This is a genomic window from Streptomyces sp. NPDC006368 (assembly GCF_040612535.1).
Classification (GTDB): domain Bacteria; phylum Actinomycetota; class Actinomycetes; order Streptomycetales; family Streptomycetaceae; genus Streptomyces.
On sequence record NZ_JBEXQK010000016.1, the window covers coordinates 1 to 54,696 of the forward strand.

Here is a 54,696-nt window from a genome sequence, read left to right on the forward strand (position 1 = left end):
GAAAACGCCGGGGGGGCGGTCCCGCGCGGGGGCGGCGGGGCCTCCGTCGTCGCCCCGCCCCCGCCGGCCGTCGAGGCGTGGTCCCGGGCGACGGGACGGTGAGGGCGGGGCCTACGTGGCCGGTCGGCCCACCAGTTCGCGCAGGACGTCCTCCATGGTGACGAGGCCGGTCGGCTTGCCGTCCTCGTCCACGACCGCCGCCAGGTGCGTACGGCTGCGCCGCATCGCCGTCAGGACGTCGTCGAGGGGCGTCGCCGCCCGTACCCGCGCGATCGGCCGCATCGCGGACACCGGGAAGGGCACGTCACGCGGCACCGCGTCGAGCGCGTCCTTCACATGCAGGTAGCCGAGGATGCCCCGGGTGGCGTCGAGCACCGGGAAGCGCGAGAACCCGGACTCGGCCGACATCCGCTCCAGCTCCGCCGGTGTGGTGCCGACCCGCGCGTACACCACCCGCTCCACCGGCATCACGACATCGCGTACCGGCCGGCGTCCCAGCTCCAGGGCGTCGTGCAGCCGTTCGGTCGCCCGCTCGTCCAGCAACCCGGCGTGGCTCGCGTCCGTCACCATCCGCGCCAGCTCGTCGTCCGAGAAGGTCGCGGACACCTCGTTGCGCACCTCCACCCGCAACAGCTTCAGCAGCGCGTTGGCGAAGGCGTTGATCGAGAAGATCACCGGACGCAGCGCCCGGGTCAGCGTCACCAGCGGCGGGCCGAGCAGCAGCGCGAGCCGCGTCGGCTCGGCCAGCGCGATGTTCTTCGGCACCATCTCGCCCAGCAGCATGTGCAGATACGTGGCCAGCGAGAGCGCGATCACGAACGAGATGGGATGCACCAGCCCGTGCGGCACGCCGACCGCGTCGAAGACCGGCTCCAGCAGGTGGGCGATGGCGGGCTCGGCCACCACGCCCAGCACCAGCGTGGACAGGGTGATGCCGAGCTGGGCGGCGGCCAGTAGCGCGGAGATGTGCTCCAGGCCCCAGATGACGCTGCGGGCCCGGCGGTTGCCCGCCTCCGCCGCCGGTTCGATCTGGCTGCGGCGCACGGAGATCAGGGCGAACTCCGCGCCGACGAAGAAGGCGTTGACGAGCAGCGTGAGAAAGCCGATCAACAGCTGAATCGCGATCATCGGCCCGCCTCCCCGTTGCCTCGGCGGCCGGTGCCCCGGCCCCCTGTCCCCCTGCCGCCTGTCCCCGTGCCCCCTGACTCGTCGCGCCCCGCCTCGTAGCGCCCGCCCTCGCGGCCGTGGCGATGGCCGTGGGTGTCGACGTCCTGGCCGTCGGCCTCCCGCGCTCCGCCCACGGGCGCGTGCAGCAGGACGCGCGCGGCCCGCCGCCCGGAGGCGTCCACCACGTCGAGCTGCCAGCCCGCCAGCTCGACGCGGTCGCCGACGACCGGTATCCGGCCGAGGACGGTCGCGATCAGCCCGGCGAGGGTTTCGTACGGGCCCTCCGGCACGCGCAGCCCGATCGTCTCCAGGTGGTCGGTACGGGCGGCGCCGTCCGCCGACCACAGGAGCCGCCCGTCGGCGTCCTCGCCCGCCCGCACCAGGTCCGGCGTCTCGTGCGGGTCGTGCTCGTCGCGCACCTCGCCGACGACCTCCTCCACGATGTCCTCCAGCGTCACGACACCGGCCGTCCCCCCGTACTCGTCGATCACGACGGCCATCGTGTGCTTGCCGGACAGCCGGTCGAGCAGACGGTCCACGGTCAGCGACTCCGGCACGAGCAGCGGCTCACGCAGCATCTCGGAGAGCCCCTTGCGCAGTCGCTGCTCGGCGGGAACGGCGAGGACGTCCTTGATGTGGGCGATGCCGATGACCGAGTCGAGGCTGCCGCGGTAGACCGGGAAGCGGGACAGGCCGGTCGCGCGCGTGGCGTTGGCCACGTCCTCGGCGGTCGCCTGCGCGTCGAGGGCGACGACCTGGACGCGCGGGGTCATCACGTTCTCCGCGGTCAGCTCCGCGAGGTTGAGGGTGCGGACGAACAGCTCGGCCGTGTCGGCCTCCAGCGCGCCCGCCCTGGCGGAGTGCCGGGCCAGGGCGACCAGCTCCTGCGGACTGCGCGCGGAGGCCAGCTCCTCGGCGGGCTCCAGGCCGATCCGGCGCACGAGCCGGTTGGCGGTGTTGTTGAGGTGCCCGATCAGCGGCCTGAACGCGGCGCTGAAGATCCGCTGCGGGGTCGCGACGACCTTGGCGACGGCGAGCGGGGAGGAGATCGCCCAGTTCTTGGGCACCAGTTCGCCGACGACCATCAGGAGGACGGTCGACAGCGCCGTACCGATGACGAGCGCGACCGAGGAGGCGACCGACGCGGACAGCCCGATGTCCTGGATCGGCCCCCGGATGAGCTTGGAGATCGACGGCTCCGAGAGCATGCCGACGATCAGGTTGGTGACGGTGATGCCCAGCTGCGCGCCGGAGAGCTGGAAGGTGAGGGACCGCACGGCCTTGAGAGCGCCGGCCGCGCCGCGCTCACCCCGCTCGGCGGCCTGTTCGAGTTCGCTGCGCTCGACGGTCGTGAGGGAGAACTCGGCCGCGACGAACGCCCCGCAGGCCAGGGAGAGGAGCAGCGCCACGACGAGCAGAAGCACTTCGGTCATCGGTTCACCTCCGTTCCATGATCGGGCAGGAAGCGGAGGAATGCGCGATGTCGCGTACTGGGAGGCTCGCCCATGGGCGGACGCTCACACCTTTCGGTCGGATTCGGGCGGTGGTGAAAGTCCACCCATGGTAAAGGATCGGCAAAGTGCCACTACTCCAGAGGCTTGACCCAGCGGCTCCACTCCGGCTGCGGCGCGTACCCCGCGGCCCGCCAGGTGTGGTGGGCGAGCGTGTTCCCGTCGAGGACCATCGCGTCACCGCGTCGCCCTCCCAGTCGTACGAATCGCTCCTCGGCGGCTGCGAGCAGCGCCCCGCCGATGCCCTGGCGCCGGTGGTCCGGATGGACCGCGAGCCGGTAGAGGTGGCACCGCCAGCCGTCGAAGCCGGCGATCACCGTGCCCGCGAGCTCGCCGTGCCGCTCCGCGACGATCAGCGCCTCCGGGTCCCGGGCGAGCAGCCGCGCGACGCCGTCACGGTCGTCACTGATGCTGGTGCCCTCCGCGGCGACCTTCCAAAAGGGGAGGACGGTGTCGAGATCGGCCGGTTCGGCGGCCCGTATTCGAAGATCGTTCATGGCCCCATCATCGGTCACCCGCCCTGCGGCGGCTCCGGCGCGCACGAGCGCCTGGACGGCTCCGGGGCGAGCGGCGCTCTTGCCGGTGCTAGCGGCACCGCGCTAGCGTGAGGTGTGGCCAAGACCCAGTTGAACGTTCGCGTGGACGAGACCACCGCCGAGGCCGCCCGCCGTCGGGCGCAGCAGCGGGGCGTCAGCGTGAACCGGTACATCGAGGAGCTCGTCCAGCAGGACGCGGGCGAGGTGGGGCGCACCTTCGTGGAGGCGGCGGCCGACTTCATGAAGCAGTACGCGTCGGTCTTCGCCGAGGAGTTCGGCGCGGACCGGGCCGAGGACACCCGCGAGGCGAAGGGCAAGCGGTGACGGCGCGTCCGGCCGTGACCGGGAGGCGGGCCGTCGCGGAGGGCGCTCGTCCCGTATGAGCCTCTCGATCGACCTGTCCTGGCTCCTCATGATCGCCGAGCACAAGACGCCCGGGGACCCCCAGGTCACCGACTGGGGCGCCCTCGTCGCGGCCGTCGCACGGCACGACGCCGAGATCTTCGGCACGTCCGTGTACGCCGACCCGCACGCGCGGGCCGCCGCGCTGCTCCAACTGCTGCTGCGCGTACCGGCGCTGGAGCACTCCAACGCGATGTTCGCCTCGGCCGTCGCGTACGGCTTCCTCGTCGCTTGCGGTCTGAAGGTGGTCACCTCGCCCGAGCAGGTGCGGGACCTCGCGCGTCTGGTCAAGGAGGGCGAGGCGGACGTCCGGGAGATCGCGGCGGAGCTGCGGCAGTGGAGTCTGTGACTCCTGTCGCACGTGCGTACGCGTGATGGGCGGAAAGCCCCCGTCCGGCCCAACAGCAGGATAGCTTGCGGTACATGACATCCATACGCAACGTACGCACCAGACGCATCGCCACGGCCGTCGCGGGTTCGGCGGCCATCGTCGCCCTCAGTGTCGGGGGTGCCCTCGCGGCCGGTGCCGACGAGGAGCCGGCGACCACGCCCGTCTCGGAGTCCACGGGGGCGGACGGAGGCACGGTCGGGGTCACCGAGGGAGGTGACGGCGGGGGAGGGGACGTCGAGGGCGCGAGCAGCGAGGGCTCGACCGGCACCCTGACGGGCGGAACCGACGGCGGTACGACCGACGGCGGTACCACCGGAGGCGGGGATACCCCGAGTCCGACTCCGGTGCCCACGAACCCCTCGCCCACCTACACGCCGCCGCCGGACCCGGTGCCCGACGACCCGAACCCGAGCACCCCGCCGGACCTCGACGACCTGAGCCGGCGCATCGACGAGTTGAACAAGAAGGTCGACGAACTGCCCACCAAGCGGGAACTCGCCGACGCGCTGCGGGCATTCGCCGACGAGCTGGACAAGCCCGACAAGCCCGCCAAGCCCGACAAGCGGTGACCGGGCGCGTGGGGCGGCCGTGGGTGGGAGTGCGCGTACTCGCGTACCCGGGAGGGGGCCGGGGCGCGGTACGCCGTCATGAGGCGGCCGAGGACGGCCGTCGGTCCTGACCACGGAGCGGAGCCCATGCCGCGCCGGAAGCTCTCCACGCGACGCCCAGGCGTCCTCGTCGTCCTCTCCGCCCCTGGTGTGACACCGCTGCCGACGGGGTGCGGGACCGAGGGCACGGGCAAGACCGCCCCCGGCCAAGCGGGCGCGTCCCGGACGAGGACGAGCGCACCCGCGCGATCGCCGGGCCCGGACGCCACGCCCGATGGAAGTCCGAGGTGCCTCGCCCTGCCCCGCCCCGCCGGCGACGGCCTCCCGGGGGAGCCCGCCACGGACGCGAGCGCCCAGGTCGAGGAGGCGCTGCGCGCGGCGCGCGCCGTCGCGCTCCGAAGCAACCCGCGCCACATCGATCCCGCCGAGCGGGTCGGCGCCGCTCGGCCCCAGGTCCGGCAGCGGTGCACAGGGGGTGACAGCGGCGCGGGTGAGGTGGGCCCCGGTGCGACGCGGGACCTCGGGGCCGGCCGGACGCATCGTGGACGACCGGTCAACCCGGCGGAGCCGGTACCCCCGTGCGTCGCGGTGGCGGAGCCGGTCGCGCACGTGAGCTGTGACCGAGTGTCCCAGTTGGCCATTGGGTACTTCACTTGGCCGCGGCCACCACGTCACCCGGCGTCGTCGCGACTGGTGGAGGCGGGCCGTCGAGTCAGACCGTCTCTGTGCCGACCATGAGGAGCTGGGTCAACCGTCGTCGGTGGACCCTCGGATAGGGTCCCTTCCCCATGAGCGCCATACGGCTTTGGAGACGACGAACACGCCAGGCAGACAAGCCGGTCGCGGTCATCGTCGGTATTGGGAACCTGCTGCTGAGCGGCGCACTCTTCCTGATGACGGTCGGCGTGATCTTCGAGGCCACCACCCGTGAGGAGGAAATCGCCGCTCAGCGCCTCGCGGCCCAGATCTTCGGTTACTGGCTCGCGGGCGGGCTGATGCTGTCCTCCGTGCTGTGCATGACTCGGACCTTGTTCAGCCACCTGGTCACGATGATCTTTCCGCCAACCGCGCTGATCCTGACCTGGGTAGTTGTGTGACCACACACCGCAGGAAGCCCCCAGTTCGAGGGTCGTTGCGCGCAGGGCAGACTGATGCCGAGCCCACCGAGTGGTCCTGGACCCCCTAGTAATCGAGCTCGACGTAGTCGATGTCGGTGAACTCGACCCGGAGGCCCGCCGCCCGGCGACCGTGGTCCTTGAAGTACTGCTCCTGAAGGCCCTCGGCCGCGATCTCCCGCAGGTCCCGCTCGCTCGCACCCGCACTCCGCGCGTCGAAGAGACGGGCCGCGTAGGCGGGCGGCAGATGCTGGGTGATCAGCCGCAGACGGCTGTCGTCGGTCGAGCCGGGCGCCGCGGTGAACCCGAACCGGGCCCGCGTCTCGATCACGATCCCTCCGGTCGTCGCCGCCGCCTCCCGCGCCCGCCGCCGTACGCGCGGCTGCCAGCTCTTGCGCACCTCGGCCACGAGCCGGGCGGCGAGCTCCGGACGGGGCGTCCGGATCCGGCCCGTGACGTAACGCTCCACCGTCCGCTGCGATACGCCCAGACGCCGCGCCACCGCGCGCGTGGAGCCCTTCTCGCTCTTGACCAGGAATCTGACCTGCGCGCCCGCCGACTTCGGGATCGGCCGGGTGAAGGTGTGCTCCGCCGCCCTGTCGAGGCTCTCGCCCAGAATGCCCATCGCGCGCCCCTACTCCCCGCCCGCCGCGGCATCGGTGCCCTTGATGTGTCGTGCCGGATTGTGCCCCTCGTCCAGCATCCGCACCGCCCACATCAGGGACTGGGTGCCCTCGTGCTTGACCATGCCCGGGGACACCCCGAGCCGGAACCCGCCCGGCAGCGGCTTGCCATCGGCCGTGCGCGGCAGGAAGTCCAGTGGACCGGGACCGTCCGACAGGTACACGGCGCAGTCGGACAGCACGGCGATCGGGAACAGGCCCGCCCCTTCGGCGAGGCGCAGCATCTTGCGGTGCATGTTGATCCGGGCGGCCGAGATGACGGCGGCGCGGATGTCCGGGCGCCAGGTGGGGCGTTCGAGCGCGGGCCACCGTTCGCCGGGGCGGTAACCGGCGCCCTGGGGACGCTCGCGGAGCTTGCCGATGCCGCCCTTGACGGTCGCCTTGACGGCCGACAGGACGGCGGCCTGACCCGGGTCCTCCACCTTGTGCCGTTCGATCGCCTCCATCGCGGCCAGGAACTCCGGCTCGGGCATCCCGGCGCGCACGCCGAGCCGCTCCATGGTCGCCATGTAGGCGTCGCGCAGCCGCGCGTACCAGGCGTCCAGGTACGCCCCGCTCTCCGGCCGCAGGTACGCCTCGACCGGTGCCACGTCGTGGCCGAGCTCCACCGCGTACGCGACCGTCGGCGTGGCGTACCAGGCCGGTCCGTCGGGCCGGGCGCCGTGCGGGGTGAACGGGTTCGGCAGGCGCGGGTCGACCTCGACGCCCGACAGGTCCACCAGCCACGAACCCGGCGTCCTCCTGTCGAAGACGGGCGACGTGACGTGCACGGCGGCGCCCAGTCCCACCGTGAGGCGGTTCGCGGCCGCCGCGAACGCCATGTTGACGTCGATGCCGACGGCGTACGGCTTCGCGCACTCGTCGTCGGTGAGCGACTCCGGGTCGCGGATCCAGTCGTACGCCTCCTCGTCGAGCACCTCGTCGGGCGTGCGCCGGTGCCCGCGCGGGTGGAGCGCGGCGACGACCGGATGCTCGTCCGGTGCCTCAGGCGGCGCCGGATCGACCGGGGTGGTCAGCGAGCCGGGCACCGGCGCCGACACCCAGGCGCCGGTCTCCTCGTCCCGAACCGCGCGGGTCGGCGGGCGCAGCGCCGTCATCAACTCCAGCCCGCAGACGGCGGTGGAGCCGCGCGGGGTGATGACGCGGGCGGCGTACGTGCCGAGCGCCTCGGCGAGCTCCGCCGGGGGGAGCGCGGCGGCGTCGCCCCACGCGCGCGTGTCGAGGGCGCCCCACGGCAGGACCGCGAGCTGCACGCACCGGCGCCGGCCGGCTTCGGCCGGGCGGTAGATCCTCGCCCACGGCCCGAACCCGCGGCGCGTCAGCCGCCACCGGGCCTTCGCGAGGCGGCGCACCACGGGGTGGTCGTCGGGCAGCCGAAGCCCGCGCCGGTCCGCCAGCTCGGCGGGCAGCCCGAGCCGCACGGTGGCCGCCTCGGTCAGCACGACGAGCGGGTCGGCGTCCTGCCCGTTGCGGTGCAGTCGTACCGCACCGAGCCGCGCCTCCGTCAGGGCCCACTCGACGAGCGACGCGACGTCCTTGGCCGGACAGTCGAGGACGAGGCCCCCCGCGCAGTACGCGTTCCCGTCCCCGTCGAGCACGGCGAGCGCTCCGTGCGCGTAGCGCGCGTCGCCCGCGCGGTCCGCGTCCTGCGCGGCCCCTCGCCGCGCCGTACCTGCCCCACCTCGCCCCCGCGGCCCGGCGGCCGTCACCGACGGGGGCGTGGCTTCGGACGGTTGCGGCGCCGGGGCGCCGGGGTGCGCCGGTACGGCAGTTGCCGGTGGTACGGGTGACGGCACGGGGGCATCGGCGCGTGGCGGGATGCCCGTCGCCGGTACGGCCGACGGCGACGGCGAGGGCACGGCGGCGGGTGTCCGGGCGCCGGGGCGTGCCGGGGGCTCCGGGGGCGCCGGTACGGCCGGCGGTGGCGGCGCCGACGCCTGCGTACCCGCGTCCGTGGCCGGGTGGCGGGCGGCGAGGGCCGACAGGAGGCGGGCGTACGCCGCGCGCTTCGGAGGGCGGGGGTCCGTGCGGCCCGTCTCCCAGGCCGTGATCGTCTCCCGGCGTACCGCCAGCGCCTTCGCGACCTGCTCCTGGCTCAGCCCCGCGGCCTCGCGCAGACGTCGGCGCTCGGGCGGGGCGGGCAGCGCCGCGGCCTGCTCCAGCAACGCGTCGACCGCGGCGAACAGCTGCTCCTGCTCATGAGACACACGGTCACCCTAACGCGAACCTCGCAGTCAACCTCACAGTGCACCTCACGGGTGAACCTCACGGCAATCGGGCCACCCCCAGGACGCACGGCGAGGACGGCAGCCGGGGACCTCGCTCCGGGACGCGGAACCTCCGGTGGGTGACCAGCTCGAAACCCGCCGCCTCGATCGCGCCCAGCGGATCCCGTGCCGTATGGCACCCTCCGAACAGCATCGGCCACACCGTGCGGTCCAGCCCCCGCTGCACCGTCGCCATCGCCCGGTCCCGCGCCACCCCGTGCTCGAAGAACCGCAGTTCACCGCCCGGCCGCAGCACCCGCCGCAGCTCCGCGAGCGCCCGCGGGAGGTCCCGTACGGTGCACAGCACCAGGGACGCCACCGCCGCGTCGAACGCCTCGCTCTTGACCGGCAGGGCCTCGGCCACCCCCGGCACCACGTCCACCGGGACGTCGGCGCGCAGGGCCGCGCTCACCGCCGACCGCCGCAGCCGCCGCTCGGGTTCGATCGCGACGACCTCCGACACCGCACCCGGGTAGTGGGCGAAGTTCAGCCCGTTGCCGGCGCCGATCTCGATGACCCGGCCGGACAGCCCGGCCAGCAGCTCGTCCCGGTACGCGGCGAACCCGCCCTTCGTCTCGGCGGCCACGCTGACCCGGGCGTAGAAGCGGGCGAAAAGGGGATGATGGACGGCGTCCCGCATCGCGGACCTCCTCCGAGAGGGGGTGCAGTTCACCGGGATTGTCCCCCGTCAGCCGCCCACGAAGCAGAACTCGTTGCCCTCCGGGTCCCGCAGCACCTGGAAGCGGCCGTGGTCGTCCGTCACGATGTCGTCGACCCGCACCGCCCCGAGCCGAACCGCCCCGGCCGCGGCGGTGTCGACGTCACCGGCCTCCAGGTCCAGGTGGAGCCGGTTCTTGACCGCCTTGCCCTCCGGCACCCGCTGGAAGGCGACCCGTACGAAGCCCGGAGGGTCGACGTACGACCAGTCCGGGCTTCGGTCCACCGGTTCGCCGCCCAGCAGCGCGGCCCAGAACCGGGCCAGCGCCGCCGGGTCGGCGCAGTCGAACACGATCTCGCTCACAACGGCACGCATGGTCACGAGCGTACGGCCGCGGCGAACACCTCCGCATCCCACGTACCGCCCAGCTCGGGCGCCAGCCACCGTCCGGCGCGCGCACGGAAATCGGCCGCCGGCAGTTCGCCCGCGCCCACCGGTACCGCTCCCAGGAGCGGCGCCCCGGCCACCTCCGGCAGGTCGGTCACGTTGCAGCGCTCCGCGAGCCCCGGCGCGTCCGGCCAGCTGCCGACGACCACGCCCAACTGGGCCAGCCCGCGCGCCCGCAGCGCCTCGGCGGTGAGCGTCACCATGTTGAGCGTGCCCAGCCCGGCGGGGGCCACGACGAGCACCGGAGCCTCCAGCAGCCGGGCCGCGTCCGCGAGCGTGCCGCCCTCCTCGTCGTACCGCACGAGCAGCCCGCCCGCGCCCTCGACCAGGACCAGGTCGTGGTCGTCGGCCAGTTTCCGCGCGGCCCGGGCGACCTCGTCGGGCCCCACGGGCGCCATCCCCGCCCGCCGCGCGGCCGTCGCCGGCGCCAGGGGCTCGGGGAAGCGCGCCAGTTCGACGGGCGTGACGCCCTCGCCGGCGAGCCGTACGACCTCGTCCGCGTCGCCCACCTCGCCGGGAGCGACCCCGGTCTGCGCGGGCTTCAGCACGGCCACCGACCGTCCCGCCGCCCGGGCCACCGCGGCCACGGCGGCCGTGACGACGGTCTTGCCGATCTCCGTCCCCGTACCGCTCACCACCAGTACCGTCATCTCAGCCCTCCACAGCGGCCGCGCGCACCCCGCGGCAGATCCGTGCCACGTCGTCGTCGCTCGTGACGTACGGCGGCATCACGTACAGCAGGTCCCGGAACGGCCGCAGCCACACCCCTTCGCGCACCGCCGCCGCCGTCGCGGCCGCGATGTCGACCGGATGGTCCAGCTGCACGACGCCGATGGCGCCGAGCACACGTACGTCCCGCACGCCCTCCAGCTCAGCGGCCGGGGCCAGTCCCTCGACGAGTCCCGACTCGACCCGCTTGACCTCCCGCGCCCAGTCCTGGCCCAGCAGCAGGTCGATCGAGGCGCAGGCCACCGCCGACGCCAGCGGGTTGCCCATGAACGTCGGCCCGTGCGCCAGCACCGGCACCTCGCCCCGCGAGATACCGTCCGCCACGCGCGCGGTGCACAGCGTCGCCGCCAGCGACAGATAGCCGCCCGTCAGCGCCTTGCCCAGGCACATCACGTCCGGTGAGAAATCCGGTTCCACGCGCGCGTGCTCCGTGGCGAAGAGCGTGCCCGTGCGTCCGAAACCGGTCGCGATCTCGTCGAAGACGAGCAGGACGTCGTGCTCGTCGCACGCCTCCCGCAGCACCCGCAGGTAGGCCGGGTGGTGGAAGCGCATCCCGCCGGCGCCCTGCACCACCGGTTCCACGATCACCGCGGCCAGCTCGTCCGCGTGCCGCCCGATCAGCTCCCTGAGCCCGTCGGCGTACGCGTCCTCGTAGGCGGTCGGCGGCGCGTCGGCGAAGACCTGACGCGGCAGCGTGCCGGACCACAGTTCGTGCATCCCGCCCCGCGGGTCGCACACCGACATCGGTTGCCAGGTGTCGCCGTGGTAGCCACCGCGCCACGTCAGCAGCCGCTGCTTGGCGGGGCGGCCGACCGAGCGCCAGTACTGCAGGCACATCTTCACGGCGACCTCGACGGAGACCGAGCCGGAGTCGGAGAGGAAGACGTGCCGCAGCGGTTCCGGCGTGATCTCGACCAGCTTGGCGGCCAGCCGCACGGCGGGCTCATGGGTGAGCCCGCCGAACATCACATGGCTCATCCGGTCGAGCTGGCCGCGCACCGCCTCGTTGAGCACCGGGTGGTTGTAGCCGTGGACCGCCGACCACCAGGACGACATGCCGTCGACCAACTCACGCCGACCGTGCACCTCTTCGGCGAGCCGGAGCCGTACCCCGGAGGCGGACTCCACGACGAGCGGGTCCGTACGGCCCGGCATGGGGCCGTAGGGATGCCAGACGTGGGCCCGGTCCAGGGCGAGGAGCTCGCCGGTGGAGAGCGGCTCAGGCATTGGGCGCGAGGTCCGTGCCGGCGCCCCGGCGGCGTACCGCCACCAGGTCCGTACGCGCGGCGCCCGGAACGGCTGCCGCGACCTCGGCCGGAACCGCTGCCGCCACCTCCGCCGGAGCGCCGGCCACGGCCTCGGTCGCCGGCCGGTCCGAGGAGCACACGGAGCCGGAACCGCAGCCGCCGCCCGTTCCGCAGGACGCGTCCGCCCGGTGCTCGGGCAGGGTCGTCGTGTCCGCGCCCTCCACCTCGAAACCGGCGTCCGCGATCATCTCCAGGTCCGCCTTGCCGGCCTGGCCCTCACTGGTCAGGTAGTCGCCCAGGAAGATCGAGTTGGCGAGGTGCAGGGCCAGCGGCTGCAGCGTCCGCAGGTGCACCTCGCGCCCGCCCGCCAGCCGGACCTCCACGTCCGGGCAGACGAACCGCACCATGGCCAGGATGCGCAGCGCGCGCTGCGGCGTCAGGTTCCACTCCTTGGCGAGCGGCGTCCCCTCGAACGGGATGAGGAAGTTCACCGGCACCGAGTCGGGGTCGAGCTCGCGCAGCGCGAAGACCACGTCGACCAGGTCCTCGTCGCTCTCACCCATGCCCGCGATCAGACCGGAGCAGGCCGACAGGCCCGCGGCGTGGGCCTTCTGCACGGTGTCCACCCGGTCCGCGTACGTGTGCGTGGTCGTGATGTCCCCGTACGTCCCCTCGGACGTATTGAGGTTGTGGTTGTACGCGTCGGCCCCGGCGGTCCGCAGGCGCTCCGCCTGCCCGTCCGACAGCAGGCCGAGACAGGCGCACACCTCGACGCCCTCGTTCTCCTCCTTGATCGCCGCGATGGTCTTCGAGACCCGGTCGACGTCCCGGTCCGTGGGACCGCGACCGCTGGCGACCAGGCAGACCCGCTTGGCACCGCCCGCGACACCCGCGGCGGCGGCCTTCGACGCCTCCTCCGGCTTCAGCCAGGTGTACTTGAGGATCTCGGCCTTCGAGCCGAGCCGCTGGGAGCAGTACGAGCAGTCCTCCGGGCACAGCCCCGACTTCAGGTTGACCAGGTAGTTGAGTTTCACCCGGCGCCCGAACCAGTGACGGCGCACCTTGCCCGCCGCCGCCACCACATCCAGCAACTCGTCGTCGGAGGTCGCCAGCACGGCGAGCGCTTCTTCGCGGGTCGGCAGCTCACGCCGAAGCCCCTTGTCCACCAGCGTGTTCAACAGGTCCATGGCGCGATCCTGTCCTACCGCGCACCCGCTGGCCAAGGAGGAACCGCACAAGACAGTCACTGAGCGGTGTGTGGATGACCACACTCTGACCAGAGCCGACCCCGGTTAGGGTCTGTGCGTTGCCTACAAAAGGGACCCGACCCATGCCCAAGGCCCCGTACCACGCGACCTTCGACTGGACCGACGCCGAGGCGCGCCGCCGCGCGGACGCCGGTCTGGTCCGCACGCTCCGCCCGCGCTCCGCCGAGGCGGAGCCGCTGGACCTCGCGAGCAACGACTACCTCGGCCTCACCCGCCATCCGGCCATCACCGCGGCGGCTGCCGAGGCCGCCCGCCGCTGGGGCGCGGGCGCGACCGGCTCGCGGCTGGTCACGGGCACCACCGAGCTGCACACCGAGCTGGAGCGGGAGCTCGCCGACTTCTGCGGCTTCGAAGCCGCGCTGGTCTTCTCCTCCGGCTACGCCGCCAACCTCGCCGCCCTGACCGCGCTGAGCGCCCCCGGATCGCTCATCGTCTCGGACGCGGGCAACCACGCCTCCATCGTCGACGGCTGCCGGCTCTCCCGCGCCGAGACCGCGGTCGTCCCGCACGCCGACCCCGACGCCGTCGCCAAGACCCTCGACGCCCACCCGGGCCGGCGGGCCCTGGCCGTCACCGACTCGGTGTTCTCGGTGGACGGCGACGCGGCCCCGCTGCCCGCGCTCGCCGCCGCCTGCCGTGCGCACGGCGCGGCGCTGGTCGTCGACGACGCGCACGGCCTCGGCGTGCTGGGCGAGGGCGGGCGCGGCGCGCTGCACGCGGCGGGGCTCGCGGGCGGCGCGGACGTCGTCGCCACGCTCACCCTCTCCAAGTCCCTGGGCAGCCAGGGCGGAGCGGTCCTCGGCCCGGCGCGGGTCATCGACCACCTGGTCAACGCCGCCCGCACCTTCATCTTCGACACCGGCCTCGCCCCGGCCGCGGCGGGCGCGGCGCTGGCGAGCCTGCGGCTGCTGCGGGACGAGCCGGGCCTGGCCGGCCGGGCGCGTACGGTCGCGGCCACCCTGCACGGACGGCTCACGACCGCGGGCCTGACCGCCGTGCGGCCGGACGCCGCCGTCGTCTCCGTACGCGCCCCCTCACCCGAGCAGGCGGTGCGGTGGGCCGCCGACTGCCGTGCCGAGGGGCTCGCGGTCGGCTGCTTCCGGCCGCCGTCGGTGCCGGACGGCATCTCGCGCCTGCGGCTGACCGCCCGCGCCGATCTGACGGCAGGTCAGATCGATACGGCGGTCGCCACGATCCTGCGCACCGCCCCGCGGGTCAGCTGAGCGTCTCCTCCTCCCGCAGCGCCGATACGAAGGAGGACCAGGCCGTCGCGGAGAACCGCAGCGGCGGCCTGGCCGTGTTCTTCGAGTCCCGTACGGCGAGCCGGCCCGCGTCGAGGCGGGCGGCCTCCACGCAGTTGTTCATGCCGACGCTGCGGCTGCTGCGCACCCAGCGCAGGCTGTTGTGGTGTGCGAGGTAAGCAGACATGTGGGGTGCCTCTCCCTACGCGCCGTCACCGATCCCGGCGATGAGTTCCGACGACTCCTCGGGCGTCAGGGCGTGCGCCTGCATGGTGCGGAACGCGGCGCAGTACGCCTCGAGGTCTTCCATGCGTTCGAGATAGAGGCTACTCGTCAAGTGGTCGAGAACAACCACATCCAGATCAGAGATGTTCGGAAAGGAGAAAATAACGAAAGGGCCGGAGAGTCCGACGTACTCGCCCACCGTGAACGGCAGCACCTGAAGACGCACCTGGGGCAGCGCCGCCAGCTCCACCAGCCGCCGCAACTGCTCCCGCATCACCCCCGGGCCGCCCACCTGCCGCCGCAGCACCGCCTCGTCCAGCACCGCCTCCAGCCGCAGCGGCGGATCACCGCGCAGCACCTCCTGACGGGCGATCCGCACCTCCACCAGCGAGTCGACCGTGACCGCCGGCAGCCCTTCCAGCGCCGCCCGCGTCACCGCCCGCGCGTAGTCGGGTGTCTGCAACAACCCCGGCACCACCGATGTCTCCAGCGTGCGCGCCGTGCACGCCTGCGACTCCAGACTGATGAAGTCGCGGTACTGCGGCGGCAGTACGCCCCGGTACGCGTGCCACCACCCCGTGCCGCCGCCGTCCGCCGCCGCACCGGACAGGGCCTCCAGCAGCGCGCGCGACCGCGGGTCGCGCACGCCGTAGGCGTCGAGGAGCCGCGACACGTCCGCGCCCGTCACCCCGCTCGCCCCCGTCTCGATCCGGCTGACCTTCGACTGGTGCCAGCCGACGAGCCGCGCGGCCTCCCGGCTGGTGAGTCCCGCACTCAGGCGCAGCCCGCGCAGCTCCTCGCCCAGTTTGCGACGGCGCACGGCCGGGCCGTGCCGCGTACCCCGCATGACCGTTTCCCTCCCGCCCACCCGTTCCTCCGCACCTGGGACCAACCCGCCAGTTTGCCGCGCGAATCCGTGCTCGCGTAGCAGAGTTCACCGCTTCGAGCGACAGATATATGCAGATCTTGGGGGATCGGCACCACCAGGGCCGACATAAGTGGCAGTCTGGCGCGAAGCGCAATCCGGGGCCGTCCTCGCAACATCCGCTCCTCGTCCGGAGTCCGGCCCCGGTGGGAAAGGGACAGCCTCGCCATGGCAGACCATCAGGAAGCATCCGTCACTCTGCCGAGCGATCCCGTCTCGGTCTCCGCCGCCCGCAGATATGTGGCGGACGTCCTCAGCGAATGGGGCCTGCCCGGTGACACGGACACGGCGGACACCGTACGGCTGATCGTCTCCGAGCTCGCCACCAACGCCGTTCAGCACACCTTCGGGCAGTCGCCCACCTTCACGGTGGACCTCCGGCTGGAGCGCGACGAGCAGCTCCGCATCGGCGTCACCGACAGCCACCCGCGCTGGCCGCAGCGGCTGCCCGCCGCCGTACAGCAGGACAACGGCCGCGGCATGGTCATCATCCGCTGGCTCACCGCCGAGCGCGGCGGCCGGCTCACCGTCACCCCGACCCGGGAGGGCGGCAAAACCGTCTGGATCGCCCTGCCCTGGACCACGGTCACCGTCCAGAACTAGCTCACCCTCGCGGGGCCCCTTCCCGGGCCCCTCCCGGCCGGAAGCCTCCGGTGGCGGGCGCCCACCCTCCGTCGCCGCCCGTCGCCGCCCGTCGGCCCCGACCGCCGCGGCGTCGCCTGCGCACCGCGACGTGCATTAAGCGTTTCTTTAGGCGGTCCTTCAAGATTCCAAGTACAGGCTAATGGCTTGGGCGCGGCAGGCTGGGGGGATGGACGCACAGCTCATCGCTTTCCTCGGGGTGGCCGCCGGCATGATCGCCATGCCGGGCGCCGACTTCACGGTGGTCGTACGCAGCGCTCTGGCCTCCCGCCGTGCCGGTGTCGCCTGCGCCGTCGGGGTGGCCGGCGGTCTCGTCGTCCATACCGCGCTCGCCGTCGCCGGGCTGGCCGCGGTGCTCGTCGCGGTGCCGGTCCTCTACCGGACGCTCCAGATCGCGGGTGGCGCGTACGTCCTCTACCTGGGCGTACAGGCGCTGCGGGGCGCGCTCAAGCCCTCCGGCCCCGGCGTGGACGGGGCGCACGAGGAGCAGTCGGCCCTCCGCGCCGGAGAGAGCCTGCGGCAGGGCTTTCTCACCAATGTCCTGAACCCCAAGGCTCCGGTGCTCTTCCTGAGCCTGCTGCCGCAGTTCGTGCCGGACGGCGTGGCCGTCCTGCCGCGGACCCTGCTCCTCGCCTCGATCGTGGTCGTGCTCGCGCTGATCTGGTTCCCGGCGGTCGCCCTGCTGGTGGACCGGCTCGGCCGGTGGCTGCGCCGGCCCCGTACCGCCAGGACCGTCCAGGGCGTCACCGGCGGGGGGCTCGCGGTACTGGGGGTGACGCTGCTCGTCGCGCCGGTGGCGGGGGGCTGAGCGCCCCCGCACCCCCGGCAGCGGGCGACGCGCGCGGTACAGGGGCGCGCCGCCGAACGTCTCCGGACGCCGGCCCCCGTACCGCGGATCGTGCGCGAGGCGTCAGCGCACGCGTCCGTAGTAGACGGACTTCGTCCAGATCCGGTCCAGCTTGACCACCGAGCCGGTCTTCGGCGAGTGCCAGATCTTGTTGCCGCCGGCGTAGATCCCCACGTGGTACACGCTTCCGCCGGAGTGGAAGAACACCAGGTCACCCTTGGTCCGGCTCGACGCGGAGATGTGGCGGGTCTTGTTGTACTGCTGCTGCGCGGTGCGCGGCAGCGTCTTGCCGGCCTGCTTGTACGAGTAGAGCGTGAGGCCGGAGCAGTCGAACCGGGACGGGCCCGTCGCTCCGTACTTGTAGGGCGCACCCTTCTTGGAGGCGGCCACGTTCAGCGCCTTGGCGGCGTAGGCGGGCGCTGCCTCGGCATCCGATACGGCGCCGGGCGCCAGCATCGTGCCGCCGACGGCGGCGAGGGTGAGTGCCGATACGGCACCGGCCCGGGACAGCAGAGACGGGACATGAATCTGCGCGGTCATGGCGCAACCCTTCGTCAGCCGCCTATGAAGGATGACCTGTCGGGTTCGGGCTGGCGAAGTTGCCCGGCCGCTGACGCGGCTTCACCCCAAGGAGCGACCGTGGGCGGTCACTCCGTACTGCTCGGGTCCTCCACTCCTGCCGATCCACTCATGTCGACCAGTTATCCGGACGGCGGCAGGACTCGGCGTCCGCCCGGACCGCCCCGCCGCGGTGGCGGGGGCTTGTCGTCGACAGGGATCTTGACCCATGACACGGTGAAATTCCGAGCCGAAACGGCCTTATGTGAGGCTCCTCACGACTGATCCATTCGAGTGGACAGGGGCGTTTTGGCGCGACACGGCGCCCGAATGATGATCCCCGTACCAGCGGCGGAAGGTGATGTTCCGCCAGATGAGTACAGCTCACGCGCAACTCGTCCCGTACGGAATTCCCTCTTTTGCGTACGCCGAACGAGGGGGCGCGACTCGTACCCCTGCACCCATCCGTGAAGGGCCCAACTCCCTCACCCGACGCGCTCCTGAGGGAGCGTCACCCGCCCGGGCCCCGCGCTGCCCGTCAAGGACGGGCAGCGCACGCGCCGGCGTCGGGGCGTGCGCCTCGCTCCACCCCGTTCGTGCCTGGCCGTCAGGGCGTCCCGCGGCGCCGTCGGGCGCCCGACCAGCGCCCGCGCGGCGCGCAGGGCGCTGCACGTGCGTTCGAGGCGCGCCGGGTTGATCCGGCCCGGCAGGTCCACCGCTTCGAGGTGGCCGGGGATGAATCGGCCCTCGGCGCGGGTCGGCACCGGCCGCGGCGGCGGTTCGGGCGGCAGCACCGCTCACTTCGTGGTGACCCGGCACGGCAAGCCCCTCGTGGCCCCGGTGCCGGCGGATGACCTGCGACGACGCGAAGCCGAGCCGGAGCGGACGGAGGGTGGCGCGGCCGGCTCGGTCTCCACGACGCACCCGCTCCGCTCAGCTCCCGGCGAACGCCCCCGCTTCGGGCTCACCGCGGAACACCGCCCTCCGCACAGCCCTCCGGGAGCGGGCCGACCCGGCGCGTGACACCCCGCCCGCGGCCCCGCTGCCGCGGCGGGGAGCCCGGCCCGCCTTGCCGGGGTCACCACGCCCGGCCCGCCCGGGGAGTGCCCGGTCGGCCGCTCCCGTAACACCCTCCGGCCCGAGCCGCCGGAATCCGTCCCATGGATCACTCGAAAGGTGATTCGCACCGCGACGCCATGCGGAGGTCGGCATCCTTCAGGAAGTCGACGAAAGGGATGGCGTGACACCTCCGACGGACCGCGCTCGCGCGATCGAGAACGACGCGGTGCTCCTGGCGGCCGGTGTCGCCGATCTGGCGGTCACCGGCCTCACCACCGCCCTGGGCGGACTGCGCGGACTGCTGCGCCGCGCCGATGTCGCCGAGCTGGCGGGGGAGGGCCGGCAGGAGCTCAAGGCCCGCGGCCGGCTGGCCCTGGACCGCTGTGCCCCCGTCCCCCCGGCGCATATGGAGCTGCTGGCCCGGCGCGTCGCCGCCCGCAGGGGCGGCGCCACCGGTGGCTGAGGACCACGGGCAGGCCGCGTTCAGGATCCGGGTCGACCGGGTCCTCCAGCCCTTCGTCCGGCACGAGGCGGACCAGCTCGTGGCCATCGACGCCGAGCTGGCGCCGGTGGCCGAGCAACTGGAGGTCGCCGTCGCGCACGGGAAGCGGCTGCGGGCGGCGTTCTGCTACTGGGGGTGGCGGGCAGCGGGCCAACCCGACAGCGACGCGCTGGTCAGAGCCGCCGCAGCGATGGAACTCGTCCATGCCGCGGCCGTCGTCCACGACGACCTCATCGACCAGTCACCCCTCCGGCACGGCTTGCCCAGCAGCCACGTGGCCCTGCGCGACGCCGTACCCGGCCGCCCGCTGCCGAAGGCGGCGGCCTGCGGCCTGGCGATGCTGGTGGGCGATCTGCTGATGTCGCTGGCCGGCCGGCTGTTCACGGACAGCGGCCTGCCGGCGGCCTACCTGTCGCGGGCCCGCCCGCTGTGGGCGGTGCTGGCCCGCGAGCTCGTGGCCGGGGAGTGCCTGGAGATCCTGCGCACCGGCGGCCTCCCCGACACGGCCGGCTCGCTGAAGGTCATCCGCTACAAGACGGCCAAGTACACCGTCGAGCACCCCCTGCACCTGGGGGCCACCCTGGCCGGAGCCCCGGCCGACCTGCGCGAGGCGCTCACGGAGTACGGCCTGCCGCTCGGCGAGGCCTTCCAGCTGCGGGACGACCTGCTGGGCGTGTTCGGCGACCCGGCGCGCACGGGCAAGGCCAACGGCGACGACATCGCCACGCACCGCCCCACCGCCCTGCTGGCCGAGACATGGCACGCGGCCACGGAAACCGAACGCGCCGACCTGACCCGGGTGCTGGGCCGCCCTCACCTCCCGCCGGCCGACCTCGAACGCGTGCGGGACATCATGCACCGCACCGGAGCGCCCGCCCGCATCGAGCGGATGATCGACGAGCGCGTGGAGAGAGCCACCCGCGCCCTGGAGCAGACCGGCATGCCGGACGCCGCCGTCCGCGCGCTGACCGCCCTGGCCGGCACCGCGACCACCCGCCGGCACTGAACCCCCTCAGGAGTTGTGACCGTGTACACCGAAGCGTCCATGGACGCCCTGCGGCAGGCCGGCGACGAGCTCGCCGACGCCACCGTCGACACGCTCTTCGAACGCGGGGAGGTCGGCACGTTCAACACCCTCATGCGCTACGTCTCCACCGCCGGAGCCCCGCTGCCCGACGGACTGCCGGAGGTGGCCCGGGAGTATCTGCACGCCACCAGTCATCCGCCCAGCTGGGTCGACTGGGAGGAGATGGAACGAGCCCGGCTGTTCTTCATCGACAACAACGTCCACATCTCCACCGCCCTGTCCTTCGCGTCCATGCCCGCCTGCTACGTCGTGCCGCACGTCGCGAAGCTCCTCAGCGCGACCCACTCCCTGAACTACCCCTCCAAACGGATGGCGGAGACCGGCCAGTTCACCGTCTACCTCATGCAGCCGGACGCCTTCGAGGCCGGCAGCCGCTTCATCCCCGCCGCCCAGAAGGTACGGCTCCTCCACGCCTCCATCCGCCGCCACCTCCGTCGCGCGGGCCGCTGGGACACCGAGAACCTCGGCACCCCGATCTGCCAGGAGGACATGATCGGCGGGCAGATGATGTTCTCGCTGCAGGTCCTGGACGCCCTGCACCGCCTGGGCATCCACATGAGCACCGAAGGAGCGCAGGCGTACTACTACGCCTGGCGGGTCGTCGGCGCCATGCTCGGCGTCGACCAGGCCCACGTCCCCCAGGACCTCGACAGTGCCCGGGACTTCTCCGACCTGTACATGACCCGGCACATGGGCCCGTCCGAAGAGGGCGCGCACCTGACCCGCCAGCTGATCGATCTGTACGAGGAAGTCGTCCCCGGGACCTTCTTCGACCCGGTCGTCGGCGCCCTGATCCGCTATCTCATCGGCGACACCTGCGCCGACTGGCTCCGTGTTCCCCGCGGCCCCTGGGACACGGCCGTCAAAGCCGCGCCCACCCTGCTCGCGGTCCTGGAGACCATTGAGGACCGCTCACCCCTGGGCGCCTGGGCCCTGGACCGGCTGGGTCACCTGACCACCCGGCTCGAACTGAGCTCCCTCACCCGGGGACGCGTCATGCACTACGCCATCCCCGAGGAGCTCAAGGAGGATTACGGGGTCGCGTCCACCGCCGCCCGCACCAAGCGGTGGACCCCGCCCCCTCCCGCCGCCGCCCCCTGAGCACTCCGGCCCCGCCCGCACCCGCCCGGCCACCGTCCGCCCGCACGTATCCCCGGCCACCGTCCGCCCGCACCCGCCCGGCCACCGTCCGCCACGGTCGCCGGGAGCGCGTCGTGTACGACCCGTGCGCGCGGGTGCCCGGCGGCCGGCCGTCGGGACCATGGCCGGGCAAAGAGCCGGTTAACCTCCCGGAAAAACTTCTGCCCGAGATTGAAATATCTCTCCGTCACACTCGTTCCCGCAGGTCAACAGAGTGTTGAAGCCGGATAGGGTCCCGCTGCGCCCGGGGATCGCGCCGGGCAGGAGACAGTGAGGTGAAGCGTGCAACTGAGCCCGCACGAGCAGGAGCGACTGCTCATCCATGTGGCCGCGGACGTGGCGGAGAAGCGCAGGGCACGCGGGGTGCGGCTCAACCACCCCGAGGCCGTCGCCCTCATCACCTCGCACATCCTGGAGGGCGCCCGGGACGGCCGCACCGTCGCCGAGCTCATGGCGTCCGGCCGTAAGGTCCTCAGCCGCGACGACGTCATGGACGGCATCCCCGAGATGATCCACGACGTCCAGGTGGAGGCCACCTTCCCGGACGGCACCAAACTCGTCACCGTCCACGACCCGATCGTCTGACGGGGGGCGCGCGGATGATCCCCGGAGAGATCCTGTACGCCGACGAGCCCGTCCCCCTCAACGAGGGCCGCCCCGTCACCCGCCTCACCGTGCTCAACGCCGCCGACCGGCCCGTCCAGGTCGGCTCCCACTACCACTTCGCCGAGGCCAACCCGGGCCTGGAGTTCGACCGTTCGGCCGCCCACGGCCTGCGGCTCCACATCGCCGCTGGCACCGCCGTGCGCTTCGAGCCCGGCATCCCCGTCGACGTCGAACTCGTACCGCTCGCCGGGCTGCGTGTCGTGCCCGGCCTGCGCGGACGGACCGGAGGTGCCCTCGATGCCTGAGCTCGACAGGGCTGTGTACGCCGACCTGTTCGGCCCCACCACCGGCGACCGCATCCGGCTCGCCGACACCGACCTGCTCGTCGAGATCGAGGAGGACCGCTGCGGCGGCCCCGGACGCGCGGGCGACGAAGCGGTCTTCGGCGGCGGCAAGGTGATCCGCGAGTCGATGGGACAGTCCCGCACGACCCGTGCCGAGGGAGCGCCGGACACCGTCATCACCGGTGCCGTCATCATCGACCACTGGGGCATCGTCAAGGCGGACGTCGGCATCCGCGACGGCCGGATCACCGGCATCGGCAAGGCCGGCAACCCGGACACCATGGACGGCGTCCACCCCGACCTCGTCATCGGCCCCGAAACGGAGGTCATCGCCGGCAACGGCAAGATCGTCACGGCCGGCGCCATCGACGCGCACATCCACTTCATCTCGCCGACCGTCGTCGAGCAGGCGCTCACCTCCGGCATCACCACCCTCGTCGGCGGAGGCACCGGGCCCGCCGAGGGCACCAAGGCCACCACCATCACGCCCGGCCCCTGGCACCTCGCCCGGATGTTCGAGGCGCTGGAGACGTACCCCGTCAACATCGGACTGCTCGGCAAGGGCAACACGATGTCGGACGAGGCCATGCGCTCCCAACTGCGCGGCGGCGCCCTCGGGTTCAAGATCCATGAGGACTGGGGCGCGACCCCTGCCGTCATCGACGCCTGTCTGCGCGTCTGCGACGAGACCGGCGCCCAGCTCGCCATCCACACGGACACGCTCAACGAGGCCGGGTTCGTCGGCGACACACTCGCCGCCATCGCGGGCCGCACCATCCACGCGTACCACACCGAAGGCGCGGGCGGCGGGCACGCGCCCGACATCATCACCGTGGTCTCGGAGCCGTACGTCCTGCCCAGCTCCACCAACCCCACCCGGCCGCACACCGTCAACACCCTCGACGAGCACCTCGACATGCTGATGGTCTGCCACCATCTCAACCCGGCCGTCCCCGAGGACCTCGCCTTCGCCGAGTCGCGCATCCGGCCCTCGACCATCGCGGCCGAGGACATCCTGCACGACCTGGGCGCCATCTCGATCATCTCCTCCGACTCCCAGGCCATGGGCCGCGTCGGCGAGGTCGTGCTGCGGACCTGGCAGACCGCGCACGTGATGAAGAGGCGCCGGGGAGCGCTGCCGGGCGACGGCCGCGCCGACAACCACCGCGCCCGCCGCTATGTCGCCAAGTACACGATCAACCCGGCCGTCGCGCAGGGCCTCGACCGCGAGATCGGCTCCGTCGAGCCGGGCAAGCTCGCCGACCTGGTGCTGTGGGAGCCGGCCTTCTTCGGCGTCAAACCGCAGACCGTGATCAAGGGCGGCCAGATCGCGTACGCGCAGATGGGCGACGCCAACGCGTCCATCCCCACACCGCAGCCGGTCATGCCCCGCCCGATGTTCGGCGCGCTCGGCACGGCACCGGCCGCCAACTCGCTCAACTTCGTCACCCGGACCGCCCTCGACGACGGCCTGCCGGAGCGCCTCGGCCTCGGCAAACGGTTCGTGCCGATCACCAGCACCCGGGGCGTCACCAAGGCGGACATGCGGGAGAACGACGCCCTGCCGCGGGTCGAGGTCGACTCCGACACCTTCACGGTGACGATCGACGGCGAGCCGGTCGACCCGGCCCCCGCCGCCGAACTTCCCATGGCCCAGCGTTACTTCCTCTTCTGATGGGCCCGACGTCATGAGCCGTGCCGCACTGCTCGTCCTCGCCGACGGCCGGTTCCCCGCCGGGGGGCACGCCCACTCCGGCGGCGCCGAGCCGGCCGTCAAGGCGGGACGGATACGAGACGCCCAGGACCTGGAGGCCTTCTGCCGGGGCCGCCTGCACACCACCGGGCTCACCTCGGCGGCCCTGGCCGCCGCGGCGGCGCTCGGCACCGACCCCGCCGTGCTCGACGAGGCCGCCGACGCCCGAACCCCGTCACCCGCGCTGCGCGCCACCGCCCGCAAGCTGGGCCGCCAGATGCTGCGGGCCGCCCGCGCCACCTGGCCGAGCACCGAACTCGACGCCCTCGCCCGGGCCCACCCGCGCGGCGCGCACCAACCGGTCGTCCTCGGGCTCGCCGCCCGCGCGGCCGGGCTCGGTCCCGAGGACGCCGCGCACTGCGTCGCGTACGAGACGGTCAGCGGGCCCGCCACGGCGGCGGTACGGCTGCTGAGCCTCGACCCCTTCCAGGCCACCGCCGTCCTGGCCCGGCTCGCACCCGACATGGACCGGGTCGCCCAACGCGCCACGGAGGCGGCCCGCGCGGGCGTCGACGCCCTGCCCGCCGCGTCCGCGCCGCTGCTCGACATCACGGCGGAGCAGCACGCCACCTGGGCCGTACGCCTCTTCGCCTCGTAACAGAACCCGTACAGCAAGATCCGCAGAAGAACGGAGCTCCGACCATGCACCTCGACCACGGCCATGACGGCCCCGCCGCCGTCGGCGCCGACGCCCACCGCCCCGACGGCGCCCGCCGCGCCCTGCGCATCGGCCTCGGTGGCCCCGTCGGCTCCGGGAAGACCGCCACCGTCGCCGCTCTCTGCCGCGAGCTGCGCGACCGGCTGTCCATCGCGGTGGTCACCAACGACATCTACACCCGCGAGGACGCCGAGTTCCTGTTGCGCAACGCCGTCCTGCCACCGGAGCGCATCCAGGCCGTGGAGACCGGCGCCTGCCCGCACACCGCGATCCGCGACGACATCTCCGCCAACCTCGAAGCGGTCGAGGACCTGGAGGACACCGTCGGGCCGCTCGACCTCATCCTCGTCGAGTCCGGCGGCGACAACCTCACCGCCACCTTCTCCAAGGGCCTCGTCGACGCCCAGATCTTCGTCATCGACGTCGCGGGCGGCGACGACATTCCACGCAAGGGCGGCCCCGGCGTCACCACCGCAGACCTGCTCGTCATCAACAAGACCGACCTCGCCCCGTACGTCGGCTCCGACCTGGAGCGGATGGCCCACGACGCGAAGGAGCAGCGGGGCGACCTGCCTGTTGCGTTCACCTCGCTCATCGGGGAGCAGGGCGTGCGGCCCGTCGCCGACTGGGTGCGGGCGCGGCTCGCCGCCTGGGCCGCATGAGCGGCGCCCGTACGAGCCCCGCCCGTACGAGCGTCCACGCCACCGCGCGGATCGTCGCCGAGCGGGACGGCGCCCTGCCGGTCCTGGAGAGCGACGGACCGCTCGCCCTGCGCCGCACCCGGGCCACCGGCCCGTACACCCGCGTCACCGTCGTCGGGGCGATGACCGCTCCGCTGGGCGGCGACCGGCTGGCGATCGAGGCGGAGGCGCGGGACGGGGCACGGCTCACCGTCGGCTCGGCGGCGGCGACCGTCGCCCTGCCCGGCCGGGGCGCCACCGGGCCGGCGACGTACGACGTCCGGCTGACCGTGGGTGACGGCGCCGAACTGCGCTGGCTGCCGGAGCAGTTGATCTCGGCGTACGGGTCGGAGCTCCGGATGCGTACGACCGTCGAACTGGACGGCACCGCACGACTGGTCCTGCGTGAGGAGCAGATCCTGGGCCGGCACGGAGAAGAGCCCGGCACCCTCGCCGCCCGCCTCACCGTCCGCCGCGCCGGGCGCCCCCTGCTGGACCAGGAACTGCTCTGCGGTCCGGGGGCGCCCGGCGGCTGGGACGGGGGAGCGGTGCTGGCAGGGCGCCGGGCGGTGGGCCAACTCCTCGTGGTCGACCCGGACTTCGCCGAGAAGCCCGTCGATCCGCGCCTGCTGGGCGAGACCGCGGTCCTCGCGCCGCTCGCCGGGCCGGCCGCCCTGGTGACGGCGGTGGCGCCGGACGCGCTGCGCCTGCGGCACGTCCTGGACGAGGCGCTGGACCGGCTCGTCCGGGGCTGACGGCTCGTCCCGCGTCGAGGGTCAGCCGCCGACGTACCAGGCGAAGCCGCCGTTCGACGCCGCGACGAACATCATGATGGCGAAGATCACCAGGTCCACCACACCCAGGATGATCGCGGCCTTCGCCATCCCGGCCCCACCCTTCGCCGGTGCCTGCTTGCGGCCGAGCACACCGAAGATGATCGCGAGCGGGCCGAGGATCACGCTGAAGACCAGCACACCGACGACGCCGCACACGAGCCCGGCGATGGCCAGGCCGTTCGTACGGGACTGCGTGTGCCCATGCGTACCGCTGGTGCCGTAACCGGCCATGAGAACTCTCCCTGTTCCGGGGGAACTTGTGAAAGTCCGTGTTGCCCGATGTGCCGACACCATGCGTGGCGGGTGAGAACCGGCCCCGATCCCGGCACGTCCCCTCGGCCTGCCCCCTCGGCCCGTCCCTCAGCCCGGCGATGGGTGGTCCGCGCCACTCGGTTCCCGCCCGGCGCGCCCACCACCTCCGTGGCACCCGTGTCCCGTGCTCGCTCACCGCACTCCCGTCAGGCCCTGCAGCCACGCGTCCTCCGCCGCGTAGTCGAACCAGTCGATCCGCTGTTTCGCCAGGGCGGGGAAGGCGTCGCGCCACTCCCGGCCGGCCAGCCGCCCGGCCAGCCACTCGACCGTGGCGGGCAACGACTCCGCGTACGCGGTGACCGGGCGATAGCCCAACTCGCGCTCGGCGGCGGCCATGTCGTACACGACCGGATACGCCGCGGTCCACGGCGTGACCCCGACGATCCCCACCGGCGCCGCTCCGTCGATCAGCACCGTCTCGCTCGACACCCCCAGGGCCGCGTCCACGGCCGCTCCGATCTCCGCGACCGTCGGTGCCTGCGGATCCGCGGCGTTCAGCACCCGCGAGCCCGGCTTCACCGCCGCGAGGCGGATCAGCTCGGCGAGGTTGTCCACGTGCACGGGATGGAACCGGCTGCGCCCGTTGTACGCCAGGATCCGCACCGGCCGCCCGTCCAGCGCCCGCTTCACGAAGAACAGCTCGCGCGGGGCACGGCAGTACGGGCCGTGAACCGCGCCCGCTCGCAGCAGCGTCACCGGCAGCCGGTCACCCGCCGCCAGCAGCTCCCGCTCCAGCGCCACCTTCCGTGTCCCGTAGGTCGCCTCGCCCGGCTCCACCGTGGCCTGCGACTCCGGGATCGGCACCGGATAACGCGGGAAGCCGTCCGGCTCCGCCTGCGTGTCGAAGCCGCGCCCCCGTTCGTCCCGGTAGATCGCGCCGCTGGAGACGACGACCGCCGAGCCGATCCGGTCCGCCGACCCGAGCAACTGCCGGGCGTGCCCCGCCCCGTACGCCACCATGTCCACGAGCACGTCGCACCCGTCGCCGAGGGCCGCCGCCAGCGCGCCCCCGTCGTCCCGGTCCAGTGCCACGGGCCGCACCTCGTCCGGCCATCGGGCGTCCCGCCCGCCGCGGCGCGAGGCGGCCCGCACCTCCCAGCCGTCCTCGGCCAGCGCCCGCACCGCGGCCCGCCCGATCTGTCCCGTCGCGCCCAGCACGATCACGCTTCCCCTGGTCATGGAGCGACGCTACGCCCGTCCCGCCGGGCCGCCCAGGTGCTTTCGCCGTGCGCGGATACGCGCTCAGCGCCGCAACCGGGGGAACTTCCCGGACTGCCCGGTCGCCGGCGCCGCCTTCACCGTGGCCGCGTACTCGTCGACGTACTCCTGCCCGGACAGGGAGAGGATGCTGTACATGATCTCGTCGGTGACCGCGCGGATCACCGCCTTCTGGTTCTCCATCCCCGCGAACCGGGAGAAGTCCAGCGGCTCGCCGAAGCGGATCGTGACCCGCTTGATCCTCGGTACGACCTGGCCCGGCGGCTGGATCTCGAACGTCCCGACCATCGCACAGGGAATCACCGGCACGCCCGCCTTCAGGGCCATCACCGCGACACCCACCTTGCCCTTGTAGAGCCGCCCGTCGTGCGACCGGGTGCCCTCGGGGTAGATGCCGAGGAGCTCGCCCTTGTCCAGCACTCCGAGCCCTTCGCGGATGGCGGCCCGGCCCGCCTCCTTGCCGGAGCGGTCCACGGGGATCTGGCCGGCGCTGCGGAAGAACGCGGCGGTCAGCCGGCCCTTGATGCCGGGGCCGGTGAAGTACTCCTGCTTGGCCAGGAAGGTGATGCGCCGCTTGAGCACGACGGGCATGAGGAAGTGGTCCGAGAACGACAGATGGTTCCCCGCGATGATCGCCGCCCCGCTGTCCGGGATGTGCTCCAGCCCCTCCGTCCTCGGCCGGAACAGCAGCCGCAGCACCGGTCCGAGCAGCACGTACTTGAGCACGTAATAGAACACGGTCTCTCCCATCCACGGATCGGCTCCGGGCCGGTCCGCCAGGCCATCCGACTTTACTGATCCTTCGTCAGTTCGGAGCCTCACGGGACGCGGCCCCCGCCGGAACGGACGCGGAGAGCCGGGCCGTAGGGGCTCCCGGCAGTCACGCGCGGCGTGCGCGTGTCGTCCCCGAGGAGGGGCACAAGAGCCGCATGACGGTATCGAAGACCAGTGTGCTCGTACTGGACAGCGCCGAACCCGAAGCGCTCGCCGAGTTCTACGCCGCGTTGCTGGACGCCCGCACCGAGCGGGGCACCGACCCCGACTTCATCGAGGTCGTCGGGCAGGACGGGGTGCGTCTGGCCGTATGGCGCGACCACGGGTACGCGCCGCCCAGTTGGCCCCGGCCGGACGACTCGCAACAGGCGCACCTGCACATCCTCGTCGCGCAGGAGGACATGGACGAGGCGGAGAGGGAGGCGGTCGGCCTGGGCGCCCGTCCCGTGGAGACCAGGGACAACTCCGGTCCACGCGACGTCCGGACGTACGCCGACCCCGCCGGGCACTCCTTCACCCTCGCCGCGCGGGAAGGGCGGTCGGCCATGGAGTGACGGGGTCACGAGAGGCGGGGGCGCGCGCAACGGGCAAGTGCCAAAGGGAAGTTACTCGTGCGTTCCGCACGGCTCTTTGCTGACACTTGTGACTGTCGGCCTCCCGTCCCCTGATGGCACTGTCTTCCTCGTCGCCGACCGAGGGAGCAGGTGTGATCAAGGGATACGCCACCTTCTGCGACGCGGACCGCCACTTCTACGACGCACCGCACCGGCTGTCCGCGTCGGAGGGCAGGGGAGCCCACGCGGCCCCGTACGAGACGGCGCTCGCGTCCGTACCGGAAGGCTGGCAGCGGCACCGCACCGGCGACTGGCTGGCGCTGCGACCTCTCGGGCACACGCTGCCCGCCCAGGGCTGGAAGATCCACGTATCGGCCCGCCTCGACAACGCGGAAACGATTCTGTCGAGGGTGGCCGACTACTGCCTCACCCATCGCGTCGCCTTCAAGTTCGTCCCCAGCCGCTACCTGCTCCACAACCGCAACGCCAAGTACGCCGACCGCGCCGGCAGCGGCAAGTTCATCACCGTGTACCCCGCCGACGACGAGCAGTGCCACCGCGTCGCCCGCGACCTGGACGCCCTGCTCGCCGGCGAGGACGGCCCGTACATCCTCAGCGACCTGCGCTGGGGCGACGGCCCGGTGTACCTGCGGTACGGCAGCTTCACCCAGCGTCACTGCTACGACGACAAGGGCGACCTGTGCCCCGCCGTCCAGCACCCCGACGGGCGGCTCGTCCCCGACCTCAGAGGACCGGTCTTCCAGGTCCCCGACTGGGTGACCCTGCCCGACTTCCTGCGCCCCCACCTCGACGCGCGGCGGGCCGTCACCGTCACCGACATCCCGTACACCATCGACCGCGCCCTGCACTTCTCCAACGGCGGCGGCGTGTACGTCGGCCACGACACCAGGACCGGCGAGAAGGTCGTCCTCAAGGAGGCCCGCCCGCACGCCGGCCTCGCGGCGGACGGGGCCGACGCGGTGACCCGGCTCCGGCGCGAACAGCAGGCCCTGGAACGGCTGGCGGGCCTGCCGTACACACCGGAGGTACGCGGCACCTTCGTCCTGGGGGGCCACCACTTCCTGGCGATGGAGTACGTCGAGGGCAAACCCCTCAACACCTTCTTCGCCCGCCGCCACCCCCTCATCGAGGCCGACCCCACGCCCGAGAGCCTCGCCGCCTACACGGACTGGGCCCTGCGCGTCCACCGGCTCGTCGAGGAGGCCGTCGAAGCCGTCCACGCGCGCGGTGTCGTCTTCAACGACCTGCACCTGTTCAACATCATGGTGTCCGAGGACGAGTCCTCCGTCGTCCTGCTCGACTTCGAAGCAGCCGCGCACATCGACGAAGGCCGCCGCCAGACCGTCGCCAACCCCGCCTTCGTCGCCCCCGCGGACCGGCGCGGCTTCGACGTCGACCGCTACGCGCTGGCCTGTCTGCGGATCGCCCTCTTCATGCCGCTCACCAGCCTCTTCCCGCTCGACCGGCACAAGGCCCGGCACCTGGCCGAGATCGCGGCCGCCCACTTCCCCGTGCCGCGCGCCTTCCTCGACGAGGCGGTCGCGGAGATCCTCTCCGGGGATCCCCGGTCCGGGGACACGCCGCCCTTCGGCCCCTACCTGCCGGTCGAGCCCGGCGACTGGCCCCGCAGCCGCGACTCCATGGTCCGCGCCATCGAATCCTCCGCCACCCCCGGGCGCGACGACCGATTCTTCCCGGGCGACATCGCACAGTTCGCGACGGCGGGCGGCGGACTGACGCTCGGTTACGGCGCGGCGGGCGTCCTGTACGCCCTCGCCGAGACAGGGGCGCCGGCCCACACCGCCGCCGAGGAGTGGCTCCTGGAGCACACCAAGGAGCCCCCGTCCGGCAGTCCCCTCGGCCTCTACGACGGCCTCGCCGGCATCGCCTGGACCCTCGACCGGCTCGGACACCCCGAGCGGGCCATGGAACTCGCCGAACTCACCCTCGCCCGGCCGTGGGAAGGCGTCGCCCCCGACCTGCACAGCGGCCTCGCCGGACTCGGCCTCGCCCTCGACGCACTCGGCCTGCGGGACGCCGCCCTGCGCTGCGCGGACCTCGTCGCCCAGGCGCTCCCCGGAGTCACCCGGGCCGGGCTGCTCCACGGGGCGTCCGGACCGGCCCTGCTCTTCCTGCGCCTGTACGAACGCACCGGTGACAGCGGACTCCTCGACCTCGCGGCCGACGCGCTGCGGCGCGACCTCGACCGGTGCGTGCGCAGCGCCGGCGGCACCCTCCAGGTCGACGAGGGCTGGCGGACGATGCCGTACCTCGGCGCCGGGAGCGTCGGCATCGGCATGGTGCTCGACGACTTCGCCGCCCACCGCGACGACGAGCGCTTCGAAGGCGCGCGGAGCGAGATCGTACGGGCCGCGCAGGCCACCTTCTACGCCCAGCCCGGGCTGTTCCGCGGCGCGGCCGGCATGGTGCTCCACCTCAGCCGCACCACCGCGCCCGGGCCCGGCACCGAACCCTCCGACGTACGCCGCCAGATCGACGCCCTCGCCCGGCACGCCGTGCCGTACCAGGGACATCTGGCCTTCCCCGGCGAACAGATGATGCGGCTGTCCATGGATCTCGCCACGGGCACCGCCGGCTGTCTGCTCGCCCTCGGCAGCGCCGCGTCCGACGGACACGCGCACCTGCCGTTCCTCCCGCCGCTCCGGCGGCCCACGAGCCGGTCCCTGCCAGGGGCCGTAACCGAACACACTGTCCCCATGAAGGAAAGGAATCAATCATGACCCTTCTCGACCTGCAGTCGATGGAGACCCCGAAGGAAGAGGCCACGGGCGACCTGGCCACCGGCAGCCGCGCCAGCCTGCTGCTCTGCGGTGACAGCAGCCTGAGCGTCACCACCTGCAACTGACCCGACTCGGGCGCGCGGTGCCGACACCGTGCGACTGACCGGATCGCCCCGGCCCCGGACGGCACGCCCGTCCGGGGCCGGACCCGCACCACCCCCGCACCACCGGTCCGCCGGGCGGCTCGCCCGCCGGCGGACGCGAGGAAGGAAGGAACCGCCCCGGATGCCTGCCGCACGCACGGCGCCCCACGCGGACGATCCGACACCGGGGACCGCCGAACGGCGCCGCCGCGAGCCGACTCCCGCGGCGGACCGCGCCGCCGACCGGGCCGCTCACCATGGCGGGGCCGAGGCCCCGGACCGCGCCGCGGAGCGCGTCGCCGACCGCGCCACGGAACGCCAAGCCAACCGGGGAGCCGACCGTGTGCTGGTCAAGGCCGCCCGGCACAGCGCTGGCCGGGCCACCGCCATCCTCGGCTGCTCGCTCGCCTCGGCCGCCGCGACCCTCGCCGAACCAGCCGTCCTCGGCCACACCCTCGACCTGCTCCTCGCCGGCGCCCCCGCCGCCCCCCGCTGGGTCGCCCTCTGCGCGGCACTGATCACGGCGGACCTGATCCTCGACGCGGGCGTGGCCCTGCTGACCGGCACCACCAACGCCCGCACCACCTCCTGGCTCCGCACCCGCGGCCTCACCCGCCTCCTCGCCACCGCCCCGCACCACGCCGCCCGCTTCGCCCCCGGTGACCTGGCGACACGGCTGACCGCCAACGCCACCGAGGCGGGCACCGTGCCGGCCACCGCCGCGAGCGCGGTGGCGGCCGTCGTCCTGCCGGTCGGGGCGCTGATCGCGCTCCTCGCCATCGACTGGCGGACGGCGCTCGCCTTCCTGGCCGGCGTCCCGCTGCTCATGCTCTTGCTCCGCGCCTTCGCCCACCATTCGTCCGACAGCGTCGCGCGCTACCAGCGCGTGCAGGCCGGGATCGCCGACCGGCTCGTCGAGGCCCTCGCCGGGGCGCGCACCATCGCCGCCGCCGGGAGCGCCCGGCACGAGCGGCGGCGCGTGCTCGCCACGCTCCCCGACCTGGCGGCCGAGGGCCGGCGGATGTGGCAGGTCTACGGCCGGGCGGTGGCACGCAGCGGTGTCCTGATGCCCCTGCTCGTCTGCGTCGTCCTCGCCGTCGGTGGCCTGCGGCTGGCCTCCGGGGCACTCGGCGTCGGCCAGTTGCTGGCGCTGTCACGGTACGCGGCCCTCGCCGCCGGCGTCGGCGCGGTGGCCGGCCCGCTGGGCGCCCTCGTCCGGGGCCGGGGCGCGGCCCGTCGCACGGCCGAGCTGATGGCCCTGCCGCCCCTCGGGCACGGGCGCCACGGCCTGCCCGCCGACGGGCCGGGCACCCTCGAACTGCGCGACGTCACCGTCGTACGGGACGGACAGGCCGTGCTGCACGGCGTCGACGTCCTCGTGCCCGGCGGCACCACGGTGGCCGTGGTCGGCCGCTCCGGGGCCGGCAAGTCGCTGCTCGCCGCCGTCGCGGGCCGGCTCACCGATCCCGACGAGGGCAGCGTCCTTCTCGACGGCGTACCCCTGGACGCCGTCGAGCGGGGAGAGCTGAGGCGCGAGATCGGTTACGCCTTCGCGCGGCCGGCGCTGTTCGGCGAGACGGTCGGCGAGGCCCTCGCCTTCGGGGAGCACACGCCGACGGCCACCGCCCTGCGATCGGCCGCCCGAGCGGCGGGTGCCGACGGCTTCGTCGAGCGCCTCCCCGACGGCTACGCCACCCCCCTGCCGGAGGCGCCCCTGTCCGGCGGCGAGTTCCAACGCCTCGGCCTGGCACGGGCGTTCGCCCACGCGGGACGGCTGTTGATCCTCGACGACGCCACCTCCAGCCTGGACACCATCACCGAACGGGAGGTCGACCGCGCCCTGACCCGCGACGTACGGGCGGGCACCAGGCTCGTCATCGCCCACCGGGTTTCGTCCGCGGCCCGCGCCGACCAGGTGATCTGGCTGCACGAAGGCCGCGTACGCGCCGTCGCCCCGCACCCCCGGCTGTGGCGGGACCCGGCCTACCGCGCGGTATTCGCGGCGGACGCCGACGAGGCCGCGGTCAACGGGGCGACCGTCTCGGGGGACACGGCCACCGAGGCCACCGCAGCCACGGCGGCGGACGAGGTCACGGCTCCCGGGGCCACGGCACCCGAGGTCACCCCCGCCGACCACCACCCCGCCCGGCCCACCGACGGGGGCGTCGGATGAAGCCGGGTCAGGGGGCCCTGCGCCGCGTCCTGCCCCAGGGGCGGCGTTTCCTGCTGCGCCGCAAGCGCGCCCTGCTCACCCTGGCCGGCTGGTCCCTCCTGGAGTCCGCCCACACCTTCCTCACCGGTTACGGCGTCGCCCGCGCCCTGGATGACGGCTTCCTCGCCGGACGTACGAGCGTGGGACTGCTCTGGCTGGCCGTGGCCGCCGGCGCGGCGCTGCTGGGCGGGTTCGCCGTACGCGGCGTGTTCTCCGGGCTCGCCGGCCTGGTCGAGCCGCTGCGCGACGGACTGGTGCGCCGGGCCGTGTCCCAGGCCCTGGCCACCGCCGTGTCGGACCCGGCCCGGGCGGAGGGCGCGATCGGCAACAGCGCGGTGGTCTCCCGTCTCGTCCACCAGACCGAGATGGCCCGGGACAGTTTCGCCGGGCTGGTCCTGACCGCCCGTTCGTTCGTCTTCACCGCCCTCGGGGCCCTGGTGGGCATGGCCACACTCGCACCGGCGCTGCTCCTGGTCGTGCTGCCGCCGCTGCTCCTGGGGCTGCTGCTGTTCGTGGGCACCCTCGCCCCGATGGCCGGTGCCCAACGGGCCTACCTCGACACGGACGAGGCGCTCTCGGCGCGGGTGGGCGCGGCCGGCGCGGGCATGCGCGATGTGGTGGCGTGCGGCGGCGAGCGCCGGATCGCCGAAGGCATGGGCCGACTGATCGACGCGGAGGCACACCTGTCGGGCCGCCTGGCCCGCTGGGCGGCCGTCCGCACCCTCGCCCTGGGCGCGGCGGGCCGACTGCCGGTCGTGGCTCTCGTGGTGGCCACTCCCTGGCTGTTACGGCGGGGAGTCACCGCGGGCGCCCTGCTGGGCGCGCTCACGTACCTCGTCCAGTCACTGCTGCCCGCGCTGCACACGCTGATGAGCGCGCTGGGTGCGGCGGGCACACGGCTGCTGGTGGTGCTGGACCGGTTCGGCACCGAGGAGCCTGCGCTGCCGGGCGACCCGGAGGGCCGCGACGCGCGGCACGCCGCGCGCTCCCGCCCGGCCGTCACCGCCGCGCACCCGCCGCCCCCGGTGCGTCGGGGCACAGCCGAGCCCGGGGGGCCGGCCGCCGTGTCTTCCGTCGCGGCCCCACCGCCCCCGGGCACCGCCGAGCCCGGGGTGCCGTCCCGGAAGCCTCCGGTCGCGCGCCCGCCGTCATCCGCGCCGCCCGCCGCCGAGCTGCGTGGGGTCACCTTCGCGTACGGGCCCCGGGCCCGTCCCGTGCTCGATGGGCTCGACCTCGTCGTGCGGCGCGGGGAGCACCTCGCGGTGGTCGGTCCCAGCGGCATCGGCAAGTCCACGCTGACCGCGCTCCTCGCGGGGCTCGTCCCGCCGAGCAGCGGCACCGTCCTGGTGGCCGGGGCCCCGGCGTACGTGACCGGTGCGCGGGGACCCGACCGGCGCCGGGCGCTGCTGCCGCAGCACGCCCACGTCTTCACCGGCACCGTCCGTGACAATGTCCGCTATCTGCGCCCCGACGCGACCCGTGCCGACGTGGAGGAGGCCGTGGAAGCGCTGGCGCTGGGCGCCCTCGTGCGGCGGCTCGGCGGCCCGGACGCCGTCATCGACCCCGCGAGGCTGTCGCTGGGGGAGCGGCAACGGCTGGCCCTCGCCCGCGCCTACCTGTCGGACGCCCCCCTGCTCCTCCTCGACGAAGCGACCTGCCACCTCGACCCGGAGACCGAGGAGCACGCGGAGCGGGCCCTCGCGGCCCGCCCCGGCACGCTCATCGTCGTCGCCCACCGCCTCTCATCGGCCGTACGGGCGGACCGCGTCCTGGCGCTCGACGGCACCCGCGCCGCGTGCGCGCCGCACGAGGAGCTGCTGGACACCTCGCCCCTCTACCGCGACCTCGCGGGACTCGCGCACCGGTGAGCGGCGCGGCCGGCCCGCCCCCAGTGGGCGCGACCGCCGCCCGCGCTCACACCCACCCCGCCCCCTGCGAGATACGGATCGCGTCGATCCGGTTGCGGGCGCCCACCTTGCGCGTGGCGGACGCCATGTAGTTGCGTACCGTGCCGTTGGACAGGTGCAGCCCCCGGGCTATCTCGGCGATCGACTCCCCCTCCGCCGCGCGCGCCAGCACGCTCAGCTCCCGCGCCGTCAACGGCATGCGTGTCGCTTCGAGAAAGCCGAAGGCGAGCGATTCGTCAACGAACCGCTCGCCTTGTGCCACCTTCCGGATGGCCTGTACGAGACGTAGTGGGGAACCGTCCTTGTCCACGTATCCCAGCGCTCTGGCCTCGAAGGCCTTCCGCAGCGCCCCCGGCCTGCCCGCCGAGGCGAGCACCAGGAGCGCGATACGTGACCCCAGCCCCGCTCTGCCGCCCGTACCCCCCTGCGCGTCCTCCAGGAACGTCGCGCTGCCCGGACAGTCGAGGTCGACCACGCACACGTCCGGGCGTAACGATTCGGCCTGACGCTGTGCGGTGCGCCAGCCGGAGGCGAAGACGTCGAACGACTCCTCCGACTTGAGCAGCGCTGTCAGCGCCGATCTCAACAGACCGACGCTGTGCAGCACAAGGACCTTGGTCATGTGCGTTCCCCTCCCGATGATCACCGCCCGGTCGCTTCCCGGCCGGCTGCCTGTCCACACATGCGACTGCCCCGGACGGGTGGGCGGGAACCTCCGAGTGGGGCGCGCGGGGCGCACGGTACGGAAGTTCGAGCGCCCCCCGTGCGGCCGTGCGCGTGTGTGCGCCCCCGCGGAGCGTTCCAGCCACTCGCGCCCCACTCAGTCACCCATGGCGATGCCGTCCCGCTCGACGCCGTTCCGTTCGGCACCGTCCCGGTGGACGTGGTCGCTCTCGACACGGTCCATCAGCCGGGACAGCTCGACCCGGGAACGGACCTGCAACGCCACGAAGACGTTGCGCAAATGGTGGTCGACGGTGCGCGGGCTGATCGACAGCCGCATCGCCACCTCGCGGTTGGTGGCTCCTTCCGCGACGCAGCGCGCGATCCGTAGCTGCTGGGGCGTCAGCAGGGGGAGCGCGGCCACCCGTTCGCGCGGGGTACGCAGCCCCTCGCCGGACGCGCCCCCGGTCGTGTCCCCGGTCGCCCGCAGCTCGGCCCGCGTCTGCTCCGCCCACGGACCGGCCCCCGAGCGTTCGAAGGCGACGAGGGCGTCCCTGAGCCGGCCCCGCGCCTCACGCGGACGGCGCCGGCGCCGCAGCCACTTGCCGTACTGGAGCAGGGTTCGGGCCCGTTCGAAGTCGCCCCCCGCTTCGTCGTGCCGCTCCAGCGCCTCGGCGTAGAGCGCGTCGGCCTGCTCCGGCGCGGCGAGCAGGGCACGGCAGCGCGCCAGTTGCGCGGGCGCCTGCGGGTCGGCGCCCTGGGCCGCCCAGAGCGCGAACTCCTCGGCCGCCGCACGCGCGTCGTCGCCCTCTCCGGCGAGCACGGCCGCCTCGACGAAGCACGGTACGGCGAGCATGCGCACCGCGAAGTGCCCGCAGCGGGGTCCCGGCCGCACCAGGGGGCCGAGCCGGGCCACGGCCTCGTACGCCCGGCCGCGCCCCAGGTCCGCCCGGGCCGTCGCCCATTCGGCCAGGGTCGAGGCCTGGACGAGACCGTGGGGGCGGGCCACCGCCATGGCCTGCCCGGCATGCCCGGCCACCGCCCCGGCGTCCCCCTCCACGGACGCGACCAGCGCGAGGACGGCGTGCTGGTGTGCGACGACGTTGCGCAGCCCGGACCGGTGCGCGGCGCGCAGCCCTTCCTGTGCGTGCACCCGGGCCCGGGCGTGCCGCCCGGCCCGCAACTCGGCGTACGCCAGACGCTCCAGCGCCCGTGGCACCACGGTGGTCAGGCCGCGCGTCCGGGCGAGCGCCAGGGCCAGGGCGTTGGTGTGGCACGCGGCCCGGATGTCGCCGAGGACCAGCGCGGCGCCCCCGGCGTGCAGCAGCCGCGTCGGGTCGTCGTCGCCCGCACCCAGGTCGAGCAGCTGCCGCAGGGGTTCGCGCGCCTCGGCGAGGCGCCCGCTCAGGGCGGTGTGCAGGCCCGTCCGGTAGAGGTGGGACATCGCGTGCTCGCCCGGCAGTCGGGGCAACGACGGCCCGCCGCCCCCGCCGCCCCCGCCGCCTGCGCCGTCCCCGGCGAGCGCGGACAGGCAGGCCGCGATGTCGCCCATGGCCCAGGCCGCGTCCATGGCGCCGAGCCGGGCGGCGAGGGCGCGTTCCGGGTCGTACGGCTCCAGCAGGGCGGTCGCCACCCGCAGCACGGCGTGGGCGTCGGCTGCCGGGCCGTCGTAGAGGGTGAGCGTGCCGTCCACGAGTTCGGCCCGACCGGGCACCGCCCGCGTCCCGGTCCCGGCCCCGGTCCTGGTCACTGTTCCGGCGGCCTGCGCCGTGCGCCGGGCGGCGGTGAGCAGGTGCCGGGCCCGGCGCGGCCGGCCGGCCGCCCCGGCGAGCTCAGCGGCGGACGTCCACCGGCTCGCCCTGGCGTCGGTGTCGGTGGTGAGCTCCGCGGCCCGGGCGAGCGCCACGGACCGCTCCAGGGGCGTGGCACCCGGTGGTGTCCCCGTCCCGGCCGCGGCGGCCAGGTCGGCGGCGAGCCGGGGATCGGGCCCTTCGGCGGCGAACGCCCGGTGCAGCAGCCGGGAAAACCGGTGACGTTCCTCGGTGAGCACCGAGGCGAGCAGCGCGTGCGCGGCGCGCCGCCGCGACAGCGCGGCCCCGCTGAGGACCGTCCGCCGCAGCAGCGGGCTTTCGAAGCGGATGGTCTGCCCGGCGTCCCCGGTCGCGCGCGCCACACCCGCGGCCTCGGCCGCGTCCAGCGCGCCGGGCGCGATCCCGGCGGCCCGCGCGGCGCGCAGCACGACCGTGGTGTCCGCGCCCGCGGCCCCGGTGCCGGGCGAGAGTTCCTGCGCGGCGGCTGCCAGGAGCAGCATCAGCCGGGTGTCCGGCGGCAGTCCCTCCAATCGGCAGCCGAACGTCCGCAGCAGGGCCCCGCTGTCGGCGAGCGGCCGGGGCAGTGGGGCGTGCCCGGCGAGCTGCGCCGGCGTCAGGCGGCCGACGAGCGCCTCGATCAGGGCCGGGTTGCCCTCCGCCTCGTACAGCAGCTCCTCCCGTACGGCGGGGTCGGCGCCGCCGCCGGTGAGCTCGTCCACCAGGGCGCTCGCGGCCCGGTCGGGGAGAGGGCCGAGACGGACGACGGGCAGGCCCGCGAAGTCCGGGTCCTGCGCGCGGTGTCCGGCCACGGACAGCAGCAGGCCGAGGGTGCGCAGCGACTCCGCGCGCCGTGCCGCGAAGCCGAGCGCGGCGCGGGACCGGGCGTCCCACAAATGCGCGTCGTCGACGCACACGAGCAGCGGGCCCGTGGCGGCCCGCCCGCGCAGCAGCGAGAGCCACCCGCCCGGCTCCACGCCCCCGGCGGCGCCCACGGGGCAATCGGCGCCCGCGGCGCTGAGCAACGCGTAAAGGCCGCTGTACGGAAGGTCGTCGCGTTCCGCGCGCGCGGCCCTGGTGTACAGCGCCCGGTCGGCGCCGGCGTCGGTGGCGGCCCTGCGGAGCAGCGCGGTGCGGCCCAGTCCCGGTTCGGCGGCGATGAGCAGTACGCCCCCGTGGCCGGATCGCAGCCCGTCGAAGAGGGCTGCGACGGCTTCGAGTTCAGCGCTCCGGCCGTGTATCCCGGTCACTCCGATCATGTTACTTCCGCGTAAACAGCGGCGGAAGCGGTGTTGGGCACACGCCCAACACCGCCGGCCGAACTCTGTGCCGCAGCACCGTCTCACACCTCAGGAGGTGCCCACACGGTCAGGAGGTGTGCGGGCAGTTGCCCCGGTACTCCTCGATGGTCGCGCTCGGGCGGGGCAGCGGGCAGAGGAACTGCTCGTAGCGGGTGTCATTGTCGATGAACCGCTTGAGCCAGGAAATGCTGTACTTCGCGATGGTGGTGTTGGAGATGTTCGGGGTGAAGTGGTCGGCGTTGTTCAGCTCCAGGTACGCCTTGTCGAGCGTGCTCGGCAGGCTCTGGTAGAAGGGCTCCGAGTGCGAGGCGACCGGCGCGATCGAGTCGCCGTCGGCCCCGATGAGCAGGGTCGGGGTCCGCAGCTCCGGCCAGGTCTTGTCGGTGTTCCAGCCGGTGAGCGGGATCGCCGCCTGGAGTGACGGCCGGCTCTTGGCCGCCTCCAGGGAGCCGCCGCCGCCCATGGAGTGGCCCATCACGCCCAGTCTGGTGCTGTCGATCCGGCCGCGCACGCTGCTGCGCTGCGTGAGGTAGTCGAGCGCGGCGAGCAGCTGGCGTCCCCGGCTGTCGGGCTGGTCGAGGGTGGTGTTGGTGTCGATGGTGAAGACCACGAAGCCCTGGGAGGCCAGCCGGGGGCCGTACCAGGCGATGGAGGACTGCGTTCCGGTGTACCCGGGGGAGATCGCGATGGCGCCGAACGTGCCGTCGCTGGTGGTGGTCGGGTAGTAGATCGTCCCGCCGCCGAAGCCGGTCACGCCGAGCGACGAGACGGACGTCTCGGAGACCGCGTAGGGGCCGCGTGCCGCTTCGATGCTGGCGGTGGTCGGGGCCGGGCCTCGCTCGTAGGGGTTCTCCGCGGCGGCCTGCGCGGAGTGGGGAGTCATGGTCATGCCAAGGCAGGCGGCGGCGATGAGCGCCGCCAGGGTGTGTCGCTTCACGACTGAGTCGTCCTCTCGGTCGCGGCGGGGCGGCCCGGACTGACGTCCTGGGGGTCGGGGCCGGCCGCCGTGTTCGCTGGCGGTGCCACTGTCCCGGCGCGTCCGCCACATGGGCATCGGTGGAATCACCGGTCCTCGAAGGGGTACGCGGCGGTCGTCCCGTACGACAAGGAGCGTGAGCTGATGGAGGCCATGGAGGGCACGGACACCGCCGACCGGACGGCGGTCCCCGACGCAGTGACCGAGCTGCCGACGGTGAGCAGCCTGCAGGACCTCGGTGACCTGGTGGAACAGCACGGCCGGCTGTACGTCCGCTGGTCCGCGAGCCCCGCCGACGACGTGAGGGACGCGCACAGCACGGACCACCTCACCGGCATCACCTTGCCCGGTGTGTCCGCGAACCCGCTCCAGCTCGAGACGTGGTGGGGCGACCGCCCCGTCCGCCTGTGGGTCGCCCGCCGGCTGTACGACTACTGCCACCTGCGACAGGAGCGGGACGGCGACGTACGACCCTGGACCCTGCGCGGTCGTGAGGTCGCCCGCGGCCCGGACAACGAGCCGCTGCTCCGCGACATCGAACCGGTCAGCTGGATCGACAACGCCGTGATCGAGGAAGCCGAACGCGAGGTCGCGAACCAGCGCCGCCCCTGGGGACCGATGCGCCGCTGACCCGCCCCGGGCGCCCCACCCCACCCTTCCGCCCCCACCCTTCCGCCCTCGCCCGGAGCGCGGGCGACCCCACCGACCCCCCCGGCGCCCGCGCCCCGGCGGTGCCCGGGGGGTGTCGGTCCTCGTCCCACGCGGAGCCCCCTGCCCGGCGTCGGCGGGGGACCGGGGTGCCCGGGTGGGCCGGGACCAAGGTCACGCGTGGCGTCCGGCGGGGCGGGAAGGCGGATCACCATGTCGACCAGCAACGATCAGCCGCTCAAGCGCACCCTCACGACGCGCCTGCTCTACTTCTTCATCCTCGGGGACGTCCTCGGAGCCGGGGTGTACGTCCTCATCGGGCAGATCGCCGCCAACTCGGGCGGGGCCGTATGGGTGCCGCTCACCGTGGCGCTGGCCCTGGCGTTGCTCACGGCGGCGTCGTACGCCGAGCTCGCCACGAAATACCCGAGAGCCGGCGGGGCCTCTCACTACGTGACCCGCGCCTATGGGCCCTTCGCCGGGTTCCTGGCCGGGTTCTGCATGCTCGCCGCCGGGGTCGTCTCGGTCGCCGCGCTCGCCCGTGGCTTCGCCGGCGACTACCTGTCGGAGTTCGTCACGGTCCCCGTCGGCCTGGTCGCCGTACTGTTCCTGGTGGCACTGGCCCTGGTGAACGCGCGCGGCATCCGCGAGTCGACGCGCGCGAACGTCGTCGCCACCCTCATCGAGGTCGCCGGCCTGGCGATCATCGTCGTCCTCGGGGCCTGGCTCCTGCTGCGGGGAGAGGGCGACCCCGCCCGGCTCACGCAGCTCGGGACGGCCGACCAGGGTGCCGCGGCGGCCGTCCTGAGCGGCGCGGTGCTGGCGTACTACTCGTTCGTCGGGTTCGAGACCTCCGTCAACGTCGCCGAGGAGACCCGGGACCCCCGGCGCTCCTACCCACGCGCCCTGTTCGGCGCGCTCGCCACGGCCGGCGGCGTGTACGTCCTCGTCGGCATCGCGGCCTCCGCCGCCGTACCGACGAGCACGCTCGCCAAGTCCAGCGGGCCGCTCCTCGAAGTGGTCCGGGCGGCTGGCGGTGTGCCGGTCTGGCTGTTCAGCGCCATCGCCCTGGTGGCCGTCGCCAACGGCGCGCTGCTCACCGGGATCATGTCCTCGCGCCTCACGTACGGCATGGCCCGCGACGGACTGCTGCCCTCCGTGCTCACCAGGGTGCTGCCCGGGCGCCGCACCCCGTGGGTCGCGATCGCGGCCACGACCACGCTGTCGATCCTGCTCGCGCTGACCGGAAGCGTCGCCACCCTCGCGTCCACGCTGGTCCTGCTGCTCCTGGTGGTGTTCTTCATGGTCAACACCGCCGCGCTGGTGCTGCGCCGTGACCCGGGCGAACAGGGCCACTTCCGGGCACCGACCGTGCTGCCCGTGCTGGGCGCCGCCTCCTGCGTCCTGCTGGCCACCCGGATCGAGGCGGACGTGTGGGTCCGTGGGCTCATCGTCCTCGGCGCGGGGCTGGTGCTGGGCGTGGCAGCCACCGCGCGGCGCGGCGCCCGGTCCGTGGCGGAGAGCCGGGCCGCTGCCAAGTAGAGACCGGTCCCGGACCGGTCACCGGCCACCCGCGGGCGGTCACTCGCGCCGACCGCCCGCTCGCGCGGACCGCCCGCACGTGATGGCTCGCGCGGGCCGCCCGCAGATGGTCACTCGCACCGACCACCCGCAGGTGACTGCTTACATCGACCGCCCGCGGTGGTGCTCCGGACCCGACCGCTCGCACCCGCCTGCCACGGCCTGCCCGCGGCGCCCGCCCGTCAGGAGTCGCGTGTCGCGATCATGCCGAGCGTCAGCAGGCCGAGCACCACCCAGCCGAACCAGAGCCAGCCGTTGCTGCCGAGCGCCACCGTGTACGCCGTCGTCAGTACCAGCGCACCGACAGTGAGCACACCCATCGTCTTCGTGGAACTGGACACGCGCCCTCCTCCCCGGCCGCGGCCGCGGGGCCGTCCGGCCGTAGGACCATGGTCGCCCCCCGGGCGGCCCCGGCGCCACCGCCCGGCGCCGACCACCCGGCACCGCGCCGCCATCGCCACCGCCGCCCGTGCGCTCCCGCTCGCTACTTCGCCCGCGCCTGGAGCGATGCCAAGTAGGCGTTGTACGCCTCCAGCTCCTTGTCGCCGTCCCGGTCGGCCGCCCGGTCCTTGCGGACCGCATGGCGCTGCTCGGAGCGGTACCACTGGTACACCAGCGCGATCAGCACGAGTACGGACGGGATCTCGCTGAACGCCCAGGCGATGCCGCCCGCCGCGTTCTGGTCGGCCAGGGCGTCGATGCCGAGTGAGGCCGGAGGGTTCGCGTACGTCGTGACCATGGGCTCCGTCGCCATCATCAGCGCGATGCCGAAGAAGGCGTGGAACGGCATGCCCGCGAACAGCTCCAGCATCCGCATCACGTACCCGGGCCGGTGCGGCCCCGGGTCCACGCCCATGATCGGCCAGAAGAAGACCAGCCCGACCGCGAGGAAGTGCACCATCATCGCGATGTGGCCCGGCTTGGAGCCCATCAGGAAGTCGAAGAGCGGCGTGAAGTACAGCGCGTACAGGCTCGCGATGAAGAGCGGGATCGTGAACACCGGGTGCGTCACGATCCGCATGTAGCGACTGTGCAGCAGCGCCAGCAGCAGCTCGCGCGGCCCCTTGTCACCCCGTCGCGAGGCGACCGGCAGGGCGCGCAACGCCAGCGTCACCGGCGCGCCGAGCAGCAGCAGGATCGGCGACAGCATGCTGATGACCATGTGCTGCACCATGTGCACGCTGAACATGACCATGCCGTAGTCGTTCAGCCTGGTGCACATCACCAGAGCGACGCTCAGGACACCCACCGTGAAGAACACCGTGCGGCCGGCCGGCCAGGCGTCCCCGCGCCGCCGCAGCCGCACGACGCCCCACCCGTACAGGCCGAGCGCGAGCAGGCAGCCGACGAGGAAGAAGGTGTCCGGGGAGAACGCGAGCCCCCGCTCCAGCGTGAACGGCGGCAGGTCCATCGTCATGCCGTGCCCGCTGTGATCCATCCGCCGGCTCCTGATTCGTGCTGGGTTGTCCGCTTGCCGGTCCAGACTAGAGCCGCCCCCGGCCGCGTCTGCGACCGGGGGCGGGTGTTCCGTACGAAGCGGACATCAGAGGACGGTCTCGGCCTCGTCGTACCGCTCCGACGGGACCGTCTTCAGCGTCTCCACGGCCTGCGCCAGCGGCACCATCACGATGTCCGTGCCGCGCAGCGCGGTCAGCATGCCGAACTCGCCCCGGTGCGCCGCCTCCACCGCGTGCCAGCCGAAGCGGGTCGCCAGGACGCGGTCGTACGCGGTCGGCGTGCCGCCCCGCTGGACGTGCCCGAGGATCACCGCCCGGGCCTCCTTGCCGAGCCGCCGCTCCAGCTCGCCGGCCAGCTGCTGTGCCACGCCCGCGAACCGCTCGTGGCCGTAGATGTCCTTTTCGCCCTCGTTGAACCGCATCGTGCCCTCGCGCGGCTTGGCACCCTCCGCGACCACGACGATCGCGAACTTCTTGCCCGCCTCGAAGCGCGCCCCGACGCGAGCGGTCAGCTCGTCGATGTCGAAGGGCCGCTCGGGGACGACGATGGCGTGGGCGCCGGCCGCCATGCCGGAGTGCAGCGCGATCCAGCCGGTGTGGCGGCCCATGACCTCGACGATCAGCACCCGCTGGTGCGACTCGGCGGTGGTCTTCAGCCGGTCCAGTGCCTCCGTGGCGACCCCGACGGCCGTGTCGAAGCCGAAGGTGACGTCGGTCGAGGCGATGTCGTTGTCGATGGTCTTCGGGACCCCGACGATCGGCAGCCCCGCCGCGGAGAGCAGGTTGGCCGCCTTGAGGGTGCCCTCGCCGCCGATCGGGATGATCGCGTCGAGACCGAGCTCGGCGACGTGTCCCCTGGCGCGCTCGACACCGTCGACGAGGTGCGCCGGCTGGACCCGGGAGGAGCCGAGGATCGTGCCGCCGCGGGCCAGGATGCCGGCCACCGCGTCCAGGTCCAGCTTGCGGTAGTCGCACTCCAGCAGGCCCTTCCACCCGTCGTGGAAACCGATGACCTCGTCGCCGTGGTCGACGACGGCGCGGTGCACGACGGAACGGATGACGGCGTTCAGACCGGGGCAGTCGCCGCCGGAGGTGAGCACACCAATGCGCATAGCCCGAAATACCTTTGCAACGTGGGCCGACTCCCGGACCACGTCGTCCGGTTGGATCCCCGCCACCCTACCGGCGGGAGGTGGCGGGGCCGAACCGGCCGTCCGACTACTGGACGGTCTTCATACGAACAGACAAAACGTGTGGACGGGCGGGGCGTCAGGAGGGTCAGGACGGCTGCGAGGCCGCCGCGATCCGCTCGGCGCGCAGCGCCTCGTACCACCGGTCGTCGGTCGGCGGCAGCGCGTTCACATCGAGGGCCAGCTTCAGCAGCAGGTCCGCGATCTGTGGATTGCGCGCCATGACCGGTCCGTGCATGTACGTCCCGAAAACGGTGTCGTTGTACGCGCCCTCGGTGCCGTCCCCGGTGCCGTTGCCGTTACCGAAGACGGTGCGGGCGAACGGGCGGGCGGTCGGACCGAGGTGGGTGATGCCCTGGTGGTTCTCGAACCCGGTCAGCTGGGGCAGGCCCAGCCGCGGGTCGATGTCCGCCAGCACGTCACCGACGCAGCGGTCGCCCTCGCCCCGCGTCGAGATCACGTCGATCAGGCCGAGACCCGGCTCCCGCTCCCCGAGGTCGTTGATGAACTCGTGACCCAGGATCTGGTACCCGGCGCACACCGAGAAGATGATCGCGCCGTTCTCGGCGGCTCGGTTCAGACCGCCGTCGCGGCGCAGCCGCTCGGCCGCGAGCCGCTGCGGCCGGTCCTCGCCGCCGCCGATCAGATAGATGTCACCGGACGTCGGGATCGGCTGGTCACTGCGTACGTCCACACGCTGCACGTCCAGGCCGCGCTGGCGCGCCCGCCGCTCCACCACGAGGGCGTTGCCCTGGTCTCCGTACGTGCTGAGCAGGTCGGGGTAGACCCACACCAGACGCAGACTGCTGTCGCTCATGCTCTTGTCCTTCAGCCTTGAAGCGGGGTCAGTTGCCGACCCGGCGGCGTACGTCCTGGAACGCGGTGTAGTTGGCGATGAGCTCGATCCGCCCGGGCGGAGCCAGCTGCACGGCCTCGTCGACCGTGTCGCACACCCGGAAGTCCAGGCCCGCGACCTCCAGCCGCACCGCCAGGTCCAGCCGGCGGTCACCGATCACGAAGATCGGGTGCCCGGCCAGCCGGGTGTAGTCGACGTCCCAGAGCCAGGAGGTGTCGGTGCCGTCCGCGCCACGGGCGTTGACGGACAGGATGACCGGAGTGGGCGGCGGGTCGATGAGCGAAAACGTCTCGAGCCAGCCCGCCGGGTTCTTCGCCAGCAGCAGCCGCAGCTCACGGCCGAGGAACGACACCACGTCGTACCGGCCGGCCACCGCCTGCACCTGGTACATGCGCTCCAGGGCCACCTGCGGCGGCACGCCGAAGACCGCGGCGACCGCGGCGGAGGTGGCGGCGTTCGCCTTGTTGGCGCGGCCGGGCAGCTGGAGGTGGATCGGCCAGGCCGAGCCGTGCGGGTCCAGCACGTGGTCGCCGCTCAGCGCCCAGCTGGGGGCGGGACGGCGGAAGCCGCACTCGCCGCAGAACCAGTCGTCGCCGGGGCGCTGCATCACACCACCGCAGGCCGGGCACGACCAGGCGTCGTCCTTCCACTCCTGCCCGGCGGCCACCCAGACGACGTTGGCCGAGGAGGACGCGGCCCAGACGATGAGCGGGTCGTCGGCGTTGGCGATGACGACGGCCTTCGTACCGGACAGGCCCTCGCGCCACTTCTCCGCCAGCATGCGCGTCTCCGCGGCCCGGTCCAGCTGGTCGCGCGAGAGGTTCAGCAGCGCGATCGCCTTGGGCTCCACGTCGCGCGCGACGCCGGCGAGGTACTTCTCGTCGACCTCGATCACGCCGTACTTGGCGTCCGAACCGCCCGCGAGGGCGGAGGTGATGCCCGCGGGCATGTTCGCGCCGAGCGCGTTCGACACGACCGGGCCGCTGGCCCGCAGCGCCTCCGCGATCAGCCGTGTGGTGGTCGTCTTGCCGTTGGTCGCCGACACCAGGACGACGTCCAGGTGCTGCGCCAGCCGCCCCAGCAGGTCGGGGTCGAGCTTGAGCGCCACCTTGCCGCCGATCACCGATCCGCTGCCGCGTCCCGCGGCGCGTGACACCGCCGCTGCGGCCTTTCCTGCCGTCACGGCCAGCTTGGCTCGCGGCGACAGCGGCTCCGTGTTGCCTGCCATCGTCCTTGTTCCTCCTAGCGTGGGTCCGGGCTCAGCCTATCGAGATCCGGACGAGGGCCCGAACCGCGCCACCTGCTGAAACGGTCGGGACACGCCGAACGTACGCTGGGCGCCATGCGAAACCGCCCGATCCCCGGCAGTTCCGGCCAGGTACGAGCCATGAAGCTGCTCGGCGACCCGGCGCTGCACACCCCCTGCGAGCCGGTCACCGACTTCGGCCCGTCCCTGTCCCGGCTCATCGAGGACATGTTCGCGACGATGTACGCGGCGCAGGGCGTCGGCCTCGCGGCGAACCAGATCGGCGTCGGTTTGCGGGTGTTCGTCTACGACTGCCCCGACGACGAGGACGTCCGGCACCTCGGCCACCTCGTCAACCCGCGTCTGGTGGAGGCCGACGGGGTCACCGTGCGCGGCGCGGAGGGGTGCCTGTCCCTGCCGGGCATCGAGGCGGGCACGGAGCGCTTCGACCGCGCGGTGGTGGAGGGCGTGGACGTTCTCGGCGCCCCGGTGCGCGTGGAGGGCACGGGGTTCTTCGCCCGCTGCCTCCAGCACGAGTGCGACCACGTGGAGGGCCGCGTCTACACGGACCGCCTCACGGGCTGGCGCCGCGCCCGCGCCCTCCGGGCGGCGCGCCGGGCGGAGTGGGCGCGCACGCGCTGACGGTCGCGGTGCGATGGTCCGGCGCGGGGGCCGCTGCGCGGGGCCACTCCCCACCCCCGTACGCCCGGCGGCGTGGAGGGACCCCTTTCCCGAACCGGGGCAAGCCCCCGGGTCCGTACGGGCTTCGCGCGTGTCCGCAAGCGCCGGACGGGTTGGATCGCGCAGGCCGGGCGGAAACTCCGGCCCCGCCGGCGTTTGAGGCGCGGGGGTTCGGGGCGGCGCCCCCGGTTCAGAACCCCGGCCCGCCCGCGCGGTCGTCGACCTGCTCCAGGCGGCCCCACAGCAGGTCCGCCAGCCCCCGCACCAACTCGGCCCGCGAGCAGGGCCGTTCGCCCAGCCACCAGTCGCCGGCCGCGTGCATCATGCCGACGATGCCGTGGCCCCACACCCGGGCCATCACCTCGCTGCCGGGGCCCAGGTCGACGCGCTCGGCGATGACCTGGGCCAGCTCCTCGCCCATCCGGCGAAGGACGGGCGCCGAATGCCGGCCGACGTCGAAGCCCTGCTCCGGTGTGTGCCCGCCGTCCTCGGCGGGGTGCATCAGGAACCGGTAGACCTGGGGGCGCGCCTCGATCGCCGCGAGGTACGTGTCGAGCGTGGCCTCCACCCGCCGGCGCCGGTCGGCGGGGGCGTCCAGCGCCGCGCGCAGGGCGGCCAGCAGGGCGTCCGTGTGGCGCTTGGCGAGGGCGCGGTACAGGCCGCCCTTGTCGCCGAAGTGCCGGTACAGGATCGGCTTGGTGATGCCCGCCTCCGCGGCGATGGCGTTCATCGACGCCTGGGGCCCGTCGCGGAGCACCACGCGGTCGGCGGCCTCGAGCAGTTCACGTCGCCGCTGGTCGGCCGCCCGCCGCTGCTCGGTCCGGTGTGTGGTCTCCATAGCGTGTCTCCCCGCCCGTGCGAATTCCGTGACGCCTGCGCAACGTAACACCCCGCCCTGAGGCCGCTTCTGGTTGACAGCGGCTACTTGCCGGTAACAGACTGCGGTTACCGCTAGTAACACGCCGGGAGGGAACATGGCCGAGTTCACACTCGATCTCAACGACGACCAGAAGCAGATCCGTGACTGGCTGCACGGATTCGCCAAGGACGTGATGCGGCCGGCCGCGGCCGAGTGGGACGAGCGTGAGGAGACCCCCTGGCCGATCATCCAGGAGGCGGCCAAGGTCGGGATCTACTCCCTCGACTTCTACGCCCAGCAGTTCTTCGACCCCACCGGCCTCGGCATCCCGATGGCGATGGAGGAGCTGTTCTGGGGCGACGCCGGCATCGCCCTGTCCATCGTCGGTACGGGCCTGGCGGCGGTGGGCGTCCTCGCCAACGGCACCGAGGAGCAGATCGGCACCTGGATCCCGCAGATGTACGGTGACGCCGACGACGTCAAGGTCGCCGCCTTCTGCTCCTCCGAGCCCGACGCCGGCTCGGACGTCGCCTCCCTGCGCACGCGCGCCGTCTACGACGAGGCGAAGGACGAGTGGGTCCTCAACGGCACCAAGACCTGGGCGACCAACGGCGGCATAGCCAACGTCCACGTCGTCGTCGCCGTCGTCGACCCGGAACTCGGCTCGAAGGGCCACGCCTCCTTCATCGTGCCGCCGAACACCCCCGGCCTCTCCCAGGGGCAGAAGTTCAAGAAGCACGGCATCCGCGCCTCCCACACCGCCGAGGTCGTCCTCGAGGACGTGCGCGTCCCCGGCTCCTGCCTCCTCGGCGGCAAGGAGAAGCTGGACGAACGCCTCGCCCGCGCCCGTGAGAAGGCCAGGAAGGACGGCGAGCGCGTGAAGAACGCCGCCATGGCCACCTTCGAGGCGTCCCGCCCGGCCGTCGGCGCGATGGCGGTGGGCACCGCCCGCGCCGCGTACGAAGTGGCGCTCGACTACGCCAGGACCCGTGTCCAGTTCGGCCGCCCGATCATCGACAACCAGGGCGTCGCCTTCCAACTGGCCGACATGCGCACCCGGATCGACGCGGCCCGCCTGCTCGTGTGGCGCGCCTCCTGGATGGCGACCACGGGCAAGCCGTTCACCTCCGCCGAGGGCTCCATGTCGAAGCTGTACGCGAGCGAGGTCGCCAAGCAGGTCACGGCCCAGGCGATCCAGATCCTCGGGGGCAACGGCTTCACCCGCGAGTACCCGGTGGAACGGATGCACCGCGACGCCGCGATCTACACGATCTTCGAGGGCACGAGCGAGATCCAGCGCCTGGTCATCGCCCGCACCCTCTCGGGCATGCCGATCCGCTGAGCGATTCCGCCGGTGACGCCCGCGGATCCGGATCTCCGAGCCGGACGGCGAGGCCCCCTCTCGCTTCCCGGCGGTGGCGGGAGGGGGCCTGCCGCTGTCACTACGGGCAGTTCTCCTCGAGTTTCACGGCGCCGAAGTCGAGCGTGGTGGTGGTCGGGATGCTCCTGCCCGCCGCCTGGCTCTGAGAACAGACCTTCCAATTCCGGTCGAGCACCTGTACGCGATCGGCGCCCGTGCTGTCGTGCGATGTCAGGAAGTAGAAGCCCTCGGCCTGGGCGGTGTCCTGAGCGGTCTGCAGCACCATGCCGACGACGTTGGGCACGGACGCCCGCTCGACCTCCGCCGGGACCGAGGACTTCGCCGGCGCGGGGGTCGTCGGCGCGGGAGTCGCCGACTTGGGTGCCGGCGGCCTGGCATCCGGCATGCTCGCAGGCGAGGCCGTCACGGTCTTCGTCACCGTCGGCGCCGGCTTCGCGCTGCCGGCGCTTGTCGTCTTGGCGCCGCCGGAGCTGCCGATGCCCACGCCGACAAAGAAGAGGACCACCGCGGCGGGGATGATGATGCGCTTCCGTGCCCACTTCGGGCCACCGACAGGCGCACCCGGAGGAGGGCCCCACGGCGGCTGCGTCGGCTGCTGCGGAGGCTGTTTGTTCCAGGACATGGCATCCCCAAGGCTGGTTCGTTGAAAGTGTGACCGTAGCGACAGCCTCCCCCTGCTGTGAGGGCAAGGTTCCGTTAGTGACGTAATCGTGACGGACAAGTGAAGCAGGCGCGGTCGACGCCCTGCTCGGTTTTCGATGGGCCGTCCGAAATCACCGGCGGCGCGCCCTCGGCGGGTGTTTGACGGGTCGTCGGCTCGAGGACGCCGGGGCGCCTTCCTGGCCCCGCCGTCCGTGCGGGGCGCCCCGGGAGGAGCGCCCCGCACGGGGCGTCACTTGACCGATCCCGCCATCACTCCCTGGACGAAGTGGCGCTGGAAGGCGAAGAACACCACCACCGGGACGATCAGGGACAGGAAGGCACCAGGAGCCAGGACATCGATGTTGCTGCCGAACTGGCGCACCTGCGACTGGAGTTGCACCGTCAGGGGCTGGGACGAGCTGTCGGCGAAGAGCAGCGCCACCAGCATGTCGTTCCACACCCACAGGAACTGGAAGATCGCCAGGCTGGCGATGGCAGGCCGGCCCACCGGCAGGACCAGCCGGGTGAAGATCCGCCACTCACCGCCGCCGTCCATGCGGGCCGCCTCCAGCATTTCGCGCGGGATGTCGGCGAAGTAGTTGCGCAGCAGGAAGACGGCGAACGGCAGCCCGTACGCGACGTGGAACAGCACCACGCCCGGGATCGTGCCGAACAGGCCCAGCTCGCCGAAGAGCTTCGCCACCGGGAGCAGGCCCACCTGGACGGGGACCACCAGCAGGGCCACCACGAGGAGGAAGATCCAGTCGCGGCCGGGGAACTCCAGCCAGGCGAAGGCGTATCCGGCCAGTGCCGCGAGGACGACGACCAGCACGGTCGTCGGCACCGAGATCAGCACCGTGTTCCAGAAGGCACGGGTGATGCCCGCGTTGCCGAGCAGCGCCGTGTAGTTGTCGAGGGACAGCCGCCCCGGCGCGGTCAGCGCCGTCCACCAGCCGCTCGCCGCGCTGTCCTGCGCCGAGCGCAGCGAGGACAGCAACAGCCCGGCCACCGGGGTGACCCAGATCAGGCCGACGACGGCGAGGAACGCCTGCACCAGGCCGTTGCCCAGCCAGCGGCGCAGCCGGCCTCCCGGCTTCGGGGCCGTGACGGTCGCGCTCATGACTCACTCCTGCGGAAGCGGCGGACGTTGAACACCATGGCCGGGATCACCAGCAGCAGGAGCAGTACGCCCAGCGCGCTGCCGAGCCCCTGGTTGTTGCCGCCGCCGAAGGACACCAGCCACATCTGGGTGGCCAGCACGGTGGCGTCCTCCTGCACCGGGCCAGGCGCGATGATGTAGATCAGGTCGAAGACCTTCATCACGTTGATCACCAGCGTCACGAAGACGACGGTCAGCACGGGCGCGAGCAGCGGCACGGTGATCCGGCGGAACACCTGCCACTCGCTCGCACCGTCCATCCGGGCCGCCTCCAGGCAGTCGCGCGGCAGCGACGACAGCCCGGCCCCGATGAGGACCATGGCGAAGCCCGTCCAGATCCACAGGTACGCGCCGATGATCGCCGGGGTGACGAGCGCGGGACCGAGCCAGGAGACACCCTCGTACGGCGGGGAGAAGTTCTCCGCCGGGAGCCGGACGGTGTACGCGCCCGGGTCCAGGTCCGCGAACCGGAACGCGCCGTCGGCCGCCGTGGTGGCGGTGGCGACGGTCGTCCCGTCCCGCACCGCCTCGACCGTCATGCCCGGCAGTCCGCGCTCGGCCTGGTCCACCACGCCCGGCCGCCCCCCGCCGCCGGGCGTGAAGTCCAGGTGGACCGCACCGCGCAGCTCGCGGTCCCCCGCCCGCCCCGGGTTCGCCGGCTCGGCCCGGGAGGGCAGCTCCTTGGGCGGTACGCCGACGAACCCGAGGGTGATCGTCCGGCCGGGGGAGACCGCGTCGGTGGTGGAGTACGACCCGTCCGGCGCGCGGTCGAGCCCCTGGCCCTCCCGGGCCCGGGCCGTCGGGTAGGAGGAGGACTCCTGGAACACGTCGTGCACGCCCACCACGGCCGCGTTGAGCACGCCCTTGTCGGGGTCCTCCTCGTACGCCAGGCGGAAGATGATGCCCGCGGCCAGGAAGGACACCGCCATCGGCATGAACAGCAGGAGCTTGAAGGCGGTGGCCCAGCGGACCTTCTCCACCAGCACGGCGAGGATCAGCCCGAGGCCGGTCAGCAGCGTCGGCGCCACGACCACCCAGATGGCGCTGTTGCGGATGGCGGTCAGCGTGGCCGGGTCGCGGAACATCTCCGCGTAGTTCGCGGCCCCGACGAACCGGGTGCCGGACGCGTCGAAGAAGCTCCGTCCGACCGAGAACAGCACCGGGTAGACCACGAGCGCGCCGAGCAGCAGCAGCGCCGGCAGGACGAACGCCACGGCGATGATCCGCCGGCGGCGCAGGGCCCGCGCCCGGGGTCCGACCCGGTCGCCGGGCGGCTTCGCCGCGGTGGGCGGCGGAGGCGAGGGGGGAGCGGCGAGTACGGTCACGGCGTCCGCCTCAGCCCTGGTACGCCTTGGCCGCCGCGCCCTCCAGCGCGGCTGCCGTGGCGCTCGGCTTCGACGGGTCGCGCAGGAAGTCCTGGAGGAGCTTCCACTCGCCCGTGCCCTTGGTTCCGCCGAACGCCGCGGGCGCCTGGTCCGACATGTCGAAGCGGACCGCGTCGCCCGCGTCGATCAGCGACCTGGCGGTCTCGCGCAGCGTGTCGTCCCCGTACGAGGCGAGGTCCAGCTTCTTGTTCGGCGACAGGAAGCCGCCCGCCTCCGCCCAGACGGCGGCCGCCTCCGGCGTCGCGAGGAACTCCAGGAACTCCATCGCGGCCTTCTGGTTCTTGCCGTCCTTCAGGACGACGGCCGCGTCACCGCCGCTGACCACGGGCGCCTTGCCGCCCGCGACCGCGGGGAAGGGGAAGAACCGGGCGTCCTCGCCGATCTTCCTGCCGAACTGGTCCTTGGCGATGCCGGCGACGAAGTCGCCCTCGTACACCATTGCGGCCTGTGGCTTGGGGCCGAAGACCTTCTCGACCGAGCCGGGGAAGTCGGTGCCGAGCGCGCCCTTCCGGCCGCCGGCGATCAGCCTCTTGTCGGAGAAGAGCGTGCCGAGGGTGGTCAGGGCCTTCACCACGGTCGGGTCGGTCCACTTGATCTCGTGCCGGGCGAGCCGGTCGTACTTCTCCGGTCCGGCCTGCGAGAGGTAGATGTTCTCGAACCAGTCGGTGAGCGTCCAGCCGTCCTCACCGGCGACCGCGAAGGCCGGCAGGCCCGAGTCGGAGACCGCCCGGCCGGTCCTGAGCATCTCCTCGTACGTCTTCGGTGGCTTCACGCCCGCCTGCTCGAACGCCTCGGGGCTGTACCAGACGGTCGACTTGTGGGCGGCCTTGAAGTACAGCCCGTACAGCT

General features: G+C 73.3%; 54 protein-coding genes and 1 riboswitch (1 of these 55 only partly in view). Of the genes, 25 read left to right on the forward strand and 29 right to left on the reverse strand.

Translation table 11 applies throughout. The annotated features are described in order from the left end of the window. Positions 1-111: 111 nt before the first annotated feature. The 3 genes from ABZZ38_RS14700 to ABZZ38_RS14710 form a co-directional block, all read right to left on the reverse strand. A complete protein-coding gene (locus ABZZ38_RS14700; protein ID WP_356739437.1) occupies positions 112-1,128 on the reverse strand; it encodes a hemolysin family protein in 1,017 nt (338 codons plus the stop codon). Beyond that, the gene (locus ABZZ38_RS14705) at positions 1,125-2,600 is read right to left on the reverse strand and encodes a hemolysin family protein (protein ID WP_356739439.1); all 1,476 of its coding nucleotides are present in this window, start codon (positions 2,598-2,600) and stop codon (positions 1,125-1,127) included. The genes ABZZ38_RS14700 and ABZZ38_RS14705 overlap by 4 nt, the downstream gene beginning before the upstream one ends. A gap of 152 nt (positions 2,601-2,752) precedes the next feature. After that, positions 2,753-3,175 carry a GNAT family N-acetyltransferase gene (locus tag ABZZ38_RS14710; RefSeq protein WP_356739441.1) on the reverse strand — a complete coding sequence of 141 codons (423 nt, stop codon included), beginning with the start codon at positions 3,173-3,175 and terminating at the stop codon, positions 2,753-2,755. Between the two features lie 114 nt (positions 3,176-3,289). Here ABZZ38_RS14710 and ABZZ38_RS14715 point away from each other — a divergent pair, with 114 nt between their 5' ends. From ABZZ38_RS14715 to ABZZ38_RS14730, 4 genes are all read left to right on the forward strand, one after another. Continuing rightward, positions 3,290-3,538 carry a toxin-antitoxin system HicB family antitoxin gene (locus ABZZ38_RS14715; RefSeq protein WP_356739443.1) on the forward strand — a complete coding sequence of 83 codons (249 nt, stop codon included), beginning with the start codon at positions 3,290-3,292 and terminating at the stop codon, positions 3,536-3,538. Positions 3,539-3,593: 55 nt separating this feature from the next. Then, a complete protein-coding gene (locus tag ABZZ38_RS14720) occupies positions 3,594-3,965 on the forward strand; it encodes a fic family toxin-antitoxin system, toxin component (RefSeq protein ID WP_356739445.1) in 372 nt (123 codons plus the stop codon). A gap of 74 nt (positions 3,966-4,039) precedes the next feature. Then, positions 4,040-4,576: a hypothetical protein gene (locus ABZZ38_RS14725; protein WP_356739447.1), complete on the forward strand. Its 537-nt coding sequence runs from the start codon at positions 4,040-4,042 to the stop codon at positions 4,574-4,576. A gap of 827 nt (positions 4,577-5,403) precedes the next feature. Next, entirely contained in the window at positions 5,404-5,712 is a 309-nt protein-coding gene (locus tag ABZZ38_RS14730; protein ID WP_356739449.1) for a hypothetical protein, read from the forward strand. 85 nt (positions 5,713-5,797) lie between these two features. On the opposite strand, the gene ABZZ38_RS14735 is transcribed toward ABZZ38_RS14730, so the two are convergent. From ABZZ38_RS14735 to bioB, 7 genes are read right to left on the reverse strand one after another with little or no spacing between them, the layout of a single operon-like run. After that, positions 5,798-6,355, reverse strand: a complete 558-nt coding sequence (locus ABZZ38_RS14735; RefSeq protein ID WP_356739451.1) for a helix-turn-helix transcriptional regulator — start codon at positions 6,353-6,355, stop codon at positions 5,798-5,800. 9 nt (positions 6,356-6,364) lie between these two features. Continuing rightward, entirely contained in the window at positions 6,365-8,620 is a 2,256-nt protein-coding gene (locus tag ABZZ38_RS14740; protein ID WP_356739453.1) for a helix-turn-helix domain-containing protein, read from the reverse strand. Positions 8,621-8,678: 58 nt separating this feature from the next. After that, positions 8,679-9,320 (reverse strand): class I SAM-dependent methyltransferase, encoded by a 642-nt coding sequence (locus tag ABZZ38_RS14745; RefSeq protein WP_356739455.1) that lies wholly within the window; start codon positions 9,318-9,320, stop codon positions 8,679-8,681. A gap of 48 nt (positions 9,321-9,368) precedes the next feature. Beyond that, the gene (locus tag ABZZ38_RS14750; RefSeq protein ID WP_356739457.1) at positions 9,369-9,713 is read right to left on the reverse strand and encodes a VOC family protein; all 345 of its coding nucleotides are present in this window, start codon (positions 9,711-9,713) and stop codon (positions 9,369-9,371) included. Between the two features lie 2 nt (positions 9,714-9,715). Beyond that, entirely contained in the window at positions 9,716-10,435 is a 720-nt protein-coding gene (gene bioD / locus ABZZ38_RS14755) for a dethiobiotin synthase (RefSeq protein ID WP_356739459.1), read from the reverse strand. A gap of 1 nt (position 10,436) precedes the next feature. Next, positions 10,437-11,741, reverse strand: a complete 1,305-nt coding sequence (locus ABZZ38_RS14760; protein ID WP_356739461.1) for an adenosylmethionine--8-amino-7-oxononanoate transaminase — start codon at positions 11,739-11,741, stop codon at positions 10,437-10,439. Then, positions 11,734-12,948: a biotin synthase BioB gene (gene bioB / locus ABZZ38_RS14765; RefSeq protein ID WP_356739463.1), complete on the reverse strand. Its 1,215-nt coding sequence runs from the start codon at positions 12,946-12,948 to the stop codon at positions 11,734-11,736. Before bioB ends, ABZZ38_RS14760 begins: the two co-directional genes overlap by 8 nt. A gap of 143 nt (positions 12,949-13,091) precedes the next feature. On the opposite strand from bioB, the gene ABZZ38_RS14770 reads away from it, so the two are divergent. Continuing rightward, positions 13,092-14,252 carry an 8-amino-7-oxononanoate synthase gene (locus ABZZ38_RS14770; RefSeq protein WP_356739465.1) on the forward strand — a complete coding sequence of 387 codons (1,161 nt, stop codon included), beginning with the start codon at positions 13,092-13,094 and terminating at the stop codon, positions 14,250-14,252. Here the strand turns inward: ABZZ38_RS14770 and ABZZ38_RS14775 are convergent. Beyond that, positions 14,245-14,457 carry a DUF397 domain-containing protein gene (locus ABZZ38_RS14775; protein WP_356739467.1) on the reverse strand — a complete coding sequence of 71 codons (213 nt, stop codon included), beginning with the start codon at positions 14,455-14,457 and terminating at the stop codon, positions 14,245-14,247. The genes ABZZ38_RS14770 and ABZZ38_RS14775 overlap by 8 nt on opposite strands. A 15-nt stretch (positions 14,458-14,472) precedes the next feature. Continuing rightward, positions 14,473-15,342: a helix-turn-helix transcriptional regulator gene (locus tag ABZZ38_RS14780; protein ID WP_356739469.1), complete on the reverse strand. Its 870-nt coding sequence runs from the start codon at positions 15,340-15,342 to the stop codon at positions 14,473-14,475. 246 nt (positions 15,343-15,588) lie between these two features. Here ABZZ38_RS14780 and ABZZ38_RS14785 point away from each other — a divergent pair, with 246 nt between their 5' ends. Together ABZZ38_RS14785 and ABZZ38_RS14790 are read left to right on the forward strand one after the other, a co-directional pair. Further along, entirely contained in the window at positions 15,589-16,023 is a 435-nt protein-coding gene (locus tag ABZZ38_RS14785) for an ATP-binding protein (RefSeq protein WP_356739471.1), read from the forward strand. Between the two features lie 208 nt (positions 16,024-16,231). Further along, on the forward strand, positions 16,232-16,870 hold the full coding sequence (locus ABZZ38_RS14790; RefSeq protein WP_356739473.1) for a LysE family translocator: 639 nt from the start codon (positions 16,232-16,234) through the stop codon (positions 16,868-16,870). A gap of 102 nt (positions 16,871-16,972) precedes the next feature. Here ABZZ38_RS14790 and ABZZ38_RS14795 read toward each other — a convergent pair whose 3' ends face one another. Then, the gene (locus ABZZ38_RS14795; RefSeq protein ID WP_356739475.1) at positions 16,973-17,449 is read right to left on the reverse strand and encodes a C40 family peptidase; all 477 of its coding nucleotides are present in this window, start codon (positions 17,447-17,449) and stop codon (positions 16,973-16,975) included. Positions 17,450-17,452: 3 nt separating this feature from the next. Continuing rightward, positions 17,453-17,634, reverse strand: a riboswitch (cyclic di-AMP (ydaO/yuaA leader). Positions 17,635-18,707: 1,073 nt separating this feature from the next. On the opposite strand from ABZZ38_RS14795, the gene ABZZ38_RS14800 reads away from it, so the two are divergent. The 9 genes from ABZZ38_RS14800 to ABZZ38_RS14840 all read left to right on the forward strand — a co-directional run bounded on the left by ABZZ38_RS14800 (position 18,708) and on the right by ABZZ38_RS14840 (position 26,051). Continuing rightward, positions 18,708-18,989, forward strand: coding sequence for a polyprenyl synthetase (locus ABZZ38_RS14800; RefSeq protein ID WP_356739477.1), 282 nt, complete (start codon positions 18,708-18,710; stop codon positions 18,987-18,989). Continuing rightward, positions 18,982-20,034 carry a polyprenyl synthetase family protein gene (locus ABZZ38_RS14805; RefSeq protein ID WP_356739479.1) on the forward strand — a complete coding sequence of 351 codons (1,053 nt, stop codon included), beginning with the start codon at positions 18,982-18,984 and terminating at the stop codon, positions 20,032-20,034. Before ABZZ38_RS14800 ends, ABZZ38_RS14805 begins: the two co-directional genes overlap by 8 nt. Positions 20,035-20,073: 39 nt before the next feature. Next, on the forward strand, positions 20,074-21,216 hold the full coding sequence (locus tag ABZZ38_RS14810; protein WP_356739641.1) for an oxygenase MpaB family protein: 1,143 nt from the start codon (positions 20,074-20,076) through the stop codon (positions 21,214-21,216). 321 nt (positions 21,217-21,537) lie between these two features. Beyond that, a complete protein-coding gene (locus tag ABZZ38_RS14815; RefSeq protein WP_356739481.1) occupies positions 21,538-21,840 on the forward strand; it encodes an urease subunit gamma in 303 nt (100 codons plus the stop codon). 14 nt (positions 21,841-21,854) lie between these two features. Further along, a complete protein-coding gene (locus ABZZ38_RS14820; protein ID WP_356739482.1) occupies positions 21,855-22,166 on the forward strand; it encodes an urease subunit beta in 312 nt (103 codons plus the stop codon). Then, entirely contained in the window at positions 22,159-23,880 is a 1,722-nt protein-coding gene (locus ABZZ38_RS14825) for an urease subunit alpha (protein ID WP_356739484.1), read from the forward strand. The genes ABZZ38_RS14820 and ABZZ38_RS14825 overlap by 8 nt, the downstream gene beginning before the upstream one ends. Before the next feature lie 13 nt (positions 23,881-23,893). Beyond that, positions 23,894-24,556, forward strand: coding sequence for an urease accessory UreF family protein (locus ABZZ38_RS14830; protein WP_356739486.1), 663 nt, complete (start codon positions 23,894-23,896; stop codon positions 24,554-24,556). Between the two features lie 44 nt (positions 24,557-24,600). Next, positions 24,601-25,278 (forward strand): urease accessory protein UreG, encoded by a 678-nt coding sequence (gene ureG, locus ABZZ38_RS14835; RefSeq protein ID WP_356739488.1) that lies wholly within the window; start codon positions 24,601-24,603, stop codon positions 25,276-25,278. Beyond that, complete coding sequence (locus ABZZ38_RS14840; protein ID WP_356739490.1) at positions 25,275-26,051, forward strand: urease accessory protein UreD; 777 nt, start codon at positions 25,275-25,277, stop codon at positions 26,049-26,051. The genes ureG and ABZZ38_RS14840 overlap by 4 nt, the downstream gene beginning before the upstream one ends. 21 nt (positions 26,052-26,072) lie before the next feature. On the opposite strand, the gene ABZZ38_RS14845 is transcribed toward ABZZ38_RS14840, so the two are convergent. The 3 genes from ABZZ38_RS14845 to ABZZ38_RS14855 all read right to left on the reverse strand — a co-directional run bounded on the left by ABZZ38_RS14845 (position 26,073) and on the right by ABZZ38_RS14855 (position 28,400). Beyond that, positions 26,073-26,363, reverse strand: a complete 291-nt coding sequence (locus tag ABZZ38_RS14845) for a DUF4190 domain-containing protein (RefSeq protein ID WP_356739492.1) — start codon at positions 26,361-26,363, stop codon at positions 26,073-26,075. Between the two features lie 213 nt (positions 26,364-26,576). Beyond that, positions 26,577-27,623: an NAD-dependent epimerase/dehydratase family protein gene (locus ABZZ38_RS14850; RefSeq protein WP_356739494.1), complete on the reverse strand. Its 1,047-nt coding sequence runs from the start codon at positions 27,621-27,623 to the stop codon at positions 26,577-26,579. A gap of 63 nt (positions 27,624-27,686) precedes the next feature. Then, positions 27,687-28,400, reverse strand: coding sequence for a lysophospholipid acyltransferase family protein (locus ABZZ38_RS14855; RefSeq protein ID WP_356739643.1), 714 nt, complete (start codon positions 28,398-28,400; stop codon positions 27,687-27,689). A gap of 191 nt (positions 28,401-28,591) precedes the next feature. Here ABZZ38_RS14855 and ABZZ38_RS14860 point away from each other — a divergent pair, with 191 nt between their 5' ends. The 5 genes from ABZZ38_RS14860 to ABZZ38_RS14880 all read left to right on the forward strand — a co-directional run bounded on the left by ABZZ38_RS14860 (position 28,592) and on the right by ABZZ38_RS14880 (position 35,975). Further along, complete coding sequence (locus tag ABZZ38_RS14860) at positions 28,592-28,990, forward strand: VOC family protein (RefSeq protein WP_356739496.1); 399 nt, start codon at positions 28,592-28,594, stop codon at positions 28,988-28,990. A 152-nt stretch (positions 28,991-29,142) separates the two neighbouring features. Beyond that, on the forward strand, positions 29,143-31,752 hold the full coding sequence (gene lanKC, locus ABZZ38_RS14865; protein ID WP_356739645.1) for a class III lanthionine synthetase LanKC: 2,610 nt from the start codon (positions 29,143-29,145) through the stop codon (positions 31,750-31,752). Beyond that, on the forward strand, positions 31,749-31,877 hold the full coding sequence (locus ABZZ38_RS14870; RefSeq protein WP_356739498.1) for a SapB/AmfS family lanthipeptide: 129 nt from the start codon (positions 31,749-31,751) through the stop codon (positions 31,875-31,877). Before lanKC ends, ABZZ38_RS14870 begins: the two co-directional genes overlap by 4 nt. Positions 31,878-32,037: 160 nt before the next feature. After that, complete coding sequence (locus tag ABZZ38_RS14875) at positions 32,038-34,068, forward strand: ABC transporter ATP-binding protein (protein WP_356739499.1); 2,031 nt, start codon at positions 32,038-32,040, stop codon at positions 34,066-34,068. Next, a complete protein-coding gene (locus ABZZ38_RS14880) occupies positions 34,065-35,975 on the forward strand; it encodes an ATP-binding cassette domain-containing protein (RefSeq protein ID WP_356739501.1) in 1,911 nt (636 codons plus the stop codon). Before ABZZ38_RS14875 ends, ABZZ38_RS14880 begins: the two co-directional genes overlap by 4 nt. 46 nt (positions 35,976-36,021) lie before the next feature. On the opposite strand, the gene ABZZ38_RS14885 is transcribed toward ABZZ38_RS14880, so the two are convergent. The 3 genes from ABZZ38_RS14885 to ABZZ38_RS14895 form a co-directional block, all read right to left on the reverse strand. Further along, positions 36,022-36,636 (reverse strand): response regulator transcription factor, encoded by a 615-nt coding sequence (locus tag ABZZ38_RS14885; RefSeq protein ID WP_356739503.1) that lies wholly within the window; start codon positions 36,634-36,636, stop codon positions 36,022-36,024. Positions 36,637-36,834: 198 nt separating this feature from the next. Beyond that, positions 36,835-39,735 carry a LuxR C-terminal-related transcriptional regulator gene (locus ABZZ38_RS14890; protein WP_356739505.1) on the reverse strand — a complete coding sequence of 967 codons (2,901 nt, stop codon included), beginning with the start codon at positions 39,733-39,735 and terminating at the stop codon, positions 36,835-36,837. A 118-nt stretch (positions 39,736-39,853) separates the two neighbouring features. Further along, positions 39,854-40,675 (reverse strand): alpha/beta hydrolase, encoded by an 822-nt coding sequence (locus ABZZ38_RS14895; protein WP_356739647.1) that lies wholly within the window; start codon positions 40,673-40,675, stop codon positions 39,854-39,856. A 240-nt stretch (positions 40,676-40,915) separates the two neighbouring features. Between ABZZ38_RS14895 and ABZZ38_RS14900 the strand changes: the two genes are divergently transcribed. Together ABZZ38_RS14900 and ABZZ38_RS14905 are read left to right on the forward strand one after the other, a co-directional pair. Then, a complete protein-coding gene (locus tag ABZZ38_RS14900) occupies positions 40,916-41,392 on the forward strand; it encodes a DUF6098 family protein (RefSeq protein WP_356739649.1) in 477 nt (158 codons plus the stop codon). Between the two features lie 231 nt (positions 41,393-41,623). Next, positions 41,624-42,952 carry an APC family permease gene (locus ABZZ38_RS14905; protein ID WP_356739507.1) on the forward strand — a complete coding sequence of 443 codons (1,329 nt, stop codon included), beginning with the start codon at positions 41,624-41,626 and terminating at the stop codon, positions 42,950-42,952. Positions 42,953-43,173: 221 nt separating this feature from the next. On the opposite strand, the gene ABZZ38_RS14910 is transcribed toward ABZZ38_RS14905, so the two are convergent. The 5 genes from ABZZ38_RS14910 to ABZZ38_RS14930 form a co-directional block, all read right to left on the reverse strand. Then, complete coding sequence (locus tag ABZZ38_RS14910) at positions 43,174-43,332, reverse strand: hypothetical protein (protein WP_356739663.1); 159 nt, start codon at positions 43,330-43,332, stop codon at positions 43,174-43,176. A 143-nt stretch (positions 43,333-43,475) separates the two neighbouring features. After that, positions 43,476-44,429, reverse strand: coding sequence for a cytochrome c oxidase assembly protein (locus ABZZ38_RS14915; protein WP_356739509.1), 954 nt, complete (start codon positions 44,427-44,429; stop codon positions 43,476-43,478). Positions 44,430-44,534: 105 nt separating this feature from the next. Next, positions 44,535-45,560, reverse strand: a complete 1,026-nt coding sequence (locus tag ABZZ38_RS14920) for a 6-phosphofructokinase (RefSeq protein WP_356739511.1) — start codon at positions 45,558-45,560, stop codon at positions 44,535-44,537. A 166-nt stretch (positions 45,561-45,726) separates the two neighbouring features. After that, entirely contained in the window at positions 45,727-46,455 is a 729-nt protein-coding gene (locus ABZZ38_RS14925) for a glutamine amidotransferase (protein WP_356739513.1), read from the reverse strand. A gap of 28 nt (positions 46,456-46,483) precedes the next feature. Beyond that, entirely contained in the window at positions 46,484-47,722 is a 1,239-nt protein-coding gene (locus ABZZ38_RS14930) for a MurT ligase domain-containing protein (RefSeq protein WP_356739515.1), read from the reverse strand. Between the two features lie 114 nt (positions 47,723-47,836). On the opposite strand from ABZZ38_RS14930, the gene def reads away from it, so the two are divergent. After that, positions 47,837-48,382: a peptide deformylase gene (gene def / locus ABZZ38_RS14935; RefSeq protein WP_356739517.1), complete on the forward strand. Its 546-nt coding sequence runs from the start codon at positions 47,837-47,839 to the stop codon at positions 48,380-48,382. 229 nt (positions 48,383-48,611) lie between these two features. Here def and ABZZ38_RS14940 read toward each other — a convergent pair whose 3' ends face one another. After that, complete coding sequence (locus tag ABZZ38_RS14940; protein WP_356739519.1) at positions 48,612-49,259, reverse strand: TetR family transcriptional regulator; 648 nt, start codon at positions 49,257-49,259, stop codon at positions 48,612-48,614. Between the two features lie 136 nt (positions 49,260-49,395). Here ABZZ38_RS14940 and ABZZ38_RS14945 point away from each other — a divergent pair, with 136 nt between their 5' ends. Then, the gene (locus ABZZ38_RS14945) at positions 49,396-50,622 is read left to right on the forward strand and encodes an acyl-CoA dehydrogenase family protein (protein ID WP_356739521.1); all 1,227 of its coding nucleotides are present in this window, start codon (positions 49,396-49,398) and stop codon (positions 50,620-50,622) included. A gap of 100 nt (positions 50,623-50,722) precedes the next feature. On the opposite strand, the gene ABZZ38_RS14950 is transcribed toward ABZZ38_RS14945, so the two are convergent. The 4 genes from ABZZ38_RS14950 to ABZZ38_RS14965 all read right to left on the reverse strand — a co-directional run. Then, positions 50,723-51,283: a hypothetical protein gene (locus tag ABZZ38_RS14950; RefSeq protein ID WP_356739523.1), complete on the reverse strand. Its 561-nt coding sequence runs from the start codon at positions 51,281-51,283 to the stop codon at positions 50,723-50,725. Positions 51,284-51,553: 270 nt separating this feature from the next. Continuing rightward, positions 51,554-52,423 carry a carbohydrate ABC transporter permease gene (locus ABZZ38_RS14955; RefSeq protein WP_356739525.1) on the reverse strand — a complete coding sequence of 290 codons (870 nt, stop codon included), beginning with the start codon at positions 52,421-52,423 and terminating at the stop codon, positions 51,554-51,556. Then, complete coding sequence (locus tag ABZZ38_RS14960) at positions 52,420-53,787, reverse strand: sugar ABC transporter permease (RefSeq protein ID WP_356739527.1); 1,368 nt, start codon at positions 53,785-53,787, stop codon at positions 52,420-52,422. Before ABZZ38_RS14960 ends, ABZZ38_RS14955 begins: the two co-directional genes overlap by 4 nt. Positions 53,788-53,797: 10 nt before the next feature. Continuing rightward, positions 53,798-54,696 carry the 3' portion of an ABC transporter substrate-binding protein gene (locus ABZZ38_RS14965; protein WP_356739529.1) on the reverse strand. The gene runs 424 nt beyond the window's last position, so 899 of the gene's 1,323 nt are visible here — the last part of the coding sequence; its start codon lies off the right edge, out of view — the gene reads right to left on this strand; the stop codon is at positions 53,798-53,800.

Coding starts and splice junctions, on each gene's coding strand:
- ABZZ38_RS14700 (WP_356739437.1), bottom strand. CDS start 1,128: ATGATCGCGATTCAGCTGTTGATCGGCTTTCTCACGCTGCTCGTCAAC.
- ABZZ38_RS14705 (WP_356739439.1), bottom strand. CDS start 2,600: ATGACCGAAGTGCTTCTGCTCGTCGTGGCGCTGCTCCTCTCCCTGGCC.
- ABZZ38_RS14710 (WP_356739441.1), bottom strand. CDS start 3,175: ATGAACGATCTTCGAATACGGGCCGCCGAACCGGCCGATCTCGACACC.
- ABZZ38_RS14720 (WP_356739445.1), top strand. CDS start 3,594: ATGAGCCTCTCGATCGACCTGTCCTGGCTCCTCATGATCGCCGAGCAC.
- ABZZ38_RS14725 (WP_356739447.1), top strand. CDS start 4,040: ATGACATCCATACGCAACGTACGCACCAGACGCATCGCCACGGCCGTC.
- ABZZ38_RS14730 (WP_356739449.1), top strand. CDS start 5,404: ATGAGCGCCATACGGCTTTGGAGACGACGAACACGCCAGGCAGACAAG.
- ABZZ38_RS14735 (WP_356739451.1), bottom strand. CDS start 6,355: ATGGGCATTCTGGGCGAGAGCCTCGACAGGGCGGCGGAGCACACCTTC.
- ABZZ38_RS14745 (WP_356739455.1), bottom strand. CDS start 9,320: ATGCGGGACGCCGTCCATCATCCCCTTTTCGCCCGCTTCTACGCCCGG.
- ABZZ38_RS14750 (WP_356739457.1), bottom strand. CDS start 9,713: ATGCGTGCCGTTGTGAGCGAGATCGTGTTCGACTGCGCCGACCCGGCG.
- bioD (WP_356739459.1), bottom strand. CDS start 10,435: ATGACGGTACTGGTGGTGAGCGGTACGGGGACGGAGATCGGCAAGACC.
- ABZZ38_RS14760 (WP_356739461.1), bottom strand. CDS start 11,741: ATGCCTGAGCCGCTCTCCACCGGCGAGCTCCTCGCCCTGGACCGGGCC.
- bioB (WP_356739463.1), bottom strand. CDS start 12,948: ATGGACCTGTTGAACACGCTGGTGGACAAGGGGCTTCGGCGTGAGCTG.
- ABZZ38_RS14770 (WP_356739465.1), top strand. CDS start 13,092: ATGCCCAAGGCCCCGTACCACGCGACCTTCGACTGGACCGACGCCGAG.
- ABZZ38_RS14775 (WP_356739467.1), bottom strand. CDS start 14,457: ATGTCTGCTTACCTCGCACACCACAACAGCCTGCGCTGGGTGCGCAGC.
- ABZZ38_RS14780 (WP_356739469.1), bottom strand. CDS start 15,342: ATGCGGGGTACGCGGCACGGCCCGGCCGTGCGCCGTCGCAAACTGGGC.
- ABZZ38_RS14785 (WP_356739471.1), top strand. CDS start 15,589: ATGGCAGACCATCAGGAAGCATCCGTCACTCTGCCGAGCGATCCCGTC.
- ABZZ38_RS14790 (WP_356739473.1), top strand. CDS start 16,232: ATGGACGCACAGCTCATCGCTTTCCTCGGGGTGGCCGCCGGCATGATC.
- ABZZ38_RS14795 (WP_356739475.1), bottom strand. CDS start 17,449: ATGACCGCGCAGATTCATGTCCCGTCTCTGCTGTCCCGGGCCGGTGCC.
- ABZZ38_RS14810 (WP_356739641.1), top strand. CDS start 20,074: ATGGACGCCCTGCGGCAGGCCGGCGACGAGCTCGCCGACGCCACCGTC.
- ABZZ38_RS14820 (WP_356739482.1), top strand. CDS start 21,855: ATGATCCCCGGAGAGATCCTGTACGCCGACGAGCCCGTCCCCCTCAAC.
- ABZZ38_RS14825 (WP_356739484.1), top strand. CDS start 22,159: ATGCCTGAGCTCGACAGGGCTGTGTACGCCGACCTGTTCGGCCCCACC.
- ABZZ38_RS14830 (WP_356739486.1), top strand. CDS start 23,894: ATGAGCCGTGCCGCACTGCTCGTCCTCGCCGACGGCCGGTTCCCCGCC.
- ureG (WP_356739488.1), top strand. CDS start 24,601: ATGCACCTCGACCACGGCCATGACGGCCCCGCCGCCGTCGGCGCCGAC.
- ABZZ38_RS14840 (WP_356739490.1), top strand. CDS start 25,275: ATGAGCGGCGCCCGTACGAGCCCCGCCCGTACGAGCGTCCACGCCACC.
- ABZZ38_RS14845 (WP_356739492.1), bottom strand. CDS start 26,363: ATGGCCGGTTACGGCACCAGCGGTACGCATGGGCACACGCAGTCCCGT.
- ABZZ38_RS14850 (WP_356739494.1), bottom strand. CDS start 27,623: ATGACCAGGGGAAGCGTGATCGTGCTGGGCGCGACGGGACAGATCGGG.
- ABZZ38_RS14860 (WP_356739496.1), top strand. CDS start 28,592: ATGACGGTATCGAAGACCAGTGTGCTCGTACTGGACAGCGCCGAACCC.
- ABZZ38_RS14870 (WP_356739498.1), top strand. CDS start 31,749: ATGACCCTTCTCGACCTGCAGTCGATGGAGACCCCGAAGGAAGAGGCC.
- ABZZ38_RS14875 (WP_356739499.1), top strand. CDS start 32,038: ATGCCTGCCGCACGCACGGCGCCCCACGCGGACGATCCGACACCGGGG.
- ABZZ38_RS14880 (WP_356739501.1), top strand. CDS start 34,065: ATGAAGCCGGGTCAGGGGGCCCTGCGCCGCGTCCTGCCCCAGGGGCGG.
- ABZZ38_RS14885 (WP_356739503.1), bottom strand. CDS start 36,636: ATGACCAAGGTCCTTGTGCTGCACAGCGTCGGTCTGTTGAGATCGGCG.
- ABZZ38_RS14895 (WP_356739647.1), bottom strand. CDS start 40,675: ATGACCATGACTCCCCACTCCGCGCAGGCCGCCGCGGAGAACCCCTAC.
- ABZZ38_RS14900 (WP_356739649.1), top strand. CDS start 40,916: ATGGAGGGCACGGACACCGCCGACCGGACGGCGGTCCCCGACGCAGTG.
- ABZZ38_RS14905 (WP_356739507.1), top strand. CDS start 41,624: ATGTCGACCAGCAACGATCAGCCGCTCAAGCGCACCCTCACGACGCGC.
- ABZZ38_RS14915 (WP_356739509.1), bottom strand. CDS start 44,429: ATGGATCACAGCGGGCACGGCATGACGATGGACCTGCCGCCGTTCACG.
- ABZZ38_RS14920 (WP_356739511.1), bottom strand. CDS start 45,560: ATGCGCATTGGTGTGCTCACCTCCGGCGGCGACTGCCCCGGTCTGAAC.
- ABZZ38_RS14925 (WP_356739513.1), bottom strand. CDS start 46,455: ATGAGCGACAGCAGTCTGCGTCTGGTGTGGGTCTACCCCGACCTGCTC.
- ABZZ38_RS14930 (WP_356739515.1), bottom strand. CDS start 47,722: ATGGCAGGCAACACGGAGCCGCTGTCGCCGCGAGCCAAGCTGGCCGTG.
- def (WP_356739517.1), top strand. CDS start 47,837: ATGCGAAACCGCCCGATCCCCGGCAGTTCCGGCCAGGTACGAGCCATG.
- ABZZ38_RS14940 (WP_356739519.1), bottom strand. CDS start 49,259: ATGGAGACCACACACCGGACCGAGCAGCGGCGGGCGGCCGACCAGCGG.
- ABZZ38_RS14945 (WP_356739521.1), top strand. CDS start 49,396: ATGGCCGAGTTCACACTCGATCTCAACGACGACCAGAAGCAGATCCGT.
- ABZZ38_RS14950 (WP_356739523.1), bottom strand. CDS start 51,283: ATGTCCTGGAACAAACAGCCTCCGCAGCAGCCGACGCAGCCGCCGTGG.
- ABZZ38_RS14955 (WP_356739525.1), bottom strand. CDS start 52,423: ATGAGCGCGACCGTCACGGCCCCGAAGCCGGGAGGCCGGCTGCGCCGC.